The following is a 57671-nucleotide window of genomic DNA, read 5'->3' as shown; positions in this document are numbered from 1 at the left end:
GCGATCGTCCGCGACCTCCTGACCACGCTGACGGGCGGCACGGTCGCGGAGACGGTGCCCGCGCCGATCGGCAATGCGCTGGTTGTCCCCGCCAAGCTGCGCGACCGGCCGGTGCGCCGCGTCTCCTATCTCGAGGGGTTCATCGGCACGCCCGAGAAGACCATGCCCTATCGTTTCACCGCGGCGGACTTCGAGCTGGTCGCGTCGGGCGACGATGCCGAACTCGATTCCATCCGGTTCCGCGCCGGCGGACGCAGGCCGGCACCGGGCACGCTGCTGACCGTCAACTACTATCCGGTCGAAACCCATCCGGCCGCGCCACCGCTCGACGATCTGGCGACGGGCAGCGTCGTGCGCACGCTGATCGAGACCGTGGCCTTCGAATTGGCGACGCTCTACCAGCATCTCGCCTTCGTCTATGATTCCGCCTTTGTCGAAACGGCGGGCGACCGATCGCTCGAGAAGGTCGTCGCGCTGGTTGGCGTACGGCGTCTGCCCGCCGGTTATCCGATCGCCAAGCTGCGCTTCGAGCGCCGCACCGGAACGCCGGGGCGCGTCACCGTTCCGGTCGGCACTGCCGTCACCAACGCGGATGGCGCGCGCTATCTCACCCAGGCCGAGATCATTCTCGAGCCCGGCGAGGCGAGCCGCGACGTGATCGCCGTCGCCGCTTCGCCCGGGACGCCGGAAGTCGAGGCAGGCGCGCTCGATCGGCCGGAGATCAGCATTGCGGGGATCGACAAGGTGGCAAATCCCCAGGCCGCCGTTCGCCTGACCACGGCCGAGACCGACGAGCAGCTGCGCCGCCGTGCGCAGGGAGCATTGATGGGCAGCGGGCGCGGGACGCTGGACGCGCTCAAGTTTCATCTTCTTTCGATGGCCGAAGTGAAGGGCGTGACGCTGACCGAGGCGCCGGGCGGCCGCTGGGGCGAAGTGCAGGCGGACATCGCCTATGCCGAGGACACGCCCAAGGCGCGCGAGGCCGTGGCCGAGCGGATCAGGCTGGTGAAGCCGGCCGGCATTCTGGTGTTGCCGGGAGCGGCCGCGCGCAAGAAGATCGCGGTGCGCGTGGCTCTCACGCTTGCCGGAGCAGGCGTGGCGGCGCCGGAACTTGCCGCGATTACCAGCGGCGTGAGCGATCGGCTGACGGCGCTTGTCAATGCCGTGCAGCCGGGCGGCTCGCTGCGGCGCGCCCAGCTGCTTGCCGCGGCAATGGCCGACCAGCGCGTGGTCGACGCGACCGTGACGCTGTCTCCCGAGGGCAGCACCGCCGGGCCGGAATTCTCGCTGGCCGCGGGCGAAGTTGCCGAGCTGGCCGGGCCAATCGCGTTTGATCCCGCTGCCGCGGAGCAGGCCGGAATGGTGACGAGCGAAGCCAGCGTGTCGGCGATCCTGCCTGTCCACCTCGCGCCGGGCGTCACCGCCGGGAATGCGCGCAGTGCCATCGAAAGCGCCTTTGTCAGCCATCTCGCGAGCCGCTCCAATGGCGCTTCGCTCACGCTCGACAGCGTCACGGCGGCCATTCGGGATGACAGCCGCTTTGCCTTGATCCGTGCCGAAGCGACCGTGACGGTGGAGACCGGCGAGCGCTTCCTCCAGCTTTCCGATGGCGTCGGCGAATATATGCCCGGCCCGGGCGAGCGGCTCACGGCCGGGCGCATCGACATAGACGTGCGCGAGGGAACGGTATGAGCCGCCTCGACGATCTCGCCGGGCGCCTCCATCCGCTGCTGCGCGAGGGCGAACGGATCCGCAGCCTGCTCGCGCCATCCGCCGTGGCGGCCGAGATCGCCATGGAGGACATGATCGAGATCGGCCGGGCCCATCGGTTCGACGATGTGCTCGAGCTCGAGGAAGCCGAGCGGCTCGGCGCGCTGCTCGACATCAGGCGCGAGCCCTGGCAGACCCTGCCGCTCTATCGAGCGTGGCTGCACGCGACGCGCGAGGCGATGCGCGACGGCATGGTCACGCATTCGGCGATCGAGGACTTTGCGCGGCGCTACGCGGCGGACTACCAGAAATACTCCCAGACGCTGATCGGCCCGGCCACGCCGTTGTTGATCGAGAACCCGCGCCGTCGGAAGATCGCCCAGCCCGACGGGCTGGTGCTGGCGCCGCTCGCGCAGCTGCCGATCGAGGCGATCACGCTGGCCGATACCGCAGTTTCGATGCTGTTCACCGGCCTTGCCGACGGGCCGGAAGCCGCGCCGCTGATCGCCAATCTGACGACCGGTGCGGCACTGGTCTGGCGCGGCCGCATTCCGCCGGGCGCGCAGCTGGCGATCCGCGTGCAGGGGGATCGGGCGATCGCCCTGCTCGACGGCGCCGATGTCTCGGACAGGCTGGTCGGCCTGACCGGCTTCGTGCCGGGCGAAGCGTGGAGCCCGACGCAGGTCGCAACGCCCGCGCCGGCGCTGACGTTGAAGCGGGGCAACAATATGCTCTGGTTCCTGCCGGTCGCGCATTATGATGTGGAAGGGCTCGACCGCTTCCTGCTGGCCTTGCCCGACCTCAATCTGGCGCAAGGCCGGTGGGATAGCGGCCTGTTCGACCAGGCACTGTTCGATCTGCCGGCCGCCGTGCGGTTTCTCGCCACCTGGATCGAGATCGAGCCGGCTGCCATCGCGCTCGATGTCGCTGCCCAGGCGGTGAGCCGCCCGGTCGACGCGGCCGGCTCGGCAGAGGCCGATCGCGACCGGCTGATCGGCGCGCTCGATACCGGCATCCAGCGCCTCAAGGCCGCCGGCATCCGTGCGAGCACGCGCGGTTTCGGATTCGAGGAGGTGCAGCCCGCCTATGACCGGATCACCGCGGTCCTGCCGATGCATGTGAGGGAAGCCGGATCGAGCGGCGGCGAACGGCTGCCCAACTCCGGCGGCCTATGGGGTGTCACTAGCTTCAACAATTCGACTTTTGGCTAGGGAATCAAGCAGATGCGTGCGCTATTGCGGCTAGAATTGAGAGACCCTGGCGGCGAGCTCGTCGCCACGCGCGTCGCCCGTAACGCCGTCCTCACCAGCGGTGCCGGGCTCATTGCGCGATTGTTCGCCGGGACGGCGGGGGCGGCCGGCATCACGCACATGTCGGTCGGTTCCAGCAACGCGCTCGAGGGCGACGGCTTCGCGACTGCCGCGCTCGACGTCTCGACGCTCACCGGCGTCACGGAGGCGCCGATCTCGCCCGATGCGTTCCAGATCGACGCTCCCGATCCGGTCAGGCGCGTGGTCCGTGTGCGCGTGCGCGGAACGATCCCGGCCGAGGGCGCCATCGGCAAGATCTGCGAAGCCGCGCTGGTGTCGCGCAGCGGCGACAGCGTGCACCTCTACAATCGCGTCACCTTCAGCCCTGTCGACAAGAAGGACGATCATGAACTGACGCTCTTCTGGGAAGTCGGCTTCCCATATGGAGACCTGCAATGGCTGCTCTAGACCTCCAAGCGACCCCCGACGCCGAGACGATGCGCGCGGGCACCGCGCACCCCTGCGAGGAGACGGTCCATGGCTGACAAAGGGGCCTTCAATATCCAGCTCTCCGGCTTCACCGCGGCGAACCGCGACGCCAAGGTCGAGCTGCAGAACCCGGCGACCGGGCAAACCATCATGCGCAGCCCGTTCCTCGACGGGTCGCTGCTGGTCCGCGACCTCGATCCGGGCATCTGGAACGTCAAGCTGACGCACCCCAATCTGATCAACCCGATCTTCGAGAAGCCGATTCGCGTCTTCCCGCAGCCGGCACCGACATATGTGCCGATTCCGGTGCCCGAGACGGTGTTCCGCGACACGCCGATCCGCGATATTCCCGATGCGGATCTGGGCCCCGTGCAGCAGGGCGTCACGGCAGTGCGCGACAGCCTCGCGCCGATCCAGGGCAAGGTGGCAGGCGAGGCGATCCGGGCGGCCGACTGGAACGCGCTGGTCTCCGCCGTGCGTGATCTGGCTTCGAATGTCCTCGCGCTTACCCAGCTTGTCGCCCCGCGCGGGCATAATCACCCCGAGATCGAGGAGAAGATCGCCGAGGTGCAGGGCAATATCCGCTCGTTCACCGAAGCGTTCGGGCGCAGCCTGCTCGAGTTCCGCCGCGAGCTGGAGGCAGCGCACTTCCGCAATGTCGTGACGGGCGTGCTCGACGCCGCGCAGGCCCCGCAGAAGACGCGCGACGATCTGCTGGGCCGGGTCGACAAACTCACGGAATCGCTCTCGGCGGATCCCAGTATCTTCACTGCGCAGCTCTCCAAGACCGGCAGCGCCGTGCTCAGCCAGGTCGCGACGCTGATCACTGCCAATCCCGAGCTCCAGTCGAACCCGGTCGTCGCCAAGACCCAGGAGACCGCCCAGACCTATGTGATGGGCGGCGTCGCCACCACCGCGACCAAGGAGCTCGGCATCTACACGCGCACGACCGCATCCGCCGATGGCGGCAAGTTCGGCTCGCTGCTGTTGCGGCGATAGGAGGCTAGCATGCCCACCGTTGAGGATCTCGATCGCCTCAAGAAGGCAATGGCCACGCTGGCCGGGCTGGAAGCCGCGCGCGGCGAGCTGATCCGCGCCGAGGACTGGAACCTGCTGGTCGACATCGTCGTCGATTTCGGCCGGGCGCTGCTGGCGCGCGAGGATGCCAAGGTGGTGCCGCCGCACGAGCATCGCGATCAGGTGACCGCCGAATGGCTGGCGCCGGCGTTGCGGGCCCAGATCGAGCGCGGGCCGCTCGCCGATCCGGCGCAAAGCCTGCGCCTCTCCGCGGCCGAGCTGCGGCTCACCCGGCTGAGCGAGCGGCTCGACACCCAGCAATCGGCCGCGACCGATCTGCTGGCTCGCTTCGACACCATCACGACGCGCGACATCGAGCGCCAGGCGGCCGTCACGCGTCTCACCCGCAACGTCGAGGCGGTCAGCGATCCTGGCCCGCAGCTCGATGCGATGCGCAATTCCCTCAAGAGCGTGCAGGACAATATCGCCAAGGTGATCGATGCATCGGCGCGCCTCAACGATGCCGGCGGCCGGCCGATCGATCTTGCCGCACTCGACGCGCGCGTCAGCAATCTCGACAAGTTCACGCAGCGCCTGCGCGGCGCCAATGGCGAGTTCCTGGACTTTGCGAGCCTGGAGAACAAGCTGGCGGACATTTCGGCCAAGTCGGTCGCGCAGGACCAGCTGACCGAGGCGATCCGCAACGCCGCCAACACGCGCCCGCCCAATCTCGACCAGCTCGAGGCCAGTATTTCGGCGGACCTGCAGACTCGCTTCGAAGGCAGCCTCAACAATCTGAAGACCGAGCTGGATTCGAGCGTCAATAGCCGGCTCAGCGGGCTCGACGGGCTGGTCGATGCCCGCGTCACCGCTGCCTTGCCGGGGGTTACCACCAGTATCAACAGTGCACTCGACGCACGCCTCTCCCAAACGCGCGATGCCGCCGTCGCGGCGGCGGCGGACAGCGCGAACCGCGACCTCGCCACGCGTGCCGATGCGTTGCGGGCAGAGTTTACCGCCGGCCTCGCCAGCTCGACCGAATCGGTGCGCGGCCTCATCCAGAACGAAGTGACCAGCCGCGTCGCCGCCAATCTTCAGGCGACCGCCGGCGATCTTGCCAAGGCCAATGCCCGGCTCGACAAGTTCGCCGATCAGATCGCGACGCTCGATGCGAGCCGGACCGACGTCGCCATGTCCGTCGCGGCCCTGCCGCAACAGCTGGCCGCGTTGCGCGCCGAGCTGCGCGACACGCTGATCGGTGAAGCGACGACCCGCGCCAACGCCACGCTGGCACAGGTTACCGCCAAGTTCGACACGCTGGCGCAGCAACAGCAGCAGATGCTCTCCTCGATGACCCAGCAGATCCGGCAGAGCGCGATTGACTCCGCTCGCTCGGCCGCGACGGAAGCGGCGCAGAACGAAGTCAAGGCGGCGCGTGTCTCGATCCTGGGCGAAGTGCGCGGCATCACCCGTGAGGAGATCGGCGTCGCCAGTTCCGGCGTCAACCGGACGCACGCGCCGGTCCTCACCGGCATCGGCGCGGGCAATCTCAATGTCGGGCGGATCGACCCGGTGGTCCTCCGTCCCGGGGGCGGATGATGCTCGCCGAATTCGAGACGCACCTGGCCGATGTGCTGGGCTCGCGCCTGCCGGCGCCGCTCACCGGACTTGTCGATCGGGCGCCGGGCCGCCCGGAGGCGCATTTCGTCGTCACGCTCGGGCCGGCGGTGCCGATCGCCGACAATCTCCAGTCGTTGCGCGCCGAGCGCGTGCCGGGCCATGACAGCCTGCGCCGCGTGCTGCGGCTGCGCTGCGAAGTGAACGTCACCGCCGTCGCGCCGAGTGCTGGCCGAAGCGCCCAGTTCACTGCCCTCGATACCGCGCTGTTCCTGCTCGATGATCCGGCGTTTCGCACCGGCACGGCGCTGCTTCCCGCGGATTCGAGCGACCCGGGCTTCCTGATCAACAGCATGCTGCTCATGCGGGTCGAGCCGCCGGAGCTGGTGGCGCTGGAGGTCGAGGGGCTGTTCTGGCCGGTGGGAACTTCCGGCAAGGCCGGTGTGCCGATCGCGACGATCGCGCTGCGCACCGCGCTGCAGCCCCTGCGCCTGCTGCCCGACAAGCTCCCCTTGGCGACCGGTGGGCCAGCGGTCGATCTGACGATCGTCGCGCCGAGCGGTGGCGGCGGACTGGTCACCGCGGCTGGCCTGGCACCGGGCGAGGCGCCGCGGCTGCTCGTGCGGGTCGTCGATGCCGGCGAGCGGCCGGGCAGCGGCACTCTGGGCGGCGGCGACGCGGCGGCCGGCGGCGCACGCCGGCTGATTCTGACTGGCGGCCAGACGACGCTGTCCTACACGCCGCCGGCGGCGCCCGGGCTCGACTTTCTTCTCGTCACTCTGGAAACGCCGGACGGTCCGGGCATCGAACTGGCCCGCTTTGCTCTGGCGACACGGCCCGCCACATGATCGACCGCGCCGCCACCCACAGGAAGAGCCCGCAGCTTTTCGAGCATGATGGCGGCGGGATGGTGCAACGCGACAATCCCGGTCGTGGCATCCGGGCTCGCCGGCGCATCGACATCGGCGAGCCGGGGCATGTCGTCAATTTCCACTGGACGCCCGTGCCGGGTGCCACCGCCGCCGAAGTCACCGAGGCGATGCTGTCGATCGGCCCGGACGTTGCCGAGGAAGTCACGGCCTCCGCGCCGTTCAGGGCCGACAAGAATGGCTGGGTGATCGACGTTCCGGCCGGCAAGCGGGTGCGCGGGATCGGCCTTTCGGGCTTCAGGCAGCCGGGCGGAAAGGACATTATCGGCCCACCTCCTGACGGCCCACCCCCTGACGGCTCGCGTATCGCGGTGGCCTTTCCGCGCCCGTCCGGTGGCTTTGAGGCACCGCGCTTCACTGTGCCGCCGGTCAGTCAACAGCATTCGATTCCACCCAGTCTGACCGGTGCCAGTTTCAATAATGGCGCATTGCAGCTTTCCCCGTCGGTCGAAGCCCGCCAGGTGCGGATCGCGCTGGTCACGGGGAAGGCGCCGGCCGAGTTCGCGGAGCAGTCGACCCAATTGGGCAGTGTCCGTCTGGTCACGCACAGCGCCGCGCACGATGTGAAGGTGACGGGCCCGGACGGTGCGACGCTCTGGGCTTCTCCGCAGTTCGATCCGGATGGGCCCGATGCGGACATCAGTCTCGTCCAGGCGCTCTCGACCGCCCTGTCCACTGCCGTCGCGGCCGGCGGCACGCCCACTGCATCGGTGACGATCCATGCCACGGCGCCGGCCAACGCGTGGCTTGCCGAGAGCGCGGCGCATGGCAAGCTGATCCGCGAGGTGCCGGGCGTCTCGACGACCGCGGTCGACGCGGCGCCGGCGGCGCTGGCGCTCGCGCCGCCCTATGCGGCCGAGCGCCCCTCGCGCGTCATTGCTGATCTGCGCATCAAATATGCCGGGGTTCGTCTGGTGAGCGACTATTCCGATCTCGTGCCCGCGGCCGGCGCTCCGGCGGGCCGCATCGTCGGGATGGCCGGGCAGGAGCGGGCGTTGCCGCCCGAGGCGCTGCGCGGGCAGCGTGTCGCCCGGCTTGGCTTGCGAGGCATTGCCAGTGAGCCCACCGAGCTGGCCGTCGAGCTGGTCGACGCGCTCGACGGGAAGCCGCTGGGCCGGGCTGCAGTGCTGCAATGCGCGGCGGGACCGATGGGCGACCTCTGGGCCGAGCTTCCCGAGCCGGTCGTGCTCGACCGGGCGGCGCTGGTGCGGGTCCGAGCCAATACCGGTCGGTTCCTGTGGGCGGACGGATCGGCGGGCGTGCCGTCGCTCAAGATCGCCGTGGCCGATCCCGATCCGGGCGGGCGCCCGGTGCGGATCGGCGATGACGTTCTGGCGACGATGGCCAAGCCCATATTCACGCTGCAGCGCGCGTCGATTCCGGCTCGGCCGTTCGCAGGGGCGGCACCGGTCTTCGCCTCCGAGCTCTTCGTCACCATCGAGCTTGCCGACCTGCGGCTGGAGTATGACCGGTGAGTCTGCTCGAAGATCTCCGCGGGATCGACGTCTCGGACATCGTTTCGGCGCGCGGCAATGTCTCTGCCTCGCTCAGCGCGCCGACGGTCGCCGACATCGTCGGTAGCGGGTCCGCGGCCAGCGCGCTCGGCGGGCTTGGCGGCAGCATCGAGGCGCTGCGCAGCGACTTTCCCGACGCCGGCGCGCTGCTCCAGCCGGTCATGGCCGCGCTGGGCGGCCTGGCCGGCCGGTTCGATGCCGGACACCTGCCGGTCGGCGATCTCGGTGGCGCGATCGGGCAGGGGCTGGAGATCGTCATCGGCCTGGTTGGATCGGTGACCGGCGACACGGCCGATTTCGGCCGTGTGTTCGGGACACCGCTGGGCGACGCGATGCAGCTCGTCGGTGAGCGTGCCGGTCACGCCGGGACCATTCTCGGCGCCGGAGCCGATGCCTTCTCCGCGCTCGCGGGAGGCGCGCCGCCCGCCCATGTCGATGAGGTCGTCGCGCTGCTCGCCGAAGTGCTGCTGCCGGTGCCCCATGCCACGCTTTCGGACGGTCGGAGCGCGATCGCCGATCTGCTCCGGCAGAGCGGCGCCTTGCGGCTGCCCCAGGGGCGGTTCGCCGGGCTGAACCTGGCGTTGCAGGCGGTCGCGGAAGCGCGCACCCGTGCCGCGCTGGATGCCGCCATTGCCGATCTCGAACGGGTACGCGGCAACACGATCAGCGTGATCGCCGATGACATGGCCTTCGTCGCCAGCCAGGCCGCCCGGCTCCGCCCCGCGCAGCTGCTGCAGCCGCTGGCCCAGGCGGGCGCCGGGCTGCGCCTCGGCCGTGCCGGCGTGATCGAATTTCTCGACGAGTTCCGGCAGGCCATCGCCGATTTCCGCGTCATGCTCGTCAATCCCGACTATGACGCCATCCGTGCCTGGATCCAGGGGCTGGCGCCGATGCTGGAGGAAGGCGCGCGCACGACGCTCGAGGTGCCGATCGATCGCGCGGTGGTCGATGCCAAGGCATTCGTCCGCCGCAAGCTGCGCGAGCTGCCGATTCGCCCGTTGCGCAAGGAGATCACCGATTTCCTGCACGGGCTGGCCGATGCGATCGCCTCGGCCGGACTGGACGGCCCTGCGCGCGCCGCGCACGGCGCACTGGCCAAGATCACCTCGCATCTCGATCCGACGCAGCTGACCGCCGCCGTGCAGGGCGCGCTGGCCGATGTGTCCGCTGCCTTGCATCAGGCGCTCGACGGCATCGTCGATGCGCTCGATCGCGTCATTGCCGCAGTCGATGCGCTGGCCGGCGAAGCCAAGACCGTGCTTGAGCGTGTCGCGGAGGGGCTGAAGGCGTTCCGCGCGGCCATCGACACGGTGACCAGCGACATCGAGCATCTGGGAATTGCCGCGGCGCGCGAGCAGATGGTCGCACAGCTTCACAGCTTGCGCGAGACGGTTTCCAAGCTTCTGTCTTCGGTGCCGCTGCCGGAGCCGCTGAAGCCCCAGGTCGAGCAGCTCGCACGGCTGATCGAGAATGTCGATCTCGACAAGGCCTTTGAGCCAGTGCGCGAGGCCGCCGCGGCACTGCAAATCCCCGCCGAGTTCGCAGCGGACCTCCATGACGGCCTCGTCGAAGCCTCTCGCGTCGTCGACAATCTGATCCCCGCTACGCTGGCCGAGGATCTGAGTGCCGAAATGGCGGAGTTTCTCGCGACGCTGCGCGGCTTCGATCCCGCCTCGCTGCTGCCCGACCTCGGCGACTATATCGAAACCGCCGCACGGATGCTCGAAAGCCTCGATCCGCGACCTGCCGCCGAGGCCATTCGCGGGCCGTTCGAGGAACTGATCTCGGCGCTCGACCGCGTCCACCCGGCCCGGCTGCTCGAACCGGTGACCAGCGGCTATGACGCGTTGCTGGCGCAGGTGCCGGTTCCGGAGGCGCGCACCCTGGTGACGGGGATGCGCTCGGCCTTCGACGCGGCCGGCAATGTCGCGGCGCGCGCGGTCGTGGAGCCGGCCGCGCGCAGCGCCGGCGGGAGCGGCGGCGCCGGCGTGGCGACGCCGAGCGCGCCGGCACCCGTTGCCGAACCGCCGACCGTCACCATGGACGAGGTTCGTGCCGGCGACGCGATCCGCATGATCGGAGCGATCCCGGCGCGGGCGCGCACGGCGCTGCTACAGCTCCAGGCGGGGCCCGCGGGCGAGGCGATGCGCGCGCTCGACGGGCTGGCGGCGGGGCTCGCACGCGATCTGCGCGCAGTCAGTGCCGCGATGAAGGCGGTCGGCGAACGGCTGGACGCCGATTTCAATGCCTTGCTGGCCGCGCTCGGTCCGGTGCAGCTGAATGCCCAGTTCGCGCTGCAGGCCAATTTCTCGGCCAATACTGCCCGGTTCAAGGCATCGATCACCGTCGTCGCCGCCGCCAGCCCCAGCGCGATGCGCGCCGAGCTGGAGACTGCATTCGCGCCCGCCCGCGCCGCGCTGCACCGGCTGTTCACCGGCAGCGGCGGCGTCGTCGCCGATCTCGACCGGCTGGCTGCGTGCCTGGAGGCGACGCCGCTCGCGCGCCTGGAAGGCGATCTCGACGGACTGCTCGCGGCGCTGGATCCCGAGCCGATCGCAGTCGAGATCGACACGCTGGTGCACGACCTGTTCGCGATGGTGCCGACCCTCACCACCGAGCTGCTGCCCGACCTGCAGGCCTTTGTCGACCGGCTGAAGGCGCTGCTCAATCACTTCAATCCGGGCTCGCAGGCGCAGAAGTTTCTCGGCGTCATCGATGTCGTGCGCGAGGAGCTGGACGTGATCGATCCGCACCGCCTCGTCGCCGAGCTCGCGGAAGTGCACGGCGTGATCAAGGCTACGCTGATGGCCTATGACCCGCGCGTCCTTGCCGCCGAGCTGGCGGCGGTGACGCAAGCCGCCGCCACCGCGCTGCGCGCGCTCGATCCCGCCATGCTCCTGGGCGACTTCGATTTCCTGAGCGATCTGACCGATCGGCTCGCCGATGCGGACCCCGGCGCGCGGCTGGCCGAGATCGGCGGCGACCTGACCCAGGTCGGCGAGGAGTTGCGCGCCATCGACATCGGGGCGCTGATCGCGGCGGTGAACGGCCTGGGCCCCGAACTGGTCGAGAATTTCGAAGCGCTGATCGAGGCATTGCAGGACGAGATCGTCGCGCTGCTCGATGCGCTGCGCTACGCCGGCGGCTCGGGCTCGGCCAGCGTCTCTGCCTCGGTGAGCATCTCGTGAGCGGCGCGGTCACCGAGCTGCTGCCGATCCCCGGCTGCGAGACGCCGCTGGTGTTCGAGCGGACCGAGGACGGGAGGCTGCTGCGCCTGTCCGCCGGCGAGCGCGTCTATGTCGATGCGACACAGGATGGCCGGACGCAGTATGACGGCCTTGCCAACGTCGACACGATCTTCCTGCCGGCGGGCTTCGTCCGCCATGTCGAGACGCGCGGCGAACGCTGGAGCGAGCGCCATGCCTGGGACGACATCGGCCGCATCACGCATGCCGACGGCACCGACATGGACTATGACGAGGAGGGCCGCATCATTGCCTGCCGCGGCCCGGGCGGCGACTGGCACTACGGCTATGCCGGCCCACATCTCACCGTCATTTCGGGGCCGTTCGGGCTTCGTCACATCATCCGCGCCGACGATGGCCGGCCGGTCGCCTGGCGCGGCGATGACGGTTGTGGAACAATCCACTATGACGATACCGGCCGACGCATCGGGTTGCCGGCCAAGCCCGGGGAATGGTGCGTCGATGGTCGGGGCCGGCTGCTCGCGATCACCGACGACGCGGGTCGAATCACCCGGACACTGCTCTGGGACCGCTGGCATTGCCTCGGTGCGCTGGACGGGCCGCCGGGATCACCGATGCTCGAAGCCTATCTGCTGGATGCCACGGGCACGCCCGTCCGCCGTGTCACGGCGGACGGGGCCGAGCGGCTGCCGCGTGATGCATTTGGCGAGATGCTGCTGCGCAAGGGTGGGCCGGGTCTGTTCGGCGGCGCCATTCGCGACGGCATGGTGCATCTGCCGCTGCGTCGGCTCGATCCGATCACCGGCAGCTTCGATGCGCCCGACCCGATCAATGGAGAGGCGGCGGATCCGCGCCGTGCCACCGGCTGGACCGGCCCGTTGCCGGTCGAGCTGCCGGCTGCCGGGCCCTATGCGGTGTGCCGCAACAATCCGGTCAGCCTCGCCGATCCGACCGGTGGCATCTCCGACCTGTGGTGGTTGATACCCTCGTCGCTGACCTGGTCGATCTCCAACACCATCGGCAGCCTGCTCGGCATGTGGCTCAATCTGCAATTCTCGCCCATCGGCTGGATCGTAAGTAAGGCGACCAACCATGATCCCTTTGATCTAGAATGGGTTACGGCTAATAATTACGACAGCTTCGCGCTGCGCACCGATGGCTTCCTTGCCGCGCCGACCCATGCCTTCACCTATCAGTTCATGATGAGTGCGGACAAGAAGCAGATGACCGACCTGGAGGATGCCAGGCTGTTCGCTCCGTCTGCGGCATTCCGGCCGGTGCTCTACGGATCGGTACTGCGCTGTGTGCCGGACGGGACGGGCGCGTTCCTGCTCTCCGGCCAGCGCGCGGCGCCGAATGGCGCGTCGCTTGTCACCTGGACGCGGGCGGGAGGCGCTGCCGAGCCGGTGTTCCCGGGCTCGCGGGTCCCGGTCTTTCCCGCCGGCGGCATGCACTTCGACGCGGTCCAACTCGAGATCAAGCCCCGTCCGGCGACGATGACCGAGCTGGCGCCCTCGGGCGTAGTGCTCACCGCGACGATCGGCGATTTCGCGGGGCTGACGCTGTCGGGGACGGGCCTTGGCCTGACGATCGGCGCGGCCTTCGCGCTCACCGATCCGGCCGGCATATTGTCGGCGGGCCGGGTGCTTGCCGTCCACGAAGCCTCGGGCTCGACGATCGTGCGAACCGACGCCGATCTGACCGGCCTTGCCGCCGGCCCGTTGACGCTCGACGGCCTGACTGCGCCTTCGTCCGAGCCGCTGACGCCCGTGCCGGGACGCAATCAGCTGCTCGACATCACCGGGTCTTCGCTCGACTATGTTCCGGCGGTCAGCGTTGTTCGCCTCTCGCGCGGCGGGCCGCCGCTGGGTGCTGCGGGAGTCTCGGCGCTGGCAGCGGGCATCGTCGTCGACGAGCCCGTGCCGACCATGCTGGCGCCGGGCACGCCAGTCCGCACCGCAATGGCGGGCGGCGTATTCAACGGCACATTGGGCCCCAATCCTAACGACCTCACCATTGTCTCGGGCGCGGTTCCGGCCGTTGGTGACGCCATTGTGGCGGGCCCGGCGGCCACGGGAATCGCCGCCATCGTGACGGCGGTCGCTGCCAGTGTGATCACGCTCGACCGCGCACTGACTCCGCTCGGCGCCACCGGCGCGGCGGCGAACTGGGCGCAGCTTGCCGCCGGGGCCGAGATCGGCCGGCTGACGCAGGCGCCCGACGGCACCGCGACGCTGACCTATGCGCCGGGCCTGCCGGGGACGGCGCCCGCGACTGGTTTCGTGATGCTGAATGGCGCCACGACAGTCGCGCGGCGCGTCACTTCCCGTGTCTTTGATGCGATCGTGCTCGCCGAAGTGCTGCCCGATGCCAATCCGGCCGCCTTCACGGTCGAGCGGTTCAAGCGCACTGCGCCGAACGTCACCAACGTCATGGCCGCCTCGATCGCCACCATCGCGCTGTCGGCGGCGCCCCCGGCGGGGGTGGCGGCATTCCAGATCATTCCCTTCGCGGCGGCCGCGCCCGCGACTTCGGGCACGCTGCTCGCAGGCGCGACGCTGGCGGGCGGCGTTGCTTCCTCCAGCATCGCTCCGGGCAGCGGCAACCCTGCGCTTCGCCCCGGCGAAGCGGTTGCGGCAGTCCCGCCCGGCGGCGCCGCGGCGGTGCCGGTGCAGATCACTTCCGTACGGCTGACCGTGACCTTCGATCGGCGCGTGCCGATGGGCGCGGGGGCCATCGAGGCGGCGCTGCTCGCGCTCGACGCGCTCGTCTATCCCGCCGATCGCGTCGATGACCGGATACTGCGCGTGCAGCCGCCGCTGGCCGGCAGCGTGCGGCTCGACATGCCACGATTTGCCGTGGGTGATCTGGTCGTGGTGAACTGGCCCGGCGGCAACCAGCGGCTGTTCACGCTGACGGCAGTGTCGGGGACGACGATCACCGGCGATACCGACGATGCGGTGATACCCGCCGGAACAACGGGCATCACGGTGACGCGGCTGGTCGTCGCCGATCCGGCGACCGGCAGTTCCCGGCTGGGCATCAACGGCACCGATGCCGGCGGCCGGCAGATCGCCTTCGACGTCTGGAGCCCGCGGCACTTTGGCGGCGGCGTCATCGTCGCGTTGATCAACGGGCCGCTGGTCCGCGCGGCCCGGGTCGACGGCGCCAATCAGCCGCTGGCCCTGCGACTTGCCGGCGCGGCCGCGCTGGCCGGGTCGCACAATATCGCATCCTGGGGCGGCACCGCGCAGTTCGCCGCCAACTTCACCATCGACGGCGCGGTGCTCACCGTCACCGATATCGATGTCGTGAACGCGCTGACCGGCATGGCGGGCGCTCTCGTCATGCCCTGGTCGCCCGGGGCCGCGACAACGACGGGGCAGATGCTGCCGGGCAGCGTCCGCGTGCCCGAGGATCATGAGAATGCCAGCCTCGAGCTGACTCGCTATCAGGCCGTCATAGACCATGAGCTGACCCATACGCTGCAGTCGGCCAAATGGGGGCCGCTGCTGCTGACCGCCGTGCCGCTCTGGGGCCTGGAACTGGGCGCCGATCTGTCGGCCGCCGGTGGCCCCGAATTCTCGCCCTATGGCGACGCGACGCTGGGGGAGGGGCGCCTCACCTTTGCCCAGGGCGCCGGGATCGCGGCCAACGACAAGGTTCAGGTGGCGCAGAACCGTCGCGCGGTGCTCATCGATCTGGGACCCACGGTCGATGGCGCGGTTGCCAGCCTGCCCGACCAGGCGCGCGCAGACCTTTCGGCCGCGAACATCACGGCCGGACCGGTCAAGGTGCGCAAGGCGCTGCAGGGCACCGGCTCCGATGTGCTCGAGATGTTCATCAACATCTCGAAGTTCCTCACCGTGGGCGGCCTGCTCAACAACATCACTCTGGCCAGCTGGGGCGGCATCGCGGCGCTCGTCACGCTGGCCGTGCAGGGCATTCGCTCGGCGACGCGCAGCCGTGCGGTCATGTCGCTGGCGGCGGACCGCAAGACGCTGACGCTGAGCCCCGCCGCGCCGCTCGACGGGCTGCGCTCCGGCGCGCTCGTCGCGGTCAAGTCGGGCGATGCCATCGTCATCCGCGCCATCGAGTCGCTGACCGACACCACGGCCGTGCTCGGCGCGCCGACGCCGCAGTTCACGACCGGAACCCCGGCGCCGCTCGACGTCGAGATCTCGCTTTACACGCCGGGCTCGGCACTGTTCGGTCTGCGCGACTATTTCACTGCCGCCATGCCGGACTCCAACCAGCCGGCGCGGCTGCTGTTCTCCGGGGCGGGTGGCAGGCCGACGCTGGCGGTCCATGACCGCATCGACATCCGCGGCGTTTCGGGGGCGAGCCAGCGCACGCTCGTCACGCTCGTCGATGGGGATGCCATCGAGTTCGCGGACCCGCTGCTGCCGGCCAACAGCGGGACCAACGAGTTTCTCGTCGCCAAGATCACCTCGGAGGACCGGACCGGATGGCTCGACAGCTGGCTGCTCGACGAGCTCAACATCGGCTGGATGCAGTATATCTACGATCCATGGGGTCATGTCATTGCCGAGCATATGCCCGACCGCAGCAATATCGCCGGCCAGGTGTTCGCGCGCTCGGCCAAATATCTGTTCGGCACGCATAGCTGGGGCGTCCCGCCGATCGGATATTTCTGGTTTGACAATGCCTTCCGTCGCAGCACGGCGCAGCGCTCGCAGATGGAACAGGAAGCCTCGCGGCACAGCGGCGACACTTATTGCCCGCTCGGCACGCGCCATGGCGACACCCCGTTCATTGGCGACGTCGCACGCTATTGGGTGACGTTGACCGGTGCCACGCGCAACATGTCCGGCACCGACGCCGGCGGGCTGGTACTGTCCAATCTGCAGGACGCGCCAGGCGTCTCGATCCAGCAGGGCGTGCCGGCCGCGCCGGGCGTCCCGATCCGTCCAGGGCCAAGGTTGACCATTCCGACGGGGATTGCGGCAGCGGCGCCGGCATTCTGCGTTACCGACGCGAACGGCGATTTCAGCGCCATCTCGTCCTCGGCCTGGGTCCCGGTCTCGGCTCAGCTCGAACGTTCGGCCGGTTTCAGTTTCGCTTTCACACGGCCCGCCGGCGGCGCGAACTTTCGCGTTACCTCGATCGGCATAGAGGGTGTTGCCGCGGCGATAGACGCCCAAACCGAGGGCGCGGCGACCCTCTTTTTCGACCAGGCGCCCGCCGATGTGACGGTGACTGCCGCCGGCGTCCTGGTCTCCGAGAACATGATCTTCGACGTGATCCCGTTCCAGCGAGTCACCTTTGTCGCGGTGCCCAACGGCGCTCGCCACTATCGCGCCACGGTCACTCGGCCGGGCAATCTCTTCGATGCTGCGGATCTTGTCGTGACGACGCGCGGTTCGGCGGGGCAGGAGGATATCGAGATCAGCCGCTTCCATGCCTTCGATGCCGCAACCGGCCGATATGCCAGCGGCATCGGGCCGTTCCATCTGCCGGCCGATATCGACATCGCGGTGCGCCGTTTCCAGCTGCGTATCGGCAACACGCTGTCGCTGCGCGCGCCGCACACGCCCAATACGGAGACCTACAGCCACCGCGATCCGATCGTCGCCAGCGCCAAGCCGGGAGCGATTCTGTTCCTGCTGGTGCCGTCCGCGATCACGCCCGGTGCGCCGACCTCCGCTTTCGCCGGCACGCCGCCCTTGACGCCGGACATCGTGCCGGCAGCTGCGGCGAGCGATGCCGAGGTGATCGCATTCCTCGGCGATGGCGGCGCGCTCAAGGTCACGCTGCCGGCCGACCAGCCGCCCGAGGCTACCGCCGATTTGACGATCACGCTCCAAGTCGGCCCGGTGGGCGGCGCGGTTCCGCTGACTGTCGTGGTGAGCGTCGAGCCGCACTTCACGCTGGACGGCGGCGCTGCCGCGGCCGCCGGAGCGACGGTCGTACTGAGCTCCAGCGACGGCACCAATCTGGCCGAAGCCGGTGCACGCCCCGCCGAGATCGCCGATATCGCGATCGCCGGTGCGCAGGCGACGATTACCCTGGCGGCGACGGCGGCGTCCGGCACGACGGTGACGCTGCTGCTCGCCGACGCCAACAATAGCGGGCGCAAGGCCCGGCGCATCCTTACCGTCAGCTGACCACGCATCGTTTTGGCTGCGCCTGGGCGACGGCTTGCATTCGGCAGAATCCCTCCGTCGCAAAGGGGCTCGACTTCCGCCGGCAAATGCTCCGTGCCCATGCCGCGCTGTCGCCGGCATGTCACATGCGGCAATTAGGCGGCGCGCATGCCCGCTCTTTCCATCGCACGCGTTGCCTGGCTGGCTCGGGAGGTGTTTCCCCATGAGCCCGAGCTGCGGCGCTGGCTGGGCACTCGGCTGGCCTATCCGGACATCGATGACGTGGTGCAGGAAAGCTATGCGATCCTGAGTGGGCTCGCCGGCGTCGATCATATCCTCAACCCGCGCAGCTATCTGTTCGTCGTCGCCAAATCGGTGCTGCTCAAGAGCATGCGCAGGGATCGAGTCATCGAGATCGACCGGTTTGTGGAGACCGAGAGCCTGCAGGTGCCCTGTGAACGCCCCGGGCCGGAGGCGATCGCGGCGGATCGGCAGGAATTGAGCCGGCTCGCTCGCTTGATCGAAGACCTGCCGCCGAAATGCCGGCAGGTCTTCGTGCTGCGCAAGCTACGGGGATTGTCGCAGCGCGAAGTGGCCGAAGTGATGGAAATCTCGGAAAATACAGTCGAAAAGCACATGGGCAAGGCGATGATGGCGCTCGCCGATGCGATTGGTCGTGGCGGAAATCGGCGAATGACGGCATCATTGCGGGATGATCGTATCGACAAGCCGCAAAGGAGTCGGATCGTCGGTGGCCCTTCCTCCAAACGCCATTGACGAAATCGCCTTCGCCTGGGCGGCGAAGATTGACAGGGCGGAACTCGACGAGCGGGATCAAGCGGCACTGGACGCGTGGATCGGGGCGGATTCGCGGCATGCGGGTGCTTTCGCTCGCGCCATGGCGGCCAGCCTGCATCTGGACCGTGCCGTCGCACTGGGGCCGGATTTCGATCCTGAACGCCGTGCCCCATTGTTGCCGCCTCCACGGGGGATCAGCCGCCGGCATGTCATGATTGGCGGCAGCGCGGTTGCGATCGCGGCAATCGGCATGGGCGTGACCTATTCCGTCCGGCAGCGCGGCAAGCGCGTCGCGACGGCGAGGGGCGTGATCCAGCGCTATCCCCTCGCCGACGGCTCGTCGATGGTGCTCAACACCGCCACGCAAGTCGAACTGGATTTCGATCGTGAGGCGCGGCGCGTCGCCTTGCTGAACGGGGAGGCGCAATTCGACGTCGTCAAGGATCCGGCACGGCCCTTCATCGTCACGGCGGGCGACGTGACGGTCCGCGCCGTTGGCACGCGCTTCTCGGTGTGGCGGCTCGGCGAAGACCGCACGCGGGTGGTGGTGGCCGAGGGCATTGTCGAACTGGGCGGGAAGGGGCAGGGGCAGATCACGCGCCTGATCGCCGGACAAATGGCCGGCATTGCCGGTGACGGAACCGTCAGCGAAACCAGCTTGCCGTCCGAGCGGCTGGACCAGGCGACTGCGTGGACCGGCGGGCTCATCGACATGGATGGCCTGTCGCTGGGCGAGGCGGCCGCGCAGTTTCGCCGCTATTCCGACGTACGGATCGAACTGGGCGACGCCCAGGTGGCTGCGCTGCGCGTCTCGGGCACCTATTCGATCAACAACGCGCTCGGTTTCGCGCGCGATGCTGCACTTAGCCTTGATCTCGACGCCGTGGAAACCGATCACGGCATTCTGATCCGCCGGAAGAACTAGCCGGCTTTTTTTCGGCCTGGATGGCGGAAGCCGGTCCGAATGCACCTCTTCCCGATGTGGCCGGCATGCCGCCGGCTTGAAGGGGACATTTCATGACATCGAAGTCTCGGCTGGCGCTCGGCGCCGGCCTGGTCGCGCTCGTCGTCGCCACGCCCGCAGCCGCGCAGACGCGGAATTTCAACTTGCCGGCCCAGTCGCTGAGCGCGGCGATCACCAGCTTCGGCCATCAAGCCAATCTGCAGATCATCGCGCCGGACGCAGTGACCAGGGGCCGTCGCAGCAAGCCGATACAGGGGCAGATGGACGTGCGCGTCGCGCTCGATCGGCTGATCGAGGGCAGCGGGCTGGTCATCGCATCGGCCAATGGCAGCGTGATCGTGTTGAAGGAGGGAAAGGCCCCGAGCTCACATGACGTGACGCAGGGCACGGAGGCCGCGCAGGATGAGCCGGAGATCGTCGTCAACGGGGATCGACCCATCGCCGAATCGCAGGCGGCGGCACTGGCCCGGCAGCGCGCTTCGGACTCGCTTGTCAGCGTCGTCGCCGCGGACGCGGTGGGCCGCCTGCCGGATCAGAACATGGCGCAAGCGGTGGGCCGCCTGCCGGGCGTCGCCATCCAGCGCGACCAGGGCCGCGCGCGCTACCTGAACCTGCGCGGCGCGCCGGCCAGCTGGACGACCGTGTCGTTCGACGGCGTCACCGTGATCAGCCCCGCCGGCCGTCAGACCTTGTTCGATACCATCCCCGCGGCGATTGCCCAGCAGGTGGTCGTGCGCAAGGCAGTGACGCCCGACATGACCGGCGAGACGGTCGCGGGCAATATCGACATCATCACGCGATCGGGCTTCGACTTTCCCGGCTTTCAACTTACCGGCAAGCTTGGCGGCGGCATCCAGAGCCTCGGCCGCAAGGGCGAGCTCGATACCGCGCTGACATGGTCCGATCGCTTCCAGACGGGCGCGGGCGAGATCGCCCTGGTGCTCTCCGGCACCTATTTCCGTCGCGATTTCGTGGTCGATAATTTCGAGAATGCCTGGGCCTCGGTGGCACGCGACAAGCGGCCCGGCGCCGCGGATCGCTATTGGGCAACCAGCGCGACCAACAAGTTCTACCGCTTCACGAACAAGAATTATTCGGGCAGCGGCCGCATCGACTGGCGCATCAACGCCCAGCACCGCCTGTTCGCTTCCGTCGTCTATACCGCCCTTACCGAGACCGAGGCACGCGACCGTTTCGTATTCAGCATGGCCGATCAGCAGGGGTTGCTGTCATCGAGCGCTGCGGCATGCGGCCCCGTCGCCGGGCCCGCGACCGGAACTACCGGCTATGCCGATGTCTGCGCGGGCAACACGCCGCGGAGCGGGACCGTCTACGGAATCCCGCTGACGGTCGGCATTTCGTATAAGGATTTCCTGCAGAGCATCAGTACGAACACGATTGGCGGCGAGCACGCCTTTGGCGGCTGGACCGCGCAATGGCGGGCAAACTACACGCGTGCGCTCAACGATCGCAGCATCCCCAATACCATGACCTATGCCAGCCCGGCCTTCGGTACCGGCGGCGTGGGCGCGCCCAATCGCATCACCCTGGCATATGACTATGCCAACCCCAGCCTGACGCGCGTTGCCCTGTATCGTACCTTGCGGGCTAGCGACGGCGCCCTTTCGCAGGGTGGCGCGGTCACGAACGTGGCGGATTTCCCCTTGGCGCTGACCGGCCTGTCGAGCCTGAGGGCGAAGGATGTCACCGACGCCTATACCGGCAAGTTCGCAATTTCGCGCAGCCTGACTCTGTTCGGGCAGGACAGCGTGTTCACATTGGGCGGGCAATATGATCGCCGTACCAAGACCGCGCGCGAGAGCACGCTGCGGCTTTCCACAGCCGCCCAATATGCCTCGGCCGGAATTCCGGCCGACTATGCTTCGGTGCTCACCTCCCGCACACCTGCCGGCGAACTGCCGGTCGGCTATCGATTGAATCACTTCAATCTCGACACGCTGATGGCCGATCTGCGCCAGGCCCAGGGAATCGCCGGCTACGTCCCGACCACGGCGAACTATTATCGGGTCTCGGAAGAGGCCATTGCCGGCTATGCGATGCTCAAGACCAGCTTCGACTGGGGCAATGTCGTGGCCGGCGCGCGAGTCGAGAATCTCCGCAACACGGGGCAGGCGTTCGTCACCCTGGCCGGTGCCTCGGTGCCGGTGGAAGTGGGCAGCAATCGAACGCTGGTCTTCCCCAGCATGCACGTCAACCTGGACCTCGATGCGACCAAGGTCCTGCGGCTGTCGCTGACCACCGGCGCGGCGCGCCCGGACTATACGGTGTTGCGTCCGAACTACACGTATAACGACACCGGCCTCACTGTCTCCGGCGGCAATCCGCAGGCCAAGCCCGAGCGTGCGAAAGGCGTCGACCTCTATTTCGAATGGTACACCCGGCCGCAGGGCTTCATCAGCGTCGGCGCCTTCTACAAGAAGCTGGAAGACGTGCTGTTCTCTTCGACCGGCATCTTCAACAGCACGGTGCTGAACACCGGCGGCATCGACCGATCCGGATATGCCTATTCGACCACGCTGAACGGCGGCAGCGGCGAACTGTACGGCATCGAAGGCACGTTCCAGCAACAGCTTCTTCCCTATGCGGAGCAGCTCAACCTGCCGCGTTGGCTGGGGGGCTTCGGCGTGCAGGCGAACTTCACGCTCAACCGGGGCAAGGCGACGACGCCGGCCGGCCGGCAACTGCAATTCCCGGGTGCGTCCAGGCTCGTCTACAATATCGGCGGCTATTACGAGATGGACGGATTGTCGCTGCGGCTGAACTATCAGTATCGCTCGCCGTGGATCGACTCGATCAATGCCCCGGTCGATGGCGGCGACATCCGTTTCGCGACCGATCGCCAGCTCGATTTCTCGAGCCGCTACGCGCTCGACGACAATCTCGAAGTCTATTTCAACGTCGCCAACATCCTGAACACGCCCCTGCGGCGCTATGCCGGGGACGCATCGCGGACGATCGAATTCGCCCGCTACGGCCAGCGCTACGAAGGCGGCGTTCGCTTCAAATTCTGATGCCGGCCGGCATAGGTCGCCGAATATCCAAGTAAATTCAACTATATCAGGAGTATGATCCGTGAAGAACATATGGCGTCACCTTGGCGTGCCGATGCTGCTCGTGCTGGCTCCCGCCGCCGCCGCGCAAGAACGTGACGGCGACACTGCCGGGCCATTCGTGACCTCACCCGTCATGCTCGATTCCAAATCCGGTTCCGTAACCGTGAGCTGGATCGAGAGGGGCCCCGACGTGACCGTGCGTCAGGGGCAGGAAGTGCAGACGAATTTTCCGCTCCAGGTTCATATGACGACGTTCAGCCATCTCAAGCCGGGCACGACCTACAGCTACAAGGCCGGATCGGTCGGCGGCGGGACGTTCAAGACCTCGCCCCGGGAATCCCAGCCGTTCGAGTTCCTGATCTATGCCGAATCCCGCAACGGCGCCGTCGTCAACACCATCGAGCAGCAGGACAAGACCATCGGCGACGATGTGCACAGCCAGGTCATCGCCGCGATGTCACGCGAGAATCCGGACTTCGTGATGCATCTCGGCGATGCGGTGCAGACCGGTTCCGACCAGCAGCAGTGGTTCGATTTCTTCCGGATCGGTGCCCCGCTGTTCCGCAAGACGAATCTTGCTCTCGTCTATGGGAATCACGAAGCCAATGCGCCGCTCGTGCATGAACTATTCAACCAGCCGAAGACATATTATTCCTTTGACTGGGGGCGTTCGCATTTCATCGTGCTCGACAGCGAATATGATCGCATTCGTCTGCCCCAGGCTGGCAAATCGACCGACGCCGAGCAGGAGGCGCTCTGGCAGGAGCAGATGACCTGGCTGAAGCAGGAGCTGGAAGCCAACAAGGGTGCGGAGAATGTCTTCGTGGCCTTCCATCTGCCGGCATTCACGGCGACCGCCTATAAGCGCCGCGACCGTTCCTTCCGCATCCAGAAGGAATGGGTGCCGCTGTTCGAGCAATATGGTGCGATCGTCCTCAACGGCCACGAACACAATTACCAGCGCCACGAGAACAAGGGCGTTCACTATTTCGTGGCGGGAAGCGCGGGCGCATCGCTGGAGAAGGTCGACTGGCCGATTCCCGGCGTCACCAAGCGCGCGCTGGCCCAGTTCAGCTATGTGAAGTTCAAGGTCGACGGCCGACGCGTGAGCATGGCCGCGTTCGATCTCAAGGGGAAGAAGATCGACGAAGCTGTCATCCGGTGAGGCGACAGGGCCGGGAGGGGCATCGCCGGTGCCTCCCGGCCCGACGCTTCCGTGGTGGCTGTGATCGCGCCCGGCCCGACTCCTTCAGCCCACTCGGCAGCGCGGCCGAATGCGGGCTTCGAGCCGATCCGCCACCGAGCGGCGGATGGGATTGCCGGAACGGACCTTGCACCAGGTGTTGTAGCTGATGCCGAATTGCCGGGTGAGCACTTCGTCCGTCTCGCCTTCGATCTCCGCACGCATATGGCGAACCACCTCGGCGTCCACTTGTCGCACGCCGGCGATCCGGGCGGTACTCCCGTCTGATCTCTCCAAATGATCCACTCCTTCTCCGCACGCCCAGCACGCGATCCGTTCTTGGCCGCATGTCAGGGGCATGATGGGAACGGCTTCTAGGGAAGCCGGCTTTCATCCAGCTGTCGCGAAGGCCGGATCGCGTGCGGCCGCTATGGACGCTTCGCGGGTCCGCCGGCATGGATCAGCCGGTTCCAGTCGGCGAGGAAGCGTTCGCGCATCAGCCGGTCCTGTACGACGAGCAGGGCGGGGCTGACGGGGATGGCGCGCCGCAATTGCTCGGGCGTGCGCAGCGAGGCGGGAACGGCCATGTCGCGCCGCACCGACGGCATGGCGTGCGCGACCAGATGCGCCTGGCCGCGTCTCGAAAGCAGATAGTCGAGGAACAGCCGCGCGATGTTGGGATGGGCGGCCTTGGCCGGGATCACGGCGATCCGCGACATCAGCAGCGTATAGTCGCTGGGCAATACCACCGCGAGGTTGGGATTCCGCTTCATCTCGGCGATCGCATAGGAGCCGATGACATTGTAGCCGATCACCGAGCGCCCCTCTGACACGTCGTTGATGATCGCCTCGCTGGTCGAGAACAGCCGAACGCCGTTGGCGCCAAGCGCGCGGACCAGCGGCCAGGCGACCCGGCTCGCCGATTCGTCCTGGGAAAGATAGAGATAGCCGACGGCGGAATCCGCCACGTCATAGGTCGCGATCCGGCCGCGCAAGTCGGGCGCGCCCGATTCGAGCAGGCGCAGCAGGTCGGCATGGCTGGCCGGGGCGCGGGCCGGAGCGAGCAGCTTGCGATTATACACCATCACGATGGGCTCGGCGGTGATGCCCCAGGCCTCGTTCTTCCAGTTCGCCCAGTCGGGAAGGGCGGGACGCTCGGGTGAAGCGTAGCGCAGCGCATAGCCGTCGTTGACCAGCTTGATCTGCAGATCCATCGCCGAGGTCCACAGGAAATCGGGCATCTCTTCGCCGCTGCGCATCCGCTGCTCGACCAGGCGGTGGACCGGAAGCGCGTTCATCTCGCGATAGTCGATGCGGATGTCCGGATAGAGGCGCTGGAAATCGGCGAGTAATCCAGCGACGAGCGGCCGATCGGTGGACGACCATATCACCAGGCGTTGCTCGCTGGCCGCCGCGCGCGCGATCTCCGCGTGCTCGTCGTGCCACGGGTTGAGCGCGCCGCAACCGGCCAGCAGCAGGCAGCCGAAAAGAACCAGTCCGCGCATCGCCCAAATCATCCTCTGGACTTGGTCCGTGTCAATGGCTCACATTGGAAGACATGGCCCGTATCCTTCTCGTCGAGGACGATCCCGCTCTGGCGCGTGGCGTTTCCGCCATGCTGCGCAGCAAGAATTACGCGGTGGACGTCGTGGAGTGCGGCGAAGAGGCGTTCGCATCGGCGATGGATGAGCCCTATGCGCTGATCGTGCTCGATCTGGGATTGCCGGACATCGACGGGATCGAAGTTCTGCGCCGGCTGCGCAAGGCGGGTTCGAAGACGCCGGTGCTCGTGCTCAGCGCACGCGATGCAGTTGCCGATCGGATCACCGGCCTGGATCATGGCGCCGACGACTATCTCATGAAGCCCTTTGATCCGGACGAGATGGAAGCACGGATCCGGGCGCTGCTGCGCCGGGCGGCGGGGGAGGCTTCTCCGGTCATCAGGATCGGTGCGCTGGAGATCGATCCGGCGCGGGCGACGGCGACGCTCAACGGCACCGGGCTGGCGCTGCGCCGTCGCGAATGGGCGGTGCTGGAGCGGCTGGCCGCCCGGCGCGGCAAGCTGGTGTCGAAGGAGAGGCTCGCCGCCGAGATATTCGGCTATGACGAGCCGGTCGCGCCGAACGCGGTCGAGGTCTATATCGCGCGCCTGCGCCGCAAGCTCGAACCCGGCGGCCCCGAAATCCGCACCATGCGCGGCCTCGGCTATCTGCTCGACCCCGCATGACGAAATCCGCGGGCGCAACTCGCTCGCTGACCGCGCGGCTGCTGATGGGCGTGGGGTTGCCGATGATCGCGCTCGCGGTCGCGCTCGGCCTGGGCGGCGGGCTGATGATCCGGGCCACCGTCACTGCGGTGAACGACCGTATCCTCGAGGCAGCGGCGCGCGGGATCGCCGATTCGCTGACGATCGAGGAAGGCGAGATCGCGCTCGACCTGTCGCCGGCGATCTTCGGGATGCTGGAGAATGCGGCGCGCGACAATGTCTATTACACGATCCGGTATCAGGGCCGCGCGCTGACCGGCTATGGCGACCTGCCGCAGATATCGCCGGGAGGGAGCGAGGATGACACCGCGTTCGGCGATGCCCGCTATCTGAACCGCGACATTCGCATCGTCGCCAAGACCCGCCGGCTTCCCGGGCTCGATGCGCCGGTGCTGATCGAAGTCGCCGAGACGCTCGATGCCCGCAAGGCGGATACCGATCGCTTGCTGACCGGGCTGTTCGTGCTCGAGGCCGCGCTGATTCTGCTGGCGGTGCTGCTGCTGCCGTTCGCGGTGCGCTGGGGATTGCGGCCGGTGACGCGGATCCAGGCGGAGCTCGATCATCGCGTCGCGACCGATTTGACGCCGCTGCCGCTCCGGGCCGTGCCGATGGAACTGCGCAACCTGGTGAAGGCGTTCAACGCGATGCTGGGGCGGCTGGGCGGCGCGATGGCCGCGATGCGCCAGTTCACCGGCGATGCTTCGCACCAGATGCGCACGCCGCTGTCGATCCTGCGCACGCATGTCGCGGTGCTGCGCGACGCCGCACCCGGCAGCCCGGAAGCGGCGCAGTCGCTCGACGATATCGAGCGCGGCACGATCCGGCTCAACCATCTGATCAGCCAGCTGCTCGCGCTGGCCAGGGCCGACAATGCAACGCGCGGCGGCATTCCGGCGGAGGCGGTCGATTTGCGCGACATCGTGGCCGCCGTGGTGGCCGAGCAGCGCGACAATGCCCTGCGCGCCGGGGTTTCGCTGATCGTGATGCCTGGCTCCGAGGCGCTCGTGCGCACCGTGCCGGCGCTGGCGGTCGAATTGCTGTCCAACCTGATCGACAACGCCATACGTCATGGCAGCGCGGGCGAGGTCGTGCGCGTCGCCGTCGTCGACGGCCCCCTGATCCTGATCGAGGACGAGGGCCCCGGCATTCCGCATTCGGAGCGCGAGCGGGTGTTCACGCGCTTCGCGCAGCTGCCCCGCGACGCGCGCAGCGAGGGCAGTGGCCTGGGCCTGTCGATCGCGCTCTCGCTGGCCGAGGCGATCGGTGCCGAACTGCGGCTCGAGGATGGCGCGAACGGGGCCGGCCTGCGCGTCGCGATACGCTTCCCCCTGGCCTGAAAGCTTGGTGACAGGTTGGCGGTTTAGAGCTGCAGAGAGGAGGGCCGGCCCGAGTGGGCCGGCGGAGGATGCGCACCGGACGCGGGGAAAGCCGCGCTGAGGGCGACGGAAGGAAGCGGGCGAATATGCTGTCGATTCTGGCGTTTGCGATGGTCGCCACGTTCATGGTGCTGATCATGACGAAGCGGCTGTCGGCGCTGGTGGCGCTGATCCTGGTGCCGCTCGTCTTCGCGCTGCTGGCTTCTGCGCTGCTCGGCGGCTTCGACACCGGCTTCGGCAAGATGATGATGGACGGCGTCCGCGATCTCGCGCCGACCGGGGTGATGCTCGTCTTCGCGATCCTGTTCTTCGGCCTGATGATCGATGTCGGCGTGTTCGATCCGATGATCCGCGCGATCGTCAAGGCAGTGCATGGCGATCCCGTGCGGATCATGGTCGGCACCGCGCTGCTCGCACTGATCGTCTCGCTCGATGGCGACGGCGCGACCACCTACATGATCACCACCGGCGCCTTGCTGCCGCTCTACCGCCACATGAAGATGGACGTGCGGATGCTCGCCTGCGTCGTCATCATGGCGGGCGGGGTGATGAACATCCTGCCCTGGGGCGGACCGACGGCGCGCGTCATCACGGTGCTCAAGCTCGACGCCGCGACGGTGTTCCTGCCGCTGGTTCCCGCAATGGCGGCGACGGCGATATGGGTGATCTTCGTCGCCTATCGCTTCGGCCTCAAGGAGCGTGCCCGGCTGGCGGCGCTCCCCGCCGATGCGATCGACGACGATGCGAGCGCGGCCGAGATACTGGCCGAGGACCGGCACAGCCATCTCGAGGCGCGGCGCCCGCGCTTCTTCTGGTTCAACCTGATGCTGACGGGCGGGCTGCTGGTTGCGCTCGTGCTCGGCGCGATGCCGCTGCCCGTCCTGTTCATGCTGGCCTTTGCGGTGGCGATGGGCGTCAACTTCCCCAATCTCTCGCAGCAGCGCGAGCGGCTCGCCGCGCATGCGCCCAATGCGCTGGCGGTGGGCGGGCTGGTGTTCGGTGCGGGCATCTTCACCGGCATCCTGTCGGGCACGCACATGGTCGATGCGATGGCCGCCACGGTCACTCACGCGATCCCGCCGTCGCTGGGCGCCTATCTCGCGCCGATCACTGCGGCGATCAGCGCACCCTTCACCTTCTTCATCTCGAACGACGCCTTCTACTACGGCATGCTGCCGATCCTGGCTGAGGCCGGCGAGGCCTATGGCCTGTCCAACGCCGAGATCGGCCGGGCGGCGCTGGTCGGCCAGCAGGTCCATCTGCTGAGCCCGCTGGTCGCCTCCACCTATCTGCTGGTCAGCTCGGTCGGCATCGAGTTCGGCGAGCATCAGCGCTTCACGCTCAAATGGGCACTCGGCTCGTGCCTGGTGTTCGGCCTGGCGGCGATCCTCACCGGCGCGTTCCCCTTCGTCGCGGCCGGTGGCTGAGCCGGCGCGGGCCGCGCGTTTCCGGCAATGGGCGGCGCTGGTCCTGCTGTCCGTCACCCTGACCGGTCTGCTGGAATTGCTGCGTGCGCCCGCTGCGCTGCTGCTCGGGCCGATGTTCGCCGGGATCGCCGTCGCCGCACGGGGCTGGGACCTGTCGGTATCCCGCTGGCTGGCGATCGCCGGCCAGGCAGTGATCGGCTGCCTGATCGCCGGCAACATGGCCGGCGCGCTCGGGCCGGTCGTGTTGCGGCACTGGCTCCTCTTCACTGCGCTCACCCTGGCGACCGTGGGTGCCAGCGGCTTGCTCGGCTATCTGCTCAGCCGCTGGCGCGTCGTGCCCGGCACCGTCGCGATCTGGGGCTCGATGCCCGGGGGTGCTGCGGCAATGGTGCTGCTGGCCGAAGCCAATGGCGCCGATGCCCGGCTGGTGGCGGTGATGGTCTATACGCGGGTGGTGACGGTCACGCTGGCGGCGAGCGCGTTGTCGCTGCTGGTGGGGGCCCAGCCGCAGGCGGTGCATGCGAATGTCGCGACGGCCGGGATGGCCTGGTGGTTCATGCCCGTCGTCGCCGCTGCCGGGATGGGGCTCGCGGCGCTGATGCGCTGGCGCTCCGGAACGCTGATGATCACCATGGCGCTGGGCGTGGCCGTGATGCTCGCCGGTGCCCCGGCGATACGCGTGCCCGCGCCGCTGCTGGTCTGCAGCTTCGCGGTCACCGGCTGGCGGATCGGCTTGAGCTTCACCGGCGAGGCGCGCGGAACGGCGGCACGGATGCTGCCGCGCATCCTTCTGGCCGCGCTCGTGCTGGTGGCGTTCTGCGGCGCGCTGGCGGGGGTGATGAACGTCGCACTCGGCATCGATCCGCTGACTGCCTGGCTTGCCGCCAGCCCCGGCGGCCTGGAGTCCGTCGCGGTCATCGCCAACAGCCTGCCCGTCGATACGGCCTTCGTCATGGCTGCGCAGACCGCGCGCTTCGGGCTGGTGATGCTGGTCGGGCCGGCACTCGCGACGGCGCTGGCAAGGCGGCAGCGGGCGGCCGCGCATGATGCCGAGCGATGACAGGTTGGTGAAAGCAAAGCCGTGACAGACCCGCAATAACGGGCCGCCAATGGCCCGATAAAATTCGGACGCACGAAGCAGACCGATAAATAGGAGGGGATATCATGGGCAGCCTGCGCGGGCGCGGTATGCGCGCTTATTCTGGATTCACGAGCCTCGGTGCGATTGCGTTGTTCGGCATGCTGGCGGCGACGCCGGCATGGGCGCAGGATTCTGCGGAACCCGCCACCGTTGACTCCGCGCCGCAGGAAACCACCCCCGCCGAGCAGGGGCAGATCATCGTCACCGGCTCGCGCATCGCACGGCGCGATTATCAGTCAAACACGCCGATCGTCACCATCGGTTCCGAATCCCTCGCCGGTGCCGGCCAGCCCACGCTCGATCGCGCGATCGGCCAGATGCCGCAGTTCGCCGCGGCGCAGGGTCTGGCGCAGGTGGGGGACGTGCAGGCCCGCACCGGCTTCCAGGGTGGCCAGGCCTATAGCGACCTGCGCGGCCTCGGCCCCAATCGCTCGCTGGTCCTTGTCGACGGCCGCCGCCTGATCGCGTCGAACCCGAACGGCTCGATCGACCTCAACACGATCCCGATGGTGATGATCGAGAATGTCGAGGTGATCACCGGCGGCGCCTCGGCCACCTATGGTTCCGATGCGATCGCGGGCGTGGTCAACTTCAAGCTGCGCCGCCGCTACAACGGCATCGAGCTCGGCGCCCGGCGCGGCGGCACGCTCGAAGGGGACGGCGCGAATACGCAGCTGACTCTGCTTGCCGGCCACGACTTCGCCGATGATCGCGGCAGTGCGATCGTCGCGTTCGAATATGCCGAGCGCGATCGCATCGGCGGCGATGCACGGCCCTTCTTCCGCAACATCCGCCTGCTGGCGCGTCCGCCCGAGGGGCTGGTCGAGAACGGCCTGTTCGGTTCGCAGCCTACGGTGGCCGCGGTCAACGCGCTGCTCGCCACCTATCCGGGAACCACGCCGATCAGCGGCTCCGGCCAGTATAACGGGGCGATCGGCTTCAACACCGACGGCACGATCTTCACCACCAGCGCCGGCACCAACTGCGTGCAGAATTATCGCGGCCTGGCCACCGCGCCGCTCGGCCTCGGCATTACCAGCAATTGCCGGCAGGTCGCGGTTGCGCTCGGCAATTATTTCTCGATCCAGGTGCCGCTGAAGAAGTACAACGTCCTCACCAAGCTCGACTATGAAGTGGCGGACCGGATCACCGCCTATGGCACCTTCAACTTCATGCATTCGAGCGCGCTCGACAGCACTTCGGCGGGCTCGACCGGGCCGGGCAAATATCTGGTGGTGCCGCTGAACAGCCCCTGGGTTACCGGCAATCCCGCATTGCAGGCGTTGCTCGCGTCGCGGCCGGCGGTGCCCGGCGACCCGACCGCGCTCACCCGTGCGCTGTCGGTCACCAAGCTGCTCACCGCGTCGGGCCCGCGCTCGCAGACCTTCGAATATGACGTCTATCAGGGCGTGATCGGCCTGCGCGGAAGGATCCCCGGCACTGCGCTCGACTTCGATGTCTATGGCTCGATCGGCCAGACCCATTTCACCAACATCCAGTATAACGACACCAGCCGGGCCAATATCGCGGCGGTGCTCAACGGAACGGCCAACTTCACCGGATCGGCCGGCAGCTGCATCGGCTATGCGTGGAATCCGTTCGGCAACAATCCGTTCAGCCCGGGCTGCGAGCAGTTCGTCACGCGCGACAACGTCAACATCAACACGACGCGCCAGCAGGTGATCGAAGGCACGATCAGCGGCCCGATCTTCAAGCTGCCGGGAGGGGACCTGAGCTTCGCGCTCGGCGCAGCCTATCGCAACAACAGCTTCAACTTCAGGCCGGACAATGCGCTGATCCTCGGCGACACGCCGTCGTTCGACAATATCGTGCCGACCGGCGGCAGCCAGAAGGTCAAGGAAGTGTTCGGCGAGCTCGAGATCCCGGTGCTCAAGGACGTGTTTCTGTTCAACAGCCTCAGCTTCAACCTGGGCTATCGCCGCGCCAATTATTCGGGCTTCGGCTCGGTCGATGCCTATAAGGCCGATGCGGCCTGGCGGCCGTTCGAGCAGCTGCTGATCCGCGGCGGCTATCAGCGCTCGATCCGCGCGCCCAGCCTGGGCGAGCTTTACGCCCCGACCGCGACAGGCAGCATCAACATCGGCGCAGTGCCCGGCGCCGGCGATCCGTGCGACAGCCGCAGCGCCTTTCGTTCGGGCGCGAACGCCGCGCAGATCCAGGGCCTCTGCATCGCCCAGGGCGTGCCGGCGGCGATCTATCCGACCTTCACCTATGTCAACGACACCGCCTTTGGCAGCACCGGCGGCAACCCGAACCTGACGCCCGAAAAGGCCGACAGCTTCACCATCGGCACGGTGTGGAGCCCACGCTTCAACAGCCCGATGTTCCGCACGCTCAACCTGTCGATCGACTATTACAACATCAAGCTGCGCGACGCGATCGGCACGGTCTCGCTCACGCAGATCCTGCCGCGCTGCTTCAACTTCGACGGGTTGAGCAACCCGAGCTACTCGGTCAACAACATCTTCTGCCAGCAGATCACGCGCGATCCGCGTTCGGGCGCGATCTCGTTCGGCCGCGAAGGCGCGCTCAACCTTGCCACCTACAAGACCGACGGCATCGACGTGCAGTTCGACTGGGGCTTCGATCTCGCCGGCATAGGCCTGGGCGAGGATGCCGGCACGATGCGGCTCAACAGCGTCGTCACCTATACCCGCTCGTTCAAGGTCTCGTCGCTGCCCGGATCGCCCGTGCTCGACTATGTCGGCAGCATCGGCAACAACGCAGTGAGCCCGCAGATCGCGCACCCGCGCTGGAAAACGAATACGTCGCTCGGCTATACCAGCGGCGCCTTCACGATCACGGGGCGCTGGCGCTTCATCGACAAGATGATCCACCAGGACAAGGTGGTGAACCCCGCTGCAACCACCCCCGGCGTGCCCGCCTACAGCTATTTCGACGCGGACTTCACCGTGAACGTCAGCGATCGTTTCCAGTTCACCGGCGGCATCACCAATATCGGCAACAAGGCGCCACCCTTCGTCAGCGGCCAGCCCTTGACCACGGATTCGGCAACCTACGACATCATCGGCCGCTCGTTCTTCGTCGGCGCGAAGGTGAAGTTCTGATGCCGATCGGCGCCCCGGTGTCCGTCATCCCGCGCCGGGGCGCCGAATGAAACTGCTGGCATTGCCCGGCGATGGCATCGGGCCCGAGATCATGGCGGCGACGCTCACGGTGCTCCGTGCCGCCGATGCCGCCCATGGGATCGGACTCGAGATCGAGGAGATGGAGATCGGCCTGGCCGCGCTGGCGCGTGCGGGCACGACCCTGCCGGACGCGGTGCTGGAGCGGATCCCGGCGGTTGACGGCGTCATTCTTGGCCCGGTGTCGCACTATGAATACCCGCCGCGCCCGGCTGGCGGGATCAACCCCTCGGGCGAGCTGCGCGCTCGCTTCGCATTGGGGGCCAATATCCGCCCGGCCCGAAGCCGGCCTGGGTTGAGCCTGCTCGGCGACCGCATGGACCTGGTCATCGTCCGCGAAGCGACCGAGGGCTTCTATGCCGATCGCAACATGCATGCCGGGCCCGGCGAGTTCATGCCCGATCCGGACACTGCGCTCAGCGTGCGCAAGATCACCGCGGCTGCCTCGCGCCGGGTCGCCGAGGCCGCCTTCGCGCTGGCGCTGGAACGGCGGCGCAGGGTTACCGCGATCCACAAGGCCAATGTCCTGAAGTTGAGCGACGGCCTGTTCCTGCGCGAGGTACGCGATGTCGCGCGCGCCTTTCCGGGCGTGGTGCTGGACGAGATGATCGTCGATGCGGCGGCGGCGCAGCTGATCCGCGCGCCCGAGCGGTTCGACGTGATCGTGACCACCAACATGTTCGGCGATATCCTGTCCGACGAAGCGTCCGAGCTGTCGGGTGGGCTCGGGCTTGGCGGGGCGATCAATGTCGGGGACGGGATTTGCGTCGCGCAGGCGCAGCACGGCTCGGCACCGGATATCCAGGGGCTGGGCGTCGCCAACCCGATCTCGCTCATTCTCTCCGCGGCGATGCTGCTCGACTGGCGCGGCCGGCGCGATCGGGTGCTCCCGCTGCGATCCGCCGCGCGGCATCTCCAGCATTCGGTGGATCATGTCCTTGCCAATCCGGAGACACGAACGCGCGATCTGGGCGGCACTTGCTCGACGGCGGAATTGACCGGCCATCTGGTCGCGGCGCTGCGGGTTCTCGACGCATAGGCGACGCAGCGGCGATGCGCGCCATTCCCGACAGCGCAGACCGGCCGGCGGTGTTGGTTACGTCGCTTGTCACGGAGCCGACCCGCGCTTGTTATATTCCTTCCGCATAGGCGCGGCCCATGGGGATCGCGGGAAATTCGCAGGCAAAGCCTGCAAGCTGGCCTGTCTTCTACAGGCTGGCCGGAACGGAATTGTGGGAGCGTTTCTCGCTCCACGGCATGAAGGCGCTGCTGACGCTCTATCTGGTCCGGGAAGTCCTGGCCGAGGGGGGCGGGCTGCCCTGGGGCATGGCGGGACTGCGGGCGATGCTCGAGTCTCTGTGGGGGCCGCTTTCTCCCGTCGCCTTCGGGTCGCACATCTATGGGCTGTATGCGGCGCTGACCTATTTCGTGCTGCCGCTGGGCGGCCTGGTGGGCGATCGCCTCGTCGGCCGGCGCGCCGCGGTCGTGACTGGCGCGCTGTTCATCTCCTGCGGCCATCTGGCATTGACCGGCGAATATCTGCTGCTGCCGGCGCTGCTGCTGCTCATCGTGGGAACGGGGCTGCTCAAGGGCAATCTCGCGGCGCAGGTCGGCGAGCTCTTTCCGGCGTCGGACGGCCGGCGGGACAGGGCATTTGCGCTCTATCTCGCCTTTCTCAATATCGGGGTGATGCTGGGACCGCTGATATGCGGGCTGCTCGCCCAGTTCCTTGGCTGGGGCTATGCCTTCGGGGCGGCGGGTGTCGCCATGCTGGCGGGACTGGGCGTCTACCTGACCATTCCCGCCACGCCGCGGCATGAGCGCGTGCGGGCGGCGCCCGTAGAGGACCGTCCGTACCGGCCCGTGACCGCGATCGGGGCCATCCTGGTCGTCATCCTCGCCTTCTGTGCCTATGAGCAGGTATCCAATATCTTCCTGCTCTGGGTCTCGGACGAAATTCGCCTGACGGTCTGGGGGCTACCGGTGCCGCCGGCCTGGTTTGCCTCGGCCGACGGCGTCTTCACCGTGCTGATGGTTGTCCTGACGATGCGATGGCAGCGCCTCGCCGCACTGCGCGACTGGGACCGGCTGGCAATGGGATGCGCGGCGATCATGCTCGGCTACGCGTTGCTCGCCCTGGTCGCCGGAACGGGTTTGCGCTCGATGGTGGGGCCGCTGGCGGTGCTGCTGCTGCTCGACCTGGGCGTGGCGCTCGTCTGGCCTGCGGGGCTGGCGCTCATCACCGGCGCGACGCCGCAGCGGCTCGCCGGGGTGATGGTCGGCATATTCTACCTGCACGGCTTCTTCGCCAACCTGGTGGTCGGATCGCTGGGCGCGTTGTACCAGCGCGTGCCCAGCGCGACATTCTGGGCGATTCACGCCGGTATCGCGGGAAGCGCCGTACTGGTTTCGCTGGCACTGCGCGCGCTTGGCGGCGAGCGGCGCATGTTCCGGATATTCCGGCGCGTCAACACCGCGCCGTGACGGGATTGCAGCGGACCAGCGCGCCGCCCGGCAGCGCGGCGCGATAGACGAGGCGCTCCGGGTTCGAAGCGCCTTCGTACAGGTCGCTGCTGATCCATTGCGCGCCCGAGGCGATGGCCGTGTCCAGCCGCCGGCGATCGGCGGCCCGCGCTTCCTTCAGGCCCATGTCCGCGCGGGTTCGGACCAGGAAGCCCGCACGCACGAGCCGGCGGATGCGCCCGCTCTCCGGCACCGGATCCTGGATGTTGAAGACGGCCGCCTCGGCCTCCTCCTCGGGATAGAAGCCGAACATCGCCCGGCCGCGCAGAGAGGGGTGGCCGGCGCGATAGGCTTCTTCATGCGCGTTGCCGCCGTCGAGCACGAACAGGAAACGGCCGGCGGCGCGCGCCAGGCTGGGCCAGCGATGCGCCACCACGGCCGCGCGCAACGTCGGCAGCGTGCCCCGCACATCGTCGGGTGTGACGAGCCGCTCGCGCCCGATCTCCGCCAGGATATCCGCATCGAGCGCGGCGAGGTTGGTCGCATCGAAGCGTGCGCCCCCGGCATCCCCCGTATTGATCAGGACCATGACCGGGCCGTGGCCCGGATGCCGGTCCGACCAGTGCCGCAGGGTGGCCAGGCACAGGCGCAGCGTGAGGCAGTGCGTCTCCGTATCGATGCCGGCGATGTGCAGCACCTTGGCGCCCGGCGCGGCCATGCTCCGGCGGGTCGTCGCATCGGCGTTGCCATAGGGCGCGGCATAGGCGCCGCCAGCGGGATCGGGCGCGACGTCCAGTTCCAGCTGCCGCAGGCCAAGGGCAAGCTGCGCCTCCAGCGGCGGATGGCCATAGGCCAGGCCCGGCCATTCCGGGCTGGCCGCGAGCCGGGCGCGCAGCTGCGGCGAGGGATAGGGCCGATAGCTGTTGTGCGAGCCGATGAGCTGGATCTGATCGAGCCGCAGGTCGTCGCGCGGAGCGGGCGCTCCCCCCGCGCCGGCGAGGATCGCCAGCAATGCGAGCGCGCGCATCATGCCGGTTCTCCCGCCGGTTCGCTGATGCCTGGGGCGCCGGTCTCCCAATGTCCCGCGAGCCGGTGAACCGTGCCGTCGCCGGCCTCGACGCGCAGGTCGTACCACCGATGCGCCTCCACGGCGGCGAGCGGCACTGTCCCGGCCGCTCCGGGGGCAAGGCGAAGCCGGTCGACCTTCGGGGCCCCGTGGCGCGACGTGACGCGCAGTTCGACGGGCATCGCATCGCGGTTCGCGACATGAAGGTGCGTGGCCGCGCCGACGCGCTCGGCACGGCTGGTGAAGCGCGTGCCCATCATGATCGAGCGATGGAAGCCGTTCGGGCCGGTGACGCTCAGCGTGCGTTGTGCATGCGTCTCGATCGCCCAGGAATCGGCAAGCGACCGGCCCGCACCCACGGTATAGTGGCGCGGACTGCCATCGTCCGCGCCACCGGCGACGATGAAGACGGCCGCGCGCGCGCCGCGGTTGCGGAAGGTCAGGTGCAGGCGGCCCGCTTCCCAGCGCGGCTCCACCTCGAGATCATAGGGCAGGGCGCGTGCCGGGCGCGTGCCGGGTTCCTGCAACGCGGGCGCCGGCGCTTCCGCGACGAGCGGCTTCGCCTGGCGGCAGGCGGCATCGCTGTCGGCGACATAGCGGTCCACCGCCGGCAGGGCCGCGAACCACGCCACGTCCCGCCGCGCGGCGGGCGACAGGTCGAAATCGAACATCGACAGCAAGTCGCTGCACACTGCGCGCCGCCAGGGGCTGATGTTCGGCTCCTGCACCCCGAAGCGGCGCTCGAGGAAGCGCAGGACCGAGGTGTGATCGGCCAGTTCGGAATTCACCCAGCCGCCGCGCGTCCAGGGCGACGCGATCAGCATCGGCACGCGCGGCCCCAGGCCGACCGGCTCGCCGCGATACTCCTCGCCATGCAGGGCGACGGTGCTCGCGCCCATGCCCGGCAGCGTGGCGGGAAGCGGTGGGCTCATATGGTCGAAAAAGCCGTCATTCTCGTCATAGTTGAGGATGAAGACGGTCTTGGCCCAGACGTGCGGATTGGCGGCGAGGGCGGCGATCAGCCGGGCGCTGAGCGCCTGGCCATAGGCCGGTGGCGCGTCCGGATGCTCGCACATGTGGAAGGGTGCAACGATCCACGCCACTTGCGGCAGGCGGTCCGCGGCCACATCGGCGGCGAAGGCGCGCACCAGATGCTCCCCGCGCGAGGTGCCGGCATTGGCGCGCGTCGAGCCATCGGCCCAGGCGCGCGCCGCCGCATATTCGGCGCTGTCCTTCCCGATCCCGCGATAGCGCGCGAACAGCGCCAGGGGATTGTCGCCGTAATTGTCATATTCCTGATAGAGCTTCCACCGGACGCCCGCGGCAGAGAGACGGGCGGTATAGGGCGTCCAATCCAGGGCATGGGCCTTGGGATCGTCGCGGCCCATGTCGGCGGTCTCGTTCGGATCGACGCCGTCATTGGAGACGATGAACGCGCCGTCGCGCCCGACCGTCAGGCCGCTGGTACCCGTCCAGTGATAGAGGCGATTGGGACCGGTCGGCCCATGGACCGAGCAGTGATAGGCGTCGGCGATGGTGAACTGGTCGGCGAGCGCATAATAATAGGGCAGGTCGGCACGCGTCATATAGCCCATCGAGAAGGGGCCCTTCTCGGGCATCCAGACGTCCCAGTTCTTCCACCGGGCATGGCTTCCCTTCCAGCTGTGATCCAGGCCCTGCAGGCAGCCGGCGGCGGTGCCGCGCGTATCGAGGTGGAAGGGGCGGATGATCGCGCCGCCGTCCTTGTCGTCCTGCCGCTGCTCCCAGACGCTGCGGCCGGAAGGCGTCATGGCCGGGCGCGGATCGGCGAATCCGCGCACCCCTCGCAATGTGCCGAAATAATGGTCGAAGGAGCGGTTCTCCTGCATCAGGATCACGACATGCTCGACATCCGCGAGCGTGCCGCGCGGGCGGACGGATCCGGCAAGTGCCGAGGATGCAGCAGCCAGGGCGCCGGCGCTGGCGACGAAGGTGCGGCGGTCGATATGAGGGCTCTTCATGACCGCCGATTGCCCGATCTTGATTACATCCTCGCGTAATCCGATCGATTGTTGACCATTTGTCCGCGGACGTTAGCTTGCCATGCTCCGACCCTCGGCTTCCCAACCACGGAATGATGATGACCAAGCGTTTTCGCCGGCAGCAAAGGCTGCTGGAACTGCTGGCTGCGGGCGATGTGTGGAGCGTGCCCGCGCTCTCGAAGGCGCTCGACGTGTCGGACGAGACGATACGGCGCGAGATCCGCGCGCTGGAGCCCGGCGGGCAAGTGACGCGCGCGCACGGCACGGTGCGGCTGGCGCGCGTGGAGACCGAGGGATCCTTCGCCGTGCGGCTCCAGCGCAATGCCGACGCGAAACGCCGTATCGGCAGCGCCATCGCGCCGCTCGTCGCAGACGGGCAGACGATCTATGTCGATGCGAGCACGACTGGCCATTATGTCGCGCAGGCCCTGCGCGATCATCGCGATCTGACGGTCGTCACCAATGCGGTGGGCGTGGCGACCGAACTCGGTGGGCGCAATGGCAACCGCGTGCTCCTGGCCGGCGGCGAGATGGACTATGATTATCGCGCCTGTTTCGATCAGACGGCGACCGATTTCCTGTCGCTGTTCACGCCCTCGCTCGCCATCATCTCGGTCGAGGCCGTGAACCTCGATCACGGCTTCACTTCCTATCACGCCGGCGAGGCGCGGGTCTGCCGGCTGATGGTGTCGCGGGCGCGCAGCGTGCTGATCGCAGTCGACGCCTCCAAGTTCGGCCGACATGGCACGGTTACCGTCGCCGACTTCGGATCGGTCGACCTCGTCGTTGCCGATTGCCCGCCGCCCGACGGCTATGACGCGGTATTGGCACGCGCGGAATGGGTGACGGCCTGAGCCGCGCGATCACTCGGCAAGGCGGCTCTGCAACAGTTGCGTGAAGCGATCGGCCGGGCAGAGGTGCGTGCATCCCGCCATCGTCAGCGGTCTGATCGATGCGGCCGCGCTGCCGCTGCGCAGCGCCTGTGGTGACTGGGTGCGATAGGAGAGGCGGACATATCGTCGTCCCGATTTCCGGTCGCGCAGTCGCTCGATCAGGATCGCGCCGCCGGGCGGCACGTCGTCCACCGCATAGCCCGGCGCGCGCAGGCTGGTCCGCAGGACAGCGCCCAGCGCAGTGACGTTGGTATCATGGCCCATCAGCACTTCGATGCGCGGGCCCCTCGGGTCGGCGAGCGTCTCCATAACGTGCCGGCCGAGGACGGCGGCCTGGTGCGAGGCCATGTAGGGCGATCGCGTGAAGACGTCGAACAGCGCGGCATGCAGTGCGCCGATCCGGGTGAGCGCCGCGGGGTCGGCGCGGCCCCAGCCCACATCCCGCAGAGGAAGCCCCTCGACATATTGGAGCAGCAACACCTGCGCGATGCCGGACGTGTCGCGAATGGGGCCCTGCAGTTCGATCCCGCGGCCGTCGGGCGAGGGGCTGACGCGTGCCGGCGCGTCTGGCGTGCACCCCGTGCCGCGCGGCGCACATCCCAGGATGCGATCGAGCAACGCGATCGTATCGGCGTGCCGCGCAGCCAGCGCCCGCATGCCGCCGGTGAACCGTTCGATCTCGGCAACCGCACGATTGGCGTCGAAACGCGTCGCGCCGGCGCGCAGCGGCTCGAAGATCGGATCGATCGCACCCGCCTCCAGATGCTCCGCCGCCAGGCCGCAGCCAGGGGCAATCCCGCGCGCATAGGCCTCGCCGCTGGCGATCGTCCGGTCGGAGACATTGGTCCGGATGCGGATCGCGCCCGGCGCCGCGCAACCGCGAGGCAGAACGCCCAGGGCAATGAAGCGTCGGCGATCGGCCGCGGCGACCGTCTCGAGCGCCCTGATGCCGTGCGGCGTGAGGCGGCTCTCCTCCACCGGCCAGCGCGGCCAAGGCGTCGCGATACGCGTGCCCTGTGGCACTTCGCTCGCGAGCGGCGCCCGGATGCCGTGGCGCATGACGATCACGATTCGCTCGACGATGGGCTCGCCCGGCTTCCGCGAGGACGAAAGGGCCGTGGCGGGGAGCAGCATCGCGCCCCCGGCCAGGAGGGAGAGCAGGGAACGGGCCATGAGAATCATTCGGCAGCTAATGACGCCCGGGAAGGTCAATTTGATGACATTGCGAGGGTTGTATAGTGAAATCGATGCTTTTGCGGTAAACATGGTCAAAAATATATCAACTCGGTCATTTTGTCATCAATGCGTCATTGGCCACCCCTAGCCGGCCCGCGGCAGCCGGCGCTGCGCCGCTGCCGGTCCAGTTTCCTTGGGGGTAAGCAATGATGACCATTTCGACGGCACATCTTCGCGCGCTGTATCTTCTGTCCGGCACGGCGATCGCGCTGCTTGCCACGGTCCCGGCATGGGCGGCACCGGCCGGCCCGGAGACGATCGTTCCCGCCGATCCGGTCAACGCGCCGGAGCCGGGCCAGGAGAGGGACCGGGTGGAGAAGCAGGACGATGACATTGTGGTGAACGGTCGCCGCCATGCCATCCAGGACACCCAGAACGAGCAGATCCGCAGCGAGTCATTCGTTTCGATCGTCTCGGGCGAGGAATTGCGTGCGCAGCCGCAACAGAATCTGGCCGACCTGCTGACGCGCCTGCCGGGCCTCAGCTCCTCGGTGGATCAGTCGCGCAACGCGGCGGCGACCGGCGAGGCGCAATATCTGTCGATCCGCGGGCTCGATACTGCCTATAACGCCTATATGCTCGACGGCGTGCGCCTGGCGCAGACCGACGCGCGCACCCGGGCCATCTCGATGAACCTGCTTTCGCCTTTCTCCGTCGCCGAAGTGCGGGTGGACAAGGCGCCGACCGCGAATTTCGACGGCGACGCGATCGCCGGCGTGATCGACCTGCGCACCGCTTCGGCGTTCAACCTGCCTGCGGGCCATGTGCAGATCCGCGCACAGGGCCAGGTGGCCGGCCGCGCCGCGGCACGCGGGCAGAATCCCTGGGGCGGCACCGCGCAGCTCGAGACGGCGCAGCGCCTCGGCAATCTCGGCATCTATGCGTCGGTCTATTACGGCCTGAAGCACACGCTGGGTGAATCGACCGCGATGCAGCACGACTGGGAGAAGTACGACAACAAGATCCCCGGCATGATCCGCGACAATCTGGACAACATCGCGCCGCGCGGCGTGCAGTGGAATGTCTTTCGCAACCGGATCGAGCGACTGGGCGGCACGCTGAACATCGACTGGAAGAGCGACGATCTCGACCTCTATTCGTACAACACCTATGGCCGCTACAAGCTGAAGAGCTGGATGGACCAGACCGCGCTGCGCCAGACCGATCTCGCGCCTGGCCAGATCAATCCCAATCCCGGCAACAGCGGCTCATACGACGCGGCGGGCTTCCGCGCCGACTATGGTCTGACCGCCACGCACTATTTCCGCACCGAGCACTCCAACCAGGAGCTGTTCTCGACCAAGTTCGGCGGCCAGTCGCGCCTCGGCGACCTCACGCTCGACTATCATGCCGCCTATTCGCGCGGCGAGCAGGACTATCCGCTGCGCGTTCAGTCGGGCTTTGCGGGCAAGCCCTATATCGGCACCGCCGACAATAGCGGCCTCGCGACCGTCCGCATGGTCACCAGCATCGGCAATCGCACCAGCCCGCAGGTGGTGTTGACCGATGCGGCGCGCGCGGCGCTCGTCAACCTGTCGACGTTGAAGCAATGGTATGTGACGCAGCAGTTCGAGAATGCGTGGGAACGTCGCCTGGAAGGGCAGTTCGACGCGACTTGGAAGCTGGCCGACCAGGGCCTGGCCTCGATCGCGGCCGGTGCCAAGGCGGAAGGCACCAAGCGCTATTCGAACAGCCTGGGCGACGATGGTGCGCTCCAGTATTTCTTCCCGCTCGCCAATGGCAGCAACGCCCCGCGCTACAACGCGCAGGGGCCGTCGGTGGCGGACATTCCGGGCGAGATGCTGGGCGGCTTCATGCACAATTCCGCGCAGGTGCCGATCAAGCTGCTCGACACCAAATATATCGAGGACCAGATCCGTCGCCTGTCGACGCCGAAGCTCGCCAACCTCGACCCGGCCAAGCTGAAGGAGAACCGGCTGGATGGCAAGGAACAGCGCATCGGCGCCTATGCCATGGCGACCTTCCGCACCGGCGATCTCACGGTCATTCCGGGCGTGCGCTTCGAGCACAACCGCTTCGAGGGCACCTATTGGCAGGAAAACGCGAAGACGGGGAACGGCTTCGTCACCACGGTGCGCAGCTATGACCAGTGGCTGCCCAGCGTGATCGCCAGCTATCGCCCGAACGACCGCGTCGTCTATCGCGCCTCGGTCCGCCGCAGCTATTCGCGCCCGGCCTTCGACCTGCTGCTCGGGCCGACGAGCGTTTCGCTCAACGACGACGGCACCTTGTCGGTGTTCATTCCCAATCCCAATCTGGACGCGCAGACTGCCTGGAACGTCGATGCATCCATCGAACTGAAGGGTGAAGGCACGGACTTCTTCTCGATCAGCCCCTATTACAAGCGCATCAACCATGTGCTGTTCTCTACCGGCACCACCAATGCGGGCGGCGATCTCAACGTCTGGGGCGGCAGCAGCCCGATCAAGGTGAACGGCGTGGAGACCTCGACGCTGGACACGAGCGGCAAGGGCGACGTCTACGGCATCGAACTGGTCGGCCGGTACAGCTTCCGGAACCTGCCGGGGCTGTTCGACGGGCTGGGCGTCGGCGGCAACCTGACGCTCCAGCGTGCCGAGGCGAAAGTGTTCGTGAACGGCCAGTGGCGCGGCCAGCGCATGCCGCAAGCGCCGCGCATCATGTACAATGTCGAGCTGTTCTACAATCACGGCGGCTTCCAGGCGGCGCTCAACTACAACTACACCGGCGACAAGCTGTACGACCTGCGTTCGAGCCGGCCGGACACTTATGTTCAGCCGGTGTCGAAGATGAACCTGATGCTCGGCTATACCTTGGGCAACAACGTCGCGATCGGTGCGTCGATCGAGAATCTGCTCAACGCGCACACCTATTGGGCGACGACCAGCCAGCGGCCGGCCTATCTCTCCAACGACCGCAAGGGCGGCTATATCGAAACGGGCCGGGTCTATTCGCTGAACCTGAGCTACAGCTTCTGAGCCTGGTAAGGCAGCGGAAACGATTGATGGAATGGACAGTGGGCCACCTTTGGGTGGTTCACTGCTCCATCCCATTCGCGCCGCGGGGCCGGGATATATTGCCATGACCGGGATCGCACGCGGGAGTTCTCTTGCGTAGGATGGAGAATTTGTTCGATGTCACATGGACCAGCGTGCCCCGGCTGCGGAAAACTTGTCTCGTTCTGGCGTACGCAGTGGCGATTGGGTTCGGCCTTTGCATGCAAGCGCTGTGGCCAGATGCTTGAAATCTCCCGTTTCAAGGCGATGATCATGGGTCTGTCGATGCTGTTCACCTTCTGGCTGCTTCGGCCATATATGGGTGGAGCGCTCGGCCAGGGGATGTTGATCATCGCGATCTTTGTGCTCGGAGCGCCGGTTACATACTATATGACGCGGCCGACGAGGGTCCTCGATGCCGGCCCGCCCGATCCGGCTTCCGGTTGAAATCGTGAGGCAACCGCGGTTGGGATGTCGTGCTTGACCCAGGTCAATCCGGGATCGGCGATGTGCGCGTAGACCGGACGGGCGCTGAAACGCGCATCGCCACGCCTCTATTCGCCGATCCGTCCATGACCCTGTCCATCTTCGAAATTCTGGCAGACGATCACATCGTGCAGCGCCGCCTGTGCCAGGCGCTGGAATCGGTGGCCGACCGCTTGCCAGTCCTGCCGGCGGCGGATGAGATATCCTGGCTGTGCAAGGCGATCCGGCGCGTGACCTCCACGCATTTCGGCCGGGCCGAGCGGCTCTTCGCCGAATTGCCGCTCGGGCATCGGCCGGGGCCGGCGTTTCTTTCCGCATTGCGGGAGATGCACCAGTTCGACCGCATGCATGGCGAGGACCTGGCGAGCGAGCTGTGGTGGAGCCTCTCGCCCGGGGCGGCGCGCGACGTCGGCAAGCTCTCTTACATGCTGCGCTGCTTCTTCGACGGTTGCCGGCGCGCGATCGCGCTCAAGGAAAGCGGGATCGAGATCGCCCGGCGCGGGCTCATACCGGGTTGAGGATCGTGTGCAGCCGGTCTTCGCGCAGCACGGTGCAGTCGCGATCCCCCTTGGCGAAGGCGAGGATGCCCTGGGCCTTGAGCCGCGAAAGCTGGCGGCTGACCGTCTCGATCGTCAGCCCCAGATAATCCGCCGTCTCGCCTCGGCTGATCGGGATCGCGATGCGCACCCCGCCGCCCGGAGCCGGCCGGCCGGTGCGCTCGACCAGGTCGAGCAGGAAGCCCGCGATGCGCTCGCGCGCGTTGCGGCGGCCCAGTGCGAGCATCCGTGCGCGCGCATCGCCGAGTGCGGCGAGGGCATGGTGGAGCAGCATGCGCTCCATGCGCGGATGCTGCTCGAGCGTGCGCTCGAACGCGATCCGCGGATAGGCGCACAGATCGGTCTCGCAGAGCGCCGAGATGGTCAGCGTCGCATCCTCTTCGAAGAGTTCGCCGACGAAATCGCCGGGGAAGAGCAATTCGACGATTTGCTCGCGCCCGTCGCTGGTGGAGGCGGTGACCTTGAGCATACCGTCGACCAGCATCGCGCAGTGGTTGTTGCGGTCGCCGGCCCAGTTGAACACTTGGCCCGAGGGCAGGATGCGGCGCCGGCCAAGCGCGTGAAGCGCGGTCAGCCCGGCCTCGTCCACGCTTGCGCACAGGGCATTCCCCCGGGCCCCGCAGCTTGCGCAGCGGCCGGGCGTGCCGCCGGCGACGGCGGGGGAGCGATCAAGGAGCGAGGCGTGAGAGAGCATGGGAGGCGGCTTTCTACCGGAGGTCAGACGGCGCTGCTGAAGCGGGTGGCGCTGGTGGCGCGCCACGGGTCGAAGGCAGCGGCGACGGCGCGGGCATAGGGAAGGGCGCGCTGGTCGAGCAGCAGGCGAGTGCCGGCCCAGGCGATCAGGCCGTGTTCCTCGAAATCCGCGAGCCGGGCGCGGACATCCGGCAGGTCGGCCAGGCCGGTGCACTCGGCCTCGCCGCGGCAGAGCAGCGCTTCGATGAGCGCGCCCCGGCGGCGATCGGCCGGGGTGCGCCGGATGCCGCGCACCGTGGCGAGCCGGCCATTGGCGATGTGCAGATGATAGCGGCCGGCACGCTTCTCGTTCTGGAGCAGGGCGCCCGGAAACGCGCTGATCGACGAAGCGCCCAGGCCGATCAAGATGCCGGACTGGTCCTCGGTGAAGCCCTGGAAGTTGCGGCGCAGCGTCTTGCCGCGCGCGGCGCGGGCGATCGCGTCGTGCGGCAGGGCGAAATGATCGAAGCCGATCGGATCATAGCCGGCGTCGCTCAAATGCCGATGGGCCTGCCGCGCCATCGCGAAGCGGGCGGCGGAGCCGGGCAGGCGGGTCGCGTCGATCCGGCGCTGGCGCGGGAGCAGATGCGGCACATGGGCATAGCCGAACACCGCGAAGCGCTCCGGCCGCATCGACAGCGCAATGGCGAGCGTCTCGTCCAGATCCGTCGCGAACTGGCCGGGCAGGCCGTACATCAAGTCGAAGTTGATCGATTCGACCCCGGCGGTGCGCAGGCGGCCCATGGCGCAGGCGATGTCTTCGGTCGGCTGGATGCGGCCGATCGCGCGCTGGATGTGCGGGGCGAAGGTCTGCACGCCAAGGCTCGCGCGCGTCACGCGGTTGCGCGCGAAGCATGCCGCCCAGTCCCAGTCGAAGCCGCGCGGGTCGAGTTCGACCGAGACGGTGGCGCGCTCGCAGGCAAAGGCGTGGCGGATGCGGCGCATCAAGGCGTCGAACTGGGTGGGGGCCAGTGCATTGGGGCTGCCGCCGCCCCAGGCGATCCGGACGACTCGGCCGCGCCCCGCGAGCCGGGCGGCGATCAGGTCGGCTTCCTCGCCGAGGCGCTGGACATAAGTCGCGAGGCGCGCGGTGCGGTTGGCGGCGCCGGTGTTGCAGCCGCAATACCAGCAGATCTCGCGGCAATAGGGGACATGGAGATAGAGCGAGACCAGCTCGTCTTCGTGCACCCGGGCGAGCGCATGCTCCATGTCTGCCGGGCCGACATCGTCGCCGAACTCCGCTGCGGTGGGAAAGCTGGTGTAGCGCGGCACGGGCGTGGCGAGCAGCTCGGGATGATAGGTCCACATGGCACCTCCCCTGCGCAGCCGGAGGCGGCGGAGCTTTGACTCCGGTCAAATTCCGGTTTGCGTTGCTGCGATGCGGCGGCGCTCGGGTTCGTCCATGAGGGAGAAATATCCCCATTTTCAAACGCTTGTCGTGATATCGTCGATTGCCGCCATGTGCCGGGCAAGGCGTAGCGGAGCGGGGCGGTGGGAGACCAGGACCAGGCCGGTGCCGGTCTCCGCCAGCCAGGCGTCGAGCCGCGCGACCAGCTCTGATTCCGTGGTGGAATCAAGGCCTTCGCTGGGCTCGTCGAGCAGCAGCCAGGGTCGACCGGCGAGCAGCGCGCGGGCGAGGGACAGGCGCTTGCGCTCACCGCCGGAAAGCGTTCCGCCGGCCTCGCCCAGGCGGGTTTCGAGCCCTGCCGGCATCTCCTTGATACAGTCCTCGAGCACGACGATCCGCAGAACGGCCCATATCGATGTCGTGTCGACTCCCGGACGCGCCAAACGGAGATTGTCGGCGATCGTCCCGGCGACAAGCGTCGCACTTTGGGGCGAAAGCGCGAACTGGGCACGAAGCGTCGTGCCGGACAGGTCGGCGGGAGCATGTCCGTCGACCGCCGCATGGACGGCGATTGCTTGTAGCCCGGCCAGCGTTTCGAGCAGCAGCGTCTTGCCCGAACCCGAGCGGCCGGTGACGGCGACGCGCGCGCCCGGTTCGAGATGGAGCCGGCCCAGGCGGAGCGGCATCGCCCGGGTGGGGGCCGGCGCGGAAGCGGGCCGGGACAGGGCGAGCAAGGCGTCGAGCCGGCGCAGGCCCTCGGCCACGCCGGCCTGCCGGAAGGCGGTGCGGGCGAGGCCGGCCATTGCCTCGATCGCGCCGGTGGCGGCGAGCAAGGCGAGGGCGACGCGCGGGGCGGGTGCGTCGGCGAGCAGCAGTACAAGTGCCGCCGCCAGCGCGCTATAGCCGGCGAGCAACGCCGCGACTGCGCCCTCGCCGCGATGGAGGCGGGTGCGGGCGGCGTCGAGATCGGCGGTGAAGCGGGACAGGTCGGCCGTCACCCGGCCGGCCAGGCCATAGGCGGCGATCTCGGCCCGCGCCGAGGCATATTCCACATAGCGCGTGCGCAGCGCGCCAAGCGCGTCGGCGGCCTCGCGGGCTGGCTCCCGGGTCAGGCGGCGGGCGACGCGATCGAGCAGCAACGGCAGCGCGGCGAGGAGCAGCAGCAGTGCCAGGGCGGAGGCCCAGCCCGCGAAGCCCGCGAGCAGCACGCCGGTGCCTGCCGCGGCCCAGCTCGCCGGACGCATCGGCTTGCGCACGATCAGATCCTCGAGCGCGTCGATGTCGCCGATCAGCCGCGCACTGGCGTCGCCGCCGGCAAGGTCTGGACCGGTGCGGCCGTCCTGCGCGGCCAGCCTGGCGAACAGGCCGGCACGCAGGGTCGCCATCGCGCCCAGGGCCGCCTGATGCGAGAACAGCCGCTCGCCATAGCGCGAGGCGGTGCGCAGGATCGCCAGGCCGCGGATCGCGGCGCTGGGGATGAGATAGTTGAAGCCGAGCGCCGCTGCCGGACCCGCCGCGCCGGCAAGCGCCGCCGCGGTGAGGAACCAGCCCGAGACGGCGAGCAGCAGCACGCCGGCGAGTGCGGCGACGATTGCGGCGAGGCTCGCGCGGCGTAGCCAGCGGCGGCCGGCGGGATCGAGGGCGAGCCCGTTCACAGCGCCACTTCCAGCCGCGCCGCGGCGACCAGCACGGGATCGTGCGTGGCCACCAGCACCGCGCGCCCGGCCGCGACTTCGCGCAGCAGCGCCACGATCCCGGCGGCGCTTTCGGGATCGAGATCGGCGGTGGGCTCGTCGCAGAGCAGCAGCGGCCGGCGCGAGAGCAGCGCGCGAGCGAGCCCGATGCGCCGCCGCTCCCCGCCCGACAGGCCCGAGCCGCGATGATCGAGCACCAGGTCGAGCCCGCCGCGCGCAGCCATTACTGCGTCGAGCCCGACGCGGCCGGCGACCTGCGCGATCTCGTCGCGTGTCGCATCGGGGCGGGCGAGGGCGATGTTCTCGGCCAGCGTGCCGGGGAGCAGCAGCGGCGCCTGCGCGGCCCAGGCGACATCGGCGGGATCGAGCGCGCCGCCGCCCGCGGTCGCGACCGTGCCGGCAGCGGGGGAGAGCTGGCCGGCGATCGCGGCAAGCAGGCTCGACTTGCCGCTTCCGGTAGGGCCGGTGAGCGCGACGAGATCGGCCGGCGCCAGCTCGAAGCCGATCGGGCCGATGCGCAGGTTCGGCCATTCGATCGTCAGGCCGGTGACACGCAGGCCGTCGACATGCGCCGGAGGCGGGGGAGCGGGTGTCTCGACCGCCGCCGTCGTCAGCGCGCTTGTCGCGGCGTCGCCGAGCTGCTTCTCGTGATAGGCGGCGGCCAGGCGCCGCATCGGCAGATAGAATTCGGGTGCCATGGCCAGCGCGAAAAAGGCCTGGCCGAGCGAGAGCTTCTCGGGCGCGGGGAAGGGCAGCAGGCCGAGCAGGGCGAACCCGCAATAGACCGCGACCAGCGCCACCGACAGCGCCGAGAAGAATTCGAGCACTGCGCCGGACAGAAAGGCGACGCGCAGTACCGCGACGGTGCGGTCCGCGACTTCGCGCGTCGCGATGCCCACCTGGCGCGCGATCCGGTCTTCCGCGCCGAAATGACGGATGATGGGCAAGGTGCGGATGCGATCGACGAACAGGCCGGAAAGCCCCGCAATGGCGGCGAGCTGGCGTTCCGCGGCGTGGCGCGCGGCAGTGCCGGCGAGGATCATGCCGAGCGCGAACGGGACGAGGGTGACGAGGATGATCGCCGCCGATACCCAGCTTGCGCAGGCGACGATCGCGGCGACGAGCAGCGGCGCGGCGGCGGAAGCGGCGCGCGCGGGGCGGAAGCGCGCTTCCTGGGCCTCGATCGCCAGCATATGGTCGATCGCCAGCGCCGCGCTCTCTCCCGCGAGCAGCGGACGGGCGAGCCGGCCGGCGAGCAGGTGCGGGAAGATCCGCGCGCGCCAGCCCGCAACGACGCGCTGCGCCGCGCGAATGGCGACGGCATGCGCCAGGATGGCAGCGCCCGCGCGGATCGCCCCGCCCGCCAGGATCAGCGCCACGGCGCCCCAGGGCAGGCCTTCCCCGGCCGCCAGGCTGCTCACCGCGAGGGCGATGCCGGCCGCGAACAGCGCCGCGCCAGGTATGTCCAGGAGCCAGGTCATCTCGTTCCGGTTCTAACGCATGTTGCCTTGGCAGCGTATTTGTCCATGATCAAAGCGCCTTCCGGGTAGGGCCCTAGTGACGAACGGAACGCGACCAACCCGTTGGGCGCAGACTCTGGCGTAGGGGGATTCCTGCGATGATCAGCATGGCAGTCGTGGAGCTATCGAGGCTCCAGTTCGCGCTGACTGCGCTCTACCACTTCCTGTTCGTGCCGCTGACGCTCGGCCTGTCCTTCATGCTGGTGATCATGGAGAGCGTGTACGTGATGACCAACCGCCCGGTCTGGCGGGACGTCACGCGCTTCTGGGCCAAGCTGTTCGGCATCAACTTCGTGCTGGGCGTCGCCACCGGCCTCACCATGGAATTCCAGTTCGGCACCAACTGGTCCTATTACTCGCATTATGTGGGCGACATCTTCGGCGCCCCGCTCGCGATCGAGGGCCTGATGGCCTTCTTCCTCGAGGCGACGTTCGTCGGGCTGATGTTCTTCGGCTGGGAGCGGATGTCGAAACAGGCGCATCTGTTCACCACGTTCATGGTGGCGCTGGGATCGAACCTGTCGGCGCTGTGGATCCTGGTGGCGAACGGCTGGATGCAGCATCCGGCGGGCGCGACGTTCAACCCCGAGACGATGCGCATGGAAGTGACCGACTTCGCGGCGGTGATCTTCAATCCCGTGGCCCAGGCCAAGTTCGTCCACACCGTGAGCGCCGGCTATGTGACCGCCAGCGTGTTCGTGCTCGGCGTCTCCGCCTTCTATCTGCTCAAGGGCAGGCATCTGGAACTGGCCAGGCGCAGCTTTACGGTGGCCGCGGCGTTCGGCCTGGCATCGTCGCTGTCTGTGGTCGTGCTGGGCGACGAGAGCGGTTATGCGCTGACCGAGAACCAGCAGATGAAGCTCGCCGCGATCGAGGGCATGTGGCACACCGAGCCGGCGCCGGCGGGGCTCGCGATCTTCGGCCTCCCCTCGAACAGCGGCCGCGAGACGAAATATGAAGTGAAGATCCCCTATGTGCTGGGCCTGATCTCCACCCGCAGCCTGACCGGCGAAGTCAACGGCATCTTCCCGCTGGTGGCGCGTGCCCGGGAACGGATCGTCAACGGCCTTGCCGCCTATGACGCCGTCGAAAGGCTAAAGCTGGACCGCAACGACCTGGCCGCGCGCGAGGCGTTCGAGCGGACCAAGAACGATCTCGGCCATGCGCTGCTGCTCAAGCGCTTCGTCGCGGATCCGCGCAAGGCGGATGCGGCGACGATCGACCGGGCGGCCTGGAGCACCGTGCCCAACGTCCCGGCCATCTTCTGGATGTTCCGCGTCATGGCGGGGATCGGCTTCGGCATGATCGCCTTCTTCGCGCTGGCCTTCTTCTATTCCACCGTGCAGCGGTTCGACGCGCGCTGGTTTCTGCGGCTGGCATTGGTCGTGATGCCGTTGCCGTGGATCGCGGTCGAAGTCGGCTGGGCGGTGGCCGAAGTGGGCCGCCAGCCCTGGGCGGTGGAGGGCGTGCTGCCCACCTTCCTGGCACCGTCGAGCCTGACCGTACCCGAGCTGTGGCTGACGATCGCCGGCTTCACGCTCCTCTATGGCACGCTGGCGGTGATCGAGGTGCGGCTGATGCTCGCCGCGATCCGCAAGGGGCCGGAGCCGTATCGCCCCGCCGATGCGCCGGCGCCCGCAGGCCCCGATTTCCACGCCGTTCCGGCCGAATGAGCCGAACCAGGATTTTGGAGACAGACCATGTCCATCCCGCTCGATTTTGAAACGCTCCGCGTCCTCTGGTGGCTGCTGCTCGGCGTGCTGCTGATCGGTTTCGCGCTGACCGACGGCTTCGACCTGGGGACGGCGGCTATGCTGCCCTTCGTGGCGAAGACCGACGAGGAGCGCCGGATGGTGATCAATACCGTCGGCGCGACCTGGGAAGGTAACCAAGTGTGGTTCATCCTGGGCGGCGGCGCGATCTTCGCCGCCTGGCCCTTCGTCTATGCCGTCAGCTTCTCGGGCTTCTATCTCGCGATGTTCCTGGTGCTGTCGGCGCTGATATTGCGGCCGGTGGGCTTCAAATATCGTTCGAAGCACCCGGACGAGGCGTGGCGGGCGCGCTGGGACTGGGCGCTGTTCGTCGGCGGCTTCGTGCCCGCGCTGGTCTTCGGCGTCGCGGTCGGCAATGTGATGAAAGGCATTCCCTTTCGCCTCGATACCGATCTGCGCGCCTTCTACGAAGGTTCGCTGCTCGGGCTGTTCACGCCGTTCACGCTGGTGACCGGGCTGCTTTCGGTGGCGATGCTGGTGCTGCACGGCGCGGGCTGGCTGAGCCTGAAGACCGAGGGCGTGGTGCTCGATCGGGCGCGGCGCTGGGGGCAGGTGGCGGCGGTGCTGGCGATCCTGCTGTTCGCGGCGGGCGGCGCGTTGGTCGCCTGGGGCGGCCTTGGCTATCGGCTGGACAGCGTGGTCGATCCCGGCGGGCCGTCCAACCCGCGCTTCTCAACCACGGTGGCCGAGGGCGGCGCCTGGCTGCGCAACTATGGCGCGCATCCCTGGATGCTGCTCGCGCCGCTGCTCGGCTTCCTGGGGCCGGTGCTGGCGCTGCTCGGCATTCGTGCGCGCCGCGACGTGCTGGTGTTCGCCGGCTCGTCGCTGGCCAATATGGGGATCATCGCCACGGTGGGCCTGTCGATGTTTCCGTTCATCCTGCCGAGTTCGATCGACTCGCATTCGAGCCTGACGGTGTGGAACGCCTCGTCGAGCCACGGCACGCTGTTCACCATGCTGGTGGTGACGGCCATCTTCCTGCCGATCGTCCTTGCCTATACGGCCTGGGCCTATCGCATCATGTTTGGCCGGGTGACCGCGCAGGACGTGCGCACCAATCCCGACTTCTATTGAGGAGCGCAGCCATGTGGTATTTCTCGTGGATCCTCGGCGTCGGCCTCGCCGTGGGCTTCGGCATCCTCAACGGGCTCTGGCACGAATTCCATTCGGAGCCTCCGGAAGCGACGCCCGCCGGCGAGGATTGAGGTCCGGGCGGGCGCGGATCCCGGCGGGTCGCGCCCGATCGCCCGTCAGGCGAAGGCGGGCATTCCGGCGAGCAGCTTGTCGAGCGTGACCGGATAATCGCGCACGCGCACGCCGGTGGCATTGTGGATGGCATTGGCCACCGCCGCGCCGACGCCGCAAATGCCCAGCTCGCCCACGCCCTTGGCCTTCATCGGCGAGGTGGTCGGGTCCGCCTCCTCGAGGAAGATCACGTCCTGGTGCGGAATGTCGGCATGGACCGGCACTTCATAGCCGGCGAGGTCGTGGTTGACGAAGAAGCCGAAGCGCCGGTCGACCGCCAGTTCCTCCATCAGCGCGGCGCCGGCACCCATGGTCATCGCGCCGATCACCTGGCTGCGCGCGGAGACGGGGTTGAGGATGCGGCCAGCCGCACACACGGCGAGCATGCGGCGGATGCGGATCTCCGCCGTCGCGGCGTCTACCCCGACTTCGACGAAATGCGCGCCGAAGGTGGATTGCTGATACTTCCTGGCGAGGTCGCCATATTCCATCGCATCCTCGGCGACGAGTTCGGTGTCCTTCGCCGCCTCGGCGAGGGCGACGCTGCGCTTGCCGCTCTTCACTCTGCCGCCGGCGAACACGGCGTCGGCCGAGTTGAAGCCCAGCTTCTGCGCCACTGCCTCGCGCAGCTTCGTACAGGCGGCATAGACGCCGGCGGTGGCGCTGTTCGCCCCCTATTGTCCGCCCGATCCGGCCGAGACCGGGAAGCTCGAATCGCCGAGCTTCACCACGACCTTGTCGAGCGGCAGGCCCATCATCTCGGCGGCGGTCTGCGCGACGATCGTGTAGGTGCCCGTGCCGATATCGGTCATGTCGGTCTCGACGGTGACAATCCCGCGCGCGTCGAGGCGCACCCGGGCGGCGGACTTCATGTTGATGTTGTTGCGGAACGCCGCGGCGACGCCCATGCCGACCAGCCAGCGGCCATCGCGCACGCTGCCGGGTTTGGCGCGCCCGGCCCAGCCGAACTTCTCCGCGCCCGTCTGCAGGCACTGGTTGAGCTGGCGCTGCGAATAGGGGCGGCCGGGATTCTCCGGATCGACCTGGGTGTCGTTCAGCACGCGGAAGGCAACCGGATCGAGGCCGAGCTTCTCGGCCATCTCGTCGATCGCTATCTCGAGCGCCATCATGCCGGGCGCCTCGCCCGGCGCGCGCATCGCATTGCCTTCGGGCAGGTCGAGCACCGCGAGCCGCATCGCGGTCATCCGGTTGGCGCCGGCGTAGAGCAGCTTGGTCTGGCCGGTCGCCGTCTCCGGGCCGCCGCCGGGCAGGTCGCCCGACCAGCTCTCATGGCCGATCGCCACCAGCTTGCCGTCACGCGTCGCGCCAAGGCGGATGCGCTGGATCGTCGCGGGGCGGTGCGGCGTGTTGTTGAACATGAAGGGGCGGGGCAGGGCGACCTTTACCGCCCGGTTCGCCGCCCGGGCGCCCAGCGCCGCCAGCACTGCGTCGGCGCGGATGAACAGCTTGCCGCCGAACCCCCCGCCGATGAAGGGCGAGCGCATCCGTATCTTGTCCCTGGGGATGCCGAGCGTCCTGGCCATGTCGCCGACCGACCAGGCGATCATCTGGTTGGCGGTCCACAGGTCGAGCCGGTCGCCGTCCCATGCCGCGATCGTCGCGTGCGGCTCCATCATCGCATGGGCATGGTCGGGCGTGGTATAGGTCGCGTCGAGCTGCACCGGCGCGCCGGCAAAGGCGCCGGCAAAGTCGCCATGGCTGCTGTCGGCCGGGCCGTTGAACCCGCCTTCGGGCGGCTTTCCGGCACCGTCCTTCGCCGCGGCGAGGTCGTAGCGGCCCTTGTCGCGGGCATAGTCGACCCGGATCAGCGCGGCGGCGGCGCGTGCCTGCTCGAACGTCTCGGCGACGACCACCGCCACGGCCTGGTGGTAATGCTCGATCTCCGGCCCGCCGAGCAGTTTCGCCGTGTTGAAATTGCCCTTGCCGAGCTTGCCGGCATTCTCGGCGGTGACGATGGCGAGCACGCCGGGCGCGGCCTTGGCCTCGCGCAGGTCCATGCCGGTGACGCGCCCCTTCGCGATCGCCGAGCCGAGGATGAAGCCATACGCGGGATCGGGCGCGTCGTGATGCTCATAGGCATAGGGGGCGGCGCCCGTGGTCTTGAGCGGACCGTCGATGCGCGGTGTGGGCCTGCCGATCACCTTGAGCTGGTCGATCGGGTTGGTGCCGGCGGGGGTGTCGAACTTCATGGCTCAGGCCCTCGCTTCGGCAATGGCGGCGGCAAGCGTGCGCTGGGCCAGCACCAGCTTGAACCGGTTCTGCTCGGTGGGCGTCGCGCCCGCGAAGGCGGCGGCGGTCACGGGCCCGGCGCCGCGCGGCATCTCGCCTTCCGCGGCCTCGACTCGCCATGGCCGGGGCGCGACGCCGCCGAACGCCACCCGGCCGCTGCCGTCCTTCTGGAGAATCGCCCCCACCGAGACGAGCGCAAAGGCATAGGAGGCCCGGTCGCGCACCTTGTGATAGATATGGGTGCCGCCGATCGGCTTGGGCAGGGCAACCGCGGTAATCAGCTCGCCTGGCGCCAGCAGGTTCTCCACGTTCGGCGTGTCGCCGGGCAGCGTGTGGAACTCAGCGATCGGGATGGCGCGGCTGGTGCCGTCGGCGCGCACTGTCTCCACCACGGCGTCGAGCGCGCGCATCGCCACCGCCATGTCGCTCGGATGGGTAGCGATGCAGGCCTCGCTCGCGCCGATCACCGCCAGGCTGCGGTTCACGCCGCCGATCGCCGCGCAGCCGCTGCCGGGCCTGCGCTTGTTGCAGGGCTGGTTGGTGTCGTAGAAATAGGGGCAGCGGGTGCGCTGCAGCAGGTTGCCGGCGGTCGTCGCCTTGTTGCGCAGCTGGCCCGACGCGCCCGCGACGAGCGCGCGGGAAAGCAGGGCATAGTCCTTGCGTACGCGCCCGTCGGCGGCGAGATCGGTGTTGCGCACCAGCGCGCCGATGCGCAGCCCGCCCTCGGGCGTCGCCTCGATCCGGTCGAGGCCCAGATGATTGACGTCGACCAGATGGGTGGGCGTCTCGATCTGCAGCTTCATCAGGTCGAGCAGATTGGTGCCGCCCGCGATGAAGCGGGCGCCCTGGGTATGGCCGACGATCGCGGCGGCCTCGGCCGGCGAAGCGGCGCGCTGATAGCTGAACGCCTTCATGCCTTCCTCCGCGCGGCGACTTCGGCGATTGCCTCGATGATGTTGGAATAGGCGCCGCAGCGGCAGATATTGCCGCTCATCCGCTCGCGTATCTCGTCGGCGCTCATCGCCGGCCTGCCCGCGATGTCGCCGGTCGCATGGCTGGGGATGCCGGCACGGATCTCATCGAGCACGGCCACCGCCGAGCAGATCTGGCCCGGCGTGCAATAGCCGCACTGATAGCCGTCATGCTTCACGAAGGCGGCCTGCATCGGATGCATCCGGTCGGGCGTGCCCAGGCCTTCGATCGTGGTGATCGCATCGCCTTGGTGCATCACCGCGAGGCTGAGGCAGGCGTTGATCCGCCGCCCATCGACGATCACCGTGCAGGCGCCGCACTGGCCATGGTCGCAGCCCTTCTTGGTGCCGGTCAGCTGGAGATGTTCGCGCAGCGCGTCGAGCAGCGTGGTACGCGTATCGAGCTCCAGCGTGCGCGGCGTGCCGTTTACCGTGAAGCCGATTTTCGCCAGCACCGGCGCCTCGGCACCCGGGGACACTGCCTCGCGCGCATCCGCGGCGGGAGGCGTGGCGGTGATCGCCACCGATGCCGCGCCGCCGATCAAGACGCCGCGCCGGGAAAGTTCGAAATCGCCGGGTCCATGCATATCGGCCTCTGCTCCCCTTGAAGCTGGCGGGCGCCCCGAGATCGTCGGGCCATGCCTTGTCCTCCATTCTTCTAGCGCGAAGAACGATCCAGGCAAATTTTGGCTCATCGGGTGCCCGATACTCGAATCCGACGCGGCGGGCCGCCGATATCCCGTTCCTTGTCCGTCATCCCCGCCTGTGCGGGGATGACGGTTCCTGGAAGGCATCTCAAGACGTCCAGGATGCCGGCGGAAGACGGGAATCCGCGGCCGGTTCAATCCCTCCACAGCCATGATGTAACAAAATTGAGAACGTTCTTGAGAACGCTCTCAATCTATGCTCTAACCGCCCGATCGGAGCAAAAGACTCTGTGAGATAGAGGGGTGTTGGAACAGGCTGCCGTGCGCGCCACGAGGCGTTGTCGGTTTGTCCTGTCGCTGAAGCCGACAGCGTTGTCGGAAAAGGCTTCCCCAGGTTGGATCGGATGAACTGGTGCGCCCATGGGCGTGCACGGCGCCGTTGCACGCGCCGGAGGGGAGAGGTGAATGCTGGTCAGCCTGCGGCTTGTGGCGCGCTCCATGGCGTTGCTCGTCACCACCACCGCGCTTGCGGGGACGAT

Annotated in this window: 39 protein-coding genes and 1 pseudogene (2 of these 40 only partly in view); 28 read left to right on the top strand and 12 right to left on the bottom strand. The window is 68.1% G+C overall.

The window, feature by feature from the left end; genetic code table 11:
* From FFS08_RS08970 to FFS08_RS08910, 13 genes are all read left to right on the top strand, one after another.
* Positions 1 to 1692 carry the 3' portion of a baseplate J/gp47 family protein gene (locus FFS08_RS08970; RefSeq protein ID WP_137862973.1) on the top strand. It extends 27 nt beyond the left edge of the window, so only the last 1692 of its 1719 coding nucleotides appear in the window; the start codon falls outside the window, past its left edge; the stop codon is at positions 1690 to 1692.
* The gene (locus FFS08_RS08965) at positions 1689 to 2921 is read left to right on the top strand and encodes a hypothetical protein (RefSeq protein ID WP_137862972.1); all 1233 of its coding nucleotides are present in this window, start codon (positions 1689 to 1691) and stop codon (positions 2919 to 2921) included. Before FFS08_RS08970 ends, FFS08_RS08965 begins: the two co-directional genes overlap by 4 nt.
* Positions 2922 to 2933: 12 nt before the next feature.
* Positions 2934 to 3428, top strand: coding sequence for a hypothetical protein (locus FFS08_RS08960; protein WP_137862971.1), 495 nt, complete (start codon positions 2934 to 2936; stop codon positions 3426 to 3428).
* Positions 3429 to 3497: 69 nt separating this feature from the next.
* Entirely contained in the window at positions 3498 to 4448 is a 951-nt protein-coding gene (locus FFS08_RS08955; protein WP_137862970.1) for a hypothetical protein, read from the top strand.
* Between the two features lie 9 nt (positions 4449 to 4457).
* Positions 4458 to 6065 carry a hypothetical protein gene (locus FFS08_RS08950; RefSeq protein ID WP_137862969.1) on the top strand — a complete coding sequence of 536 codons (1608 nt, stop codon included), beginning with the start codon at positions 4458 to 4460 and terminating at the stop codon, positions 6063 to 6065.
* A complete protein-coding gene (locus FFS08_RS08945) occupies positions 6065 to 6931 on the top strand; it encodes a hypothetical protein (protein ID WP_137862968.1) in 867 nt (288 codons plus the stop codon). Before FFS08_RS08950 ends, FFS08_RS08945 begins: the two co-directional genes overlap by 1 nt.
* Entirely contained in the window at positions 6928 to 8487 is a 1560-nt protein-coding gene (locus FFS08_RS08940) for a hypothetical protein (protein ID WP_137862967.1), read from the top strand. Before FFS08_RS08945 ends, FFS08_RS08940 begins: the two co-directional genes overlap by 4 nt.
* The gene (locus FFS08_RS08935; protein ID WP_137862966.1) at positions 8484 to 11714 is read left to right on the top strand and encodes a DUF885 domain-containing protein; all 3231 of its coding nucleotides are present in this window, start codon (positions 8484 to 8486) and stop codon (positions 11712 to 11714) included. Before FFS08_RS08940 ends, FFS08_RS08935 begins: the two co-directional genes overlap by 4 nt.
* Positions 11711 to 17860, top strand: a complete 6150-nt coding sequence (locus tag FFS08_RS08930; protein ID WP_137862965.1) for an RHS repeat-associated core domain-containing protein — start codon at positions 11711 to 11713, stop codon at positions 17858 to 17860. Before FFS08_RS08935 ends, FFS08_RS08930 begins: the two co-directional genes overlap by 4 nt.
* A 147-nt stretch (positions 17861 to 18007) precedes the next feature.
* Complete coding sequence (locus FFS08_RS08925) at positions 18008 to 18616, top strand: RNA polymerase sigma factor (RefSeq protein WP_137862964.1); 609 nt, start codon at positions 18008 to 18010, stop codon at positions 18614 to 18616.
* Entirely contained in the window at positions 18552 to 19562 is a 1011-nt protein-coding gene (locus tag FFS08_RS08920) for a FecR family protein (RefSeq protein WP_137862963.1), read from the top strand. The genes FFS08_RS08925 and FFS08_RS08920 overlap by 65 nt, the downstream gene beginning before the upstream one ends.
* 92 nt (positions 19563 to 19654) lie before the next feature.
* Positions 19655 to 22633, top strand: a complete 2979-nt coding sequence (locus FFS08_RS08915) for a TonB-dependent receptor (protein ID WP_137862962.1) — start codon at positions 19655 to 19657, stop codon at positions 22631 to 22633.
* A gap of 61 nt (positions 22634 to 22694) precedes the next feature.
* Positions 22695 to 23840, top strand: a complete 1146-nt coding sequence (locus FFS08_RS08910) for a purple acid phosphatase family protein (RefSeq protein WP_137862961.1) — start codon at positions 22695 to 22697, stop codon at positions 23838 to 23840.
* A gap of 84 nt (positions 23841 to 23924) precedes the next feature.
* Here the strand turns inward: FFS08_RS08910 and FFS08_RS08905 are convergent, their stop codons facing one another.
* The gene (locus tag FFS08_RS08905; protein ID WP_137862960.1) at positions 23925 to 24116 is read right to left on the bottom strand and encodes a hypothetical protein; all 192 of its coding nucleotides are present in this window, start codon (positions 24114 to 24116) and stop codon (positions 23925 to 23927) included.
* 170 nt (positions 24117 to 24286) lie between these two features.
* Positions 24287 to 25363: an ABC transporter substrate-binding protein gene (locus FFS08_RS08900; protein ID WP_171012540.1), complete on the bottom strand. Its 1077-nt coding sequence runs from the start codon at positions 25361 to 25363 to the stop codon at positions 24287 to 24289.
* A gap of 53 nt (positions 25364 to 25416) precedes the next feature.
* Here FFS08_RS08900 and FFS08_RS08895 point away from each other — a divergent pair, with 53 nt between their 5' ends.
* The 7 genes from FFS08_RS08895 to FFS08_RS08865 all read left to right on the top strand — a co-directional run bounded on the left by FFS08_RS08895 (position 25417) and on the right by FFS08_RS08865 (position 35719).
* Positions 25417 to 26085, top strand: a complete 669-nt coding sequence (locus FFS08_RS08895; protein ID WP_137862958.1) for a response regulator transcription factor — start codon at positions 25417 to 25419, stop codon at positions 26083 to 26085.
* The gene (locus FFS08_RS08890; protein ID WP_137862957.1) at positions 26082 to 27461 is read left to right on the top strand and encodes a sensor histidine kinase; all 1380 of its coding nucleotides are present in this window, start codon (positions 26082 to 26084) and stop codon (positions 27459 to 27461) included. Before FFS08_RS08895 ends, FFS08_RS08890 begins: the two co-directional genes overlap by 4 nt.
* 125 nt (positions 27462 to 27586) lie before the next feature.
* On the top strand, positions 27587 to 28927 hold the full coding sequence (locus FFS08_RS08885; protein ID WP_137862956.1) for a CitMHS family transporter: 1341 nt from the start codon (positions 27587 to 27589) through the stop codon (positions 28925 to 28927).
* A complete protein-coding gene (locus FFS08_RS08880) occupies positions 28920 to 29987 on the top strand; it encodes an AbrB family transcriptional regulator (RefSeq protein WP_171012539.1) in 1068 nt (355 codons plus the stop codon). Before FFS08_RS08885 ends, FFS08_RS08880 begins: the two co-directional genes overlap by 8 nt.
* 104 nt (positions 29988 to 30091) lie before the next feature.
* Complete coding sequence (locus FFS08_RS08875; protein ID WP_137862954.1) at positions 30092 to 33157, top strand: TonB-dependent receptor domain-containing protein; 3066 nt, start codon at positions 30092 to 30094, stop codon at positions 33155 to 33157.
* Positions 33158 to 33203: 46 nt separating this feature from the next.
* Positions 33204 to 34274, top strand: coding sequence for an isocitrate/isopropylmalate dehydrogenase family protein (locus tag FFS08_RS08870; RefSeq protein WP_137862953.1), 1071 nt, complete (start codon positions 33204 to 33206; stop codon positions 34272 to 34274).
* Positions 34275 to 34393: 119 nt separating this feature from the next.
* Positions 34394 to 35719 carry an MFS transporter gene (locus FFS08_RS08865; RefSeq protein WP_137862952.1) on the top strand — a complete coding sequence of 442 codons (1326 nt, stop codon included), beginning with the start codon at positions 34394 to 34396 and terminating at the stop codon, positions 35717 to 35719.
* On the opposite strand, the gene FFS08_RS08860 is transcribed toward FFS08_RS08865, so the two are convergent.
* Entirely contained in the window at positions 35703 to 36728 is a 1026-nt protein-coding gene (locus FFS08_RS08860; protein WP_212741975.1) for a Ca2+-dependent phosphoinositide-specific phospholipase C, read from the bottom strand. The genes FFS08_RS08865 and FFS08_RS08860 overlap by 17 nt on opposite strands.
* The gene (locus FFS08_RS08855) at positions 36725 to 38764 is read right to left on the bottom strand and encodes a phosphocholine-specific phospholipase C (RefSeq protein WP_137862951.1); all 2040 of its coding nucleotides are present in this window, start codon (positions 38762 to 38764) and stop codon (positions 36725 to 36727) included. Before FFS08_RS08855 ends, FFS08_RS08860 begins: the two co-directional genes overlap by 4 nt.
* A gap of 119 nt (positions 38765 to 38883) precedes the next feature.
* On the opposite strand from FFS08_RS08855, the gene FFS08_RS08850 reads away from it, so the two are divergent.
* Positions 38884 to 39639: a DeoR/GlpR family DNA-binding transcription regulator gene (locus FFS08_RS08850; RefSeq protein WP_137862950.1), complete on the top strand. Its 756-nt coding sequence runs from the start codon at positions 38884 to 38886 to the stop codon at positions 39637 to 39639.
* 9 nt (positions 39640 to 39648) lie between these two features.
* Here the strand turns inward: FFS08_RS08850 and FFS08_RS08845 are convergent, their stop codons facing one another.
* Complete coding sequence (locus FFS08_RS08845) at positions 39649 to 40851, bottom strand: histidine-type phosphatase (protein ID WP_249341101.1); 1203 nt, start codon at positions 40849 to 40851, stop codon at positions 39649 to 39651.
* Positions 40852 to 41060: 209 nt separating this feature from the next.
* Here FFS08_RS08845 and FFS08_RS08840 point away from each other — a divergent pair, with 209 nt between their 5' ends.
* The 3 genes from FFS08_RS08840 to FFS08_RS08830 all read left to right on the top strand — a co-directional run bounded on the left by FFS08_RS08840 (position 41061) and on the right by FFS08_RS08830 (position 44914).
* Complete coding sequence (locus FFS08_RS08840; protein ID WP_249341100.1) at positions 41061 to 43892, top strand: TonB-dependent receptor; 2832 nt, start codon at positions 41061 to 41063, stop codon at positions 43890 to 43892.
* Between the two features lie 258 nt (positions 43893 to 44150).
* The gene (locus FFS08_RS08835) at positions 44151 to 44357 is read left to right on the top strand and encodes a hypothetical protein (protein WP_137862948.1); all 207 of its coding nucleotides are present in this window, start codon (positions 44151 to 44153) and stop codon (positions 44355 to 44357) included.
* A gap of 125 nt (positions 44358 to 44482) precedes the next feature.
* The gene (locus FFS08_RS08830; protein ID WP_137862947.1) at positions 44483 to 44914 is read left to right on the top strand and encodes a hemerythrin domain-containing protein; all 432 of its coding nucleotides are present in this window, start codon (positions 44483 to 44485) and stop codon (positions 44912 to 44914) included.
* Here the strand turns inward: FFS08_RS08830 and FFS08_RS08825 are convergent.
* From FFS08_RS08825 to FFS08_RS08810, 4 genes are all read right to left on the bottom strand, one after another.
* A complete protein-coding gene (locus FFS08_RS08825; RefSeq protein ID WP_249341099.1) occupies positions 44901 to 45542 on the bottom strand; it encodes a Crp/Fnr family transcriptional regulator in 642 nt (213 codons plus the stop codon). The genes FFS08_RS08830 and FFS08_RS08825 overlap by 14 nt on opposite strands.
* A 128-nt stretch (positions 45543 to 45670) precedes the next feature.
* Positions 45671 to 46993: a radical SAM protein gene (locus FFS08_RS08820; RefSeq protein ID WP_137862945.1), complete on the bottom strand. Its 1323-nt coding sequence runs from the start codon at positions 46991 to 46993 to the stop codon at positions 45671 to 45673.
* A gap of 117 nt (positions 46994 to 47110) precedes the next feature.
* Positions 47111 to 48688: an ATP-binding cassette domain-containing protein gene (locus FFS08_RS08815; RefSeq protein WP_137862944.1), complete on the bottom strand. Its 1578-nt coding sequence runs from the start codon at positions 48686 to 48688 to the stop codon at positions 47111 to 47113.
* Positions 48685 to 50208: an ATP-binding cassette domain-containing protein gene (locus FFS08_RS08810; RefSeq protein ID WP_137862943.1), complete on the bottom strand. Its 1524-nt coding sequence runs from the start codon at positions 50206 to 50208 to the stop codon at positions 48685 to 48687. The genes FFS08_RS08815 and FFS08_RS08810 overlap by 4 nt, the downstream gene beginning before the upstream one ends.
* Positions 50209 to 50348: 140 nt before the next feature.
* On the opposite strand from FFS08_RS08810, the gene FFS08_RS08805 reads away from it, so the two are divergent.
* From FFS08_RS08805 to cydX, 3 genes are read left to right on the top strand one after another with little or no spacing between them, the layout of a single operon-like run.
* On the top strand, positions 50349 to 51920 hold the full coding sequence (locus FFS08_RS08805; RefSeq protein ID WP_212741980.1) for a cytochrome ubiquinol oxidase subunit I: 1572 nt from the start codon (positions 50349 to 50351) through the stop codon (positions 51918 to 51920).
* A gap of 27 nt (positions 51921 to 51947) precedes the next feature.
* Positions 51948 to 53093 (top strand): cytochrome d ubiquinol oxidase subunit II, encoded by a 1146-nt coding sequence (gene cydB / locus FFS08_RS08800; protein WP_137862941.1) that lies wholly within the window; start codon positions 51948 to 51950, stop codon positions 53091 to 53093.
* Positions 53094 to 53104: 11 nt separating this feature from the next.
* Positions 53105 to 53224 carry a cytochrome bd-I oxidase subunit CydX gene (cydX, locus tag FFS08_RS08795; protein WP_137862940.1) on the top strand — a complete coding sequence of 40 codons (120 nt, stop codon included), beginning with the start codon at positions 53105 to 53107 and terminating at the stop codon, positions 53222 to 53224.
* A 45-nt stretch (positions 53225 to 53269) separates the two neighbouring features.
* On the opposite strand, the pseudogene paoC reads toward cydX, so the two are convergent.
* The 3 genes and pseudogenes from paoC to paoA form a co-directional block, all read right to left on the bottom strand.
* Positions 53270 to 55474: pseudogene (gene paoC, locus FFS08_RS08790) on the bottom strand (aldehyde oxidoreductase molybdenum-binding subunit PaoC).
* 3 nt (positions 55475 to 55477) lie between these two features.
* Positions 55478 to 56428, bottom strand: a complete 951-nt coding sequence (locus FFS08_RS08785) for an FAD binding domain-containing protein (RefSeq protein WP_137862939.1) — start codon at positions 56426 to 56428, stop codon at positions 55478 to 55480.
* Positions 56425 to 57072 carry an aldehyde dehydrogenase iron-sulfur subunit PaoA gene (gene paoA / locus FFS08_RS08780; protein WP_137862938.1) on the bottom strand — a complete coding sequence of 216 codons (648 nt, stop codon included), beginning with the start codon at positions 57070 to 57072 and terminating at the stop codon, positions 56425 to 56427. Before paoA ends, FFS08_RS08785 begins: the two co-directional genes overlap by 4 nt.
* Positions 57073 to 57597: 525 nt before the next feature.
* On the opposite strand from paoA, the gene FFS08_RS08775 reads away from it, so the two are divergent.
* On the top strand, positions 57598 to 57671 hold the 5' end (the start) of the coding sequence (locus FFS08_RS08775; RefSeq protein ID WP_249341098.1) for a beta-glucosidase. It continues 2230 nt past the right edge of the window; only the first 74 of its 2304 coding nucleotides appear in the window; it begins with the start codon at positions 57598 to 57600; its stop codon lies off the right edge, out of view.

It is taken from the genome of Sphingomonas sp. 1F27F7B (genome assembly GCF_005503355.1).
GTDB lineage: Bacteria > Pseudomonadota > Alphaproteobacteria > Sphingomonadales > Sphingomonadaceae > Sphingomonas.
This window is presented reverse-complemented; position numbering and strand designations above follow the sequence as displayed.

What these genes read in the sequence shown, in the direction of transcription:
- FFS08_RS08965 (WP_137862972.1), top strand. Translation starts at nt 1,689, where the DNA reads ATGAGCCGCCTCGACGATCTCGCCGGGCGCCTCCATCCGCTGCTGCGC.
- FFS08_RS08960 (WP_137862971.1), top strand. Translation starts at nt 2,934, where the DNA reads ATGCGTGCGCTATTGCGGCTAGAATTGAGAGACCCTGGCGGCGAGCTC.
- FFS08_RS08955 (WP_137862970.1), top strand. Translation starts at nt 3,498, where the DNA reads ATGGCTGACAAAGGGGCCTTCAATATCCAGCTCTCCGGCTTCACCGCG.
- FFS08_RS08950 (WP_137862969.1), top strand. Translation starts at nt 4,458, where the DNA reads ATGCCCACCGTTGAGGATCTCGATCGCCTCAAGAAGGCAATGGCCACG.
- FFS08_RS08945 (WP_137862968.1), top strand. Translation starts at nt 6,065, where the DNA reads ATGCTCGCCGAATTCGAGACGCACCTGGCCGATGTGCTGGGCTCGCGC.
- FFS08_RS08940 (WP_137862967.1), top strand. Translation starts at nt 6,928, where the DNA reads ATGATCGACCGCGCCGCCACCCACAGGAAGAGCCCGCAGCTTTTCGAG.
- FFS08_RS08925 (WP_137862964.1), top strand. Translation starts at nt 18,008, where the DNA reads ATGCCCGCTCTTTCCATCGCACGCGTTGCCTGGCTGGCTCGGGAGGTG.
- FFS08_RS08920 (WP_137862963.1), top strand. Translation starts at nt 18,552, where the DNA reads ATGATCGTATCGACAAGCCGCAAAGGAGTCGGATCGTCGGTGGCCCTT.
- FFS08_RS08915 (WP_137862962.1), top strand. Translation starts at nt 19,655, where the DNA reads ATGACATCGAAGTCTCGGCTGGCGCTCGGCGCCGGCCTGGTCGCGCTC.
- FFS08_RS08900 (WP_171012540.1), bottom strand. Translation starts at nt 25,363, where the DNA reads ATGCGCGGACTGGTTCTTTTCGGCTGCCTGCTGCTGGCCGGTTGCGGC.
- FFS08_RS08895 (WP_137862958.1), top strand. Translation starts at nt 25,417, where the DNA reads ATGGCCCGTATCCTTCTCGTCGAGGACGATCCCGCTCTGGCGCGTGGC.
- FFS08_RS08890 (WP_137862957.1), top strand. Translation starts at nt 26,082, where the DNA reads ATGACGAAATCCGCGGGCGCAACTCGCTCGCTGACCGCGCGGCTGCTG.
- FFS08_RS08885 (WP_137862956.1), top strand. Translation starts at nt 27,587, where the DNA reads ATGCTGTCGATTCTGGCGTTTGCGATGGTCGCCACGTTCATGGTGCTG.
- FFS08_RS08875 (WP_137862954.1), top strand. Translation starts at nt 30,092, where the DNA reads ATGGGCAGCCTGCGCGGGCGCGGTATGCGCGCTTATTCTGGATTCACG.
- FFS08_RS08870 (WP_137862953.1), top strand. Translation starts at nt 33,204, where the DNA reads ATGAAACTGCTGGCATTGCCCGGCGATGGCATCGGGCCCGAGATCATG.
- FFS08_RS08865 (WP_137862952.1), top strand. Translation starts at nt 34,394, where the DNA reads ATGGGGATCGCGGGAAATTCGCAGGCAAAGCCTGCAAGCTGGCCTGTC.
- FFS08_RS08860 (WP_212741975.1), bottom strand. Translation starts at nt 36,728, where the DNA reads ATGATGCGCGCGCTCGCATTGCTGGCGATCCTCGCCGGCGCGGGGGGA.
- FFS08_RS08855 (WP_137862951.1), bottom strand. Translation starts at nt 38,764, where the DNA reads ATGAAGAGCCCTCATATCGACCGCCGCACCTTCGTCGCCAGCGCCGGC.
- FFS08_RS08850 (WP_137862950.1), top strand. Translation starts at nt 38,884, where the DNA reads ATGACCAAGCGTTTTCGCCGGCAGCAAAGGCTGCTGGAACTGCTGGCT.
- FFS08_RS08845 (WP_249341101.1), bottom strand. Translation starts at nt 40,851, where the DNA reads ATGGCCCGTTCCCTGCTCTCCCTCCTGGCCGGGGGCGCGATGCTGCTC.
- FFS08_RS08840 (WP_249341100.1), top strand. Translation starts at nt 41,061, where the DNA reads ATGATGACCATTTCGACGGCACATCTTCGCGCGCTGTATCTTCTGTCC.
- FFS08_RS08835 (WP_137862948.1), top strand. Translation starts at nt 44,151, where the DNA reads ATGCTTGAAATCTCCCGTTTCAAGGCGATGATCATGGGTCTGTCGATG.
- FFS08_RS08830 (WP_137862947.1), top strand. Translation starts at nt 44,483, where the DNA reads ATGACCCTGTCCATCTTCGAAATTCTGGCAGACGATCACATCGTGCAG.
- FFS08_RS08820 (WP_137862945.1), bottom strand. Translation starts at nt 46,993, where the DNA reads ATGTGGACCTATCATCCCGAGCTGCTCGCCACGCCCGTGCCGCGCTAC.
- FFS08_RS08810 (WP_137862943.1), bottom strand. Translation starts at nt 50,208, where the DNA reads ATGACCTGGCTCCTGGACATACCTGGCGCGGCGCTGTTCGCGGCCGGC.
- cydB (WP_137862941.1), top strand. Translation starts at nt 51,948, where the DNA reads ATGTCCATCCCGCTCGATTTTGAAACGCTCCGCGTCCTCTGGTGGCTG.
- cydX (WP_137862940.1), top strand. Translation starts at nt 53,105, where the DNA reads ATGTGGTATTTCTCGTGGATCCTCGGCGTCGGCCTCGCCGTGGGCTTC.
- FFS08_RS08785 (WP_137862939.1), bottom strand. Translation starts at nt 56,428, where the DNA reads ATGAAGGCGTTCAGCTATCAGCGCGCCGCTTCGCCGGCCGAGGCCGCC.
- paoA (WP_137862938.1), bottom strand. Translation starts at nt 57,072, where the DNA reads ATGCATGGACCCGGCGATTTCGAACTTTCCCGGCGCGGCGTCTTGATC.